Genomic DNA, 40980 nt, shown 5'->3' on the forward strand with positions numbered 1-40980 from the left:
ACGAAACGAAGCTCGCTGGAGCAATCCAGTCGTCAGGAAACGCCGGATACGTGATCCGTACGTCCGGTGTTGTGGGAGGACGGCGGGGGCAACCCCGCCTCCTACCCGATCCTGCGTTTTCTGTCCGCGCCTAGTCCGCATTTGGTCCGGTTCGCCCACGACTTCCCGCCGACCCACCCCGCCCTTTCCTTTCTCCTACACTTCCTAATCGGTTCTCCGAACTAGCGAAAGGGCGTTCGACATGAAAATCCACATTCGCGAGATCGACCACGTCGTGATCCGGGCGACGCACGTCGAAACCCTCGCGCGCTTTTACTGCGACGTACTCGGTTGCAGCGTTGAAAAGGAGCAGCGCGAACTCGGCCTCACGCAACTGCGCGCGGGCCGATCGCTGATCGATCTGCTGCAGGTCGGCGCGAAGCTCGATCGCGCGGAAAACGGCGCGGCGGGCACGGGGCGCAACATGGACCACCTGTGTCTGCGCGTCGAGTCGTTCGACGCCGACGCGTTGAAGGCGCATCTGAGCGCGCATGGCGCGCGGCTCGGCGAACAGGGAGTGCGTTATGGCGCGGACGGATTCGGGCCGTCGCTGTATCTGTTCGACCCGGAGGGCAATATGGTCGAGCTGAAGGGGCCGCCGGAAGCGGCGCGGGTCACGTCGCTCTGAATGCGAGAACGAAGCGGCGCAAAAACTGGTTCAGACCTGAGCCGTCACGCGTCGGCGGCCGCCTTCAATACGGTCCAGTCGATCTTCACCGCATCGGCTTCGGCGCTGCCGAGCCATGCTTCGCCGTCCTGCACCGTGCATTGCAGCCGCATCGTGCGTTCGGCAAGCGAGCCGAGCGATGCCGCGACGTCTTCGCCGAGCGTCCAGACCGTCACGTTGCGCAGGCGCTCGACCTTGTTGCGCACGCCCTGCCACCAGATTTCCGAAGTACGCCCGCCATACGCGATCACGACCACGTGATTCGCCCGCCCGCTCGCCTTGGCGATGCGGCGCTCATCGGGCTGGCCGACCTCGATCCACGTGTCGATCGCGCCGGTCAGATCCTTCGCCCACAGATCCGGTTCGTCGACATCCGACAAACCTTTGCAGAACTCCAGCCGTTCCTGCGCGAACAGCGCGAACGCGGCGACGCGGACCATCATCCGTTCGTCGGTTTCGGAGGGGTGACGGGCGATCGTCAGCGAATGGTCGGCGTAATAGTGCCGGTCCATGTCAGCGATCTGCAGTTCCGCCTTGTATATCGTCGATTTGAGAGCCATGCCGTTGCTAAACCAGGCGCTCGCTCCACCGGAGCGCAGCGAAAATGAATCGTCGACGGCGCGTTGCCGTTTCTTGTGTTTGCTGTACATCGTATGTTCCTCCCGCGCCGTCAGCCGGTGCCTATGACACAGAAGGAAGCATTTACCGGGCCACCGCGGGTTCCGTGGCCGTCCCGTATACGTCGCGAGCCGCATCTCGCAGCGCGTCGAGCACGACGGCGGCCGCCGGCGACAACAGATGCGACTGGCGCGTGATGATACCGAATGTATCCATCCTGCAAGGCAAATCGATCGGTACGCGCTTCAATACCCCGTACTGTTGGTACTGACGCGCCACTTCATCGGGCAATACCGCCAACATGTCGCTTTGCAGCAGCAGGCTCGAAATCGCGAGGAAGTTGTTCGTATTGACGACGTTCTGCGGCGGATTCAGGCCGATCTGCGAAAACATCAGATCGAAGCGATGGCGCAGCACGCTGCCCGGCGGATGCAGCACCCAGCTCGCGTTGACGATGCCGCGCAGCGTCAATCCCGTTTCATTTTCGAGCGGATGGCCGGGACGCGCGACCACGCACAGCGGTTCGTCGGCGAGCGGTTCGTAGCGCACGTCGGTCTTGAACTGGTTCTGCCGTTCGAGCACGCGGCCGATCATGATGTCGAGATCGCCTTCGGCGAGCCGCGGCAGCATCACGTCGGAGGTCTCGACCTCGGTCCAGATCTGCAACTGCGGATAACGCGCCTTCACGCTCGCGATCGCGCGGGGCACCATCGTCGCGGCGGCCGCGGCGATCACGCCGATACGCACCTGACCCGCGAGCCCCGAGCGCAGCGCCGAGATTTCGTCGTGCGCCTGGCTCAGGTTCGACAGCACCATGCGCGCGTGGCGGATCATCACCTCGCCGTACAGCGTCGCATGCATACCGTGCGGCGTGCGGTCGAACAGGCTCACGCCGAGCATGTCCTCGAGCTCTTTCAACAGGCGCGACGCGGCCGGCTGCGTCATGCCGAGCACGTCGGCCGCGCGGCGCACGTTGCCCTCCTCCTCCATCGCGGCAAGCAGCAGCAACTGGCGCGTCTTCAGCCGAGCGCGCACGAACCAGTTCGAATAGCTACGCGTCATCGCAGGGTCTCCTGGTTTTTACGAGCGATTTTTGTACGTTCTTCCTCTGAAGCTCCATGATGCCATACCGAAACTGATATCGGAGAAGCCTAAAAAGGGATTGGAAAGTTATTGGGCCGGCTCATACCATTCGTGGACTTTTGTGAACTTACGGTGCGCTTTTTTTCGCCGATGAACCGCGATCCGCTCGTCCCCCTCGTTGCCAGCCCGTTTCGCCATTACATCAATGGCGGATGGGAGACTGGCGCGACCACGGGCGTGTCGCTCAATCCGTCGGATCTCGACGAGCCGCTCGGCGAATACGTGCGCGCGGACGTGCGGCAGACCGACAGTGCGATCGAGGCTGCGCACGCGGCGTTTCGCGACTGGTCGCTCGCCTCCGCACAGCGCCGCGCCGACGCGCTCGACTCGATCGGCAGCGAAATGCTCGCGCGCCGCGAGGAGCTGGCCCGGCTGCTGGCGCGTGAAGTCGGCAAGGTGCTGCCCGAGGCGCTCGCCGAAGCGACGCGCGCAGGGCAGTTGTTCAAGCTATTCGCGGTCGAGGCGCTGCGCGCGTTCGTCGAGCCGCACGCGTCGGCGCGTGCCGGCGTCGAAATCGACGTGACGCGCGAGCCGCTCGGGGTGGTCGGCATCATCGCGCCTTGGAGCGCGCCGCTCGCGATCGCCGCGGCGAAGATCGGCGCCGCGCTCGCGCACGGCAACTGCGTCGTCTACAAGCCGGCCGAATCTGCGCCGGCCTGCGCGGCGGCGCTCGCGTCGATCGTCAGTCGCGCGGGCTTGCCGGCCGGCGTGTTCAACCTCGTGATGGGCAGCGGACGCAAGGTCGGTGCGCGCATCGTCGCGCATCCGCTCGTCGCGGCGATCAGCTTCACCGGTTCGTCCGACACCGGCACGCGCGTGCTGCAGGCCGCCGCGACGCGCCAGGCGCGCGTGCAGCTCGAGATGGGCGGCAAGAATCCGTTCGTCGTGCTGGCCGACGCCGATCTCGACGGCGCGGTCGACGCGGCGCTCACCGGTGCCTTCAGCGCGACCGGCCAGCGCAGCACGGCTGCCGCGCGGCTGATCGTCGAACGCGCGGTGTTCGCGCCGTTCGTCGACGCGTTGCAGGCAAAGCTCGCGAAACTCACCGTCGATCACGCGTTGAAGCACGGCACCGATATCGGCCCGGTGGCGAACGCCGCGCAGCTCGAACGCAATCTCGACTACGTGCGCGTCGGCGAGCAGGAAGGCGCGCAGTTGCTGCGCGGCGGGCGGCGACTGGAGCGCGCGACGCGCGGCTATTTTTTCGAGCCGGCGCTGTTTATCGGCGAATCGGAGCATCGCATCGCGCGTGAAGAGATTTTCGGGCCGCTCGCGGTCGTGCTGTGCGCGGACGATTACGAACACGCGCTACATCTCGCGAACGACACCGCCTACGGACTGTGCGCCGGCATCTGCACGCGCTCGCTCGAACGCGCGCGGCATTTTCGCCGCCACGTGCAGAGCGGTCTCGTCACGATCAATCTGCCGACCACGGCCGTCGAGCATCACGGACCCGGCGGCGGGCGCAAGGCGTCGGCCTATGGCGCGAGCGATGCCGCGTTCTGGACCGCCGTGAAAACGGCGTACCTGGCGAGCTACCAGCAATGAGCCGCGCCACCGTTTTCACCGCGACTTGCGCGAACCGCCCGGCGTGCCGCGCGCAGATCCGCCCCGATTCGCGCGACGGCTGACGCCGCCCGCGTTACCCCGCTGCAACTACACGACATCAATGCAGCTTTTCACCCTCAGGAGACAGTAGATGACCAGCAAGCTTCGCCGTTTGACCCTGACCGCGATGGCCGCCGCCCTCGCCGCCCCGTTCGCCGCACAACTGTCCGCCCACGCGGATGAGCCGCTCAAAGTCGGCTTCCTCGTGAAGATGCCCGAACAGGCGTGGTTCATCAACGAACAGAAAGCCGCGACCGCGCTCGGTAAGAAGGACGGCTTCTCGGTCGTCAACATCGGCACGCCCGACGGCGAAAAGGTGCTGGCCGCGATCGACAACCTCGGCGCGCAAGGCGCGAAAGGCTTCGTGATCTGCGCGCCCGACGTGCGCCTCGGACCGGCGATTCAGGCGCGCGCGAAGCGCTACAACATGAAGTTCGTGACCGTCGACGACCAGCTGGTCGATTCGACCGGCAAGCCGCTGGCGAACGTGCCGCACCTCGGCATGTCGGCCTTCAAGATCGGCAACCAGGTGGGCCAGGCGATCACCGACGAAATGAAGCGCCGCGGCTGGAAGCCTGAGGAAGTCGGCGCGCTGCGTATCACGGACTATGAGCTGCCGACCGCGAAGCTGCGCACCGACGGCGCGACGCAGTCGCTGCTCGCCGGCGGCTTCAAGAAGGAAAACGTCTTCGACGCGCCGCAGAAAACCACCGACGACGAAGGCGGCTTCAACGCGGTATCGCCGGTGCTCGCGCAGCATCCGAACATCAAGAAGTGGGTGATCTTCGCGCTCAACGAGGAAAGCGTGCTCGGCGGCGTGCGCGCGACCGAACAGCTGCATATTCCGGCCGCGGACGTGATCGGCGTCGGCATCAACGGCGCGGGCGAGGCGTTCGCCGAGTTCCAGAAGAAGGAACCGACGGGCTTCTACGGCACGATCGCGGTCAGCTCGACGAACCACGGCAAGGAAAGCACCGAGAACCTTATCGAATGGATCAAGGACGGCAAGCAGCCGCCCGCCGACACGCAAACCACCGGCAAGCTGATGGTGCGCAGCAACTGGCTGGACGTGCGCAAGGAACTGGGTATTTAAGCGAGGTTCTCGCAGCAGACGGCGGGCCGCCTCGTGCCTCGCGTTTAGCGCGAGCGCGGCCCGCTCAGCTTTCATCCGTTCGAGGTTTTTCGATGACGTCCTTATTCACCGGGTCTCATGCCGGCGAGGCGGTGCGCACGCCCTCGCCTGCATCGACGCCTGCATCCGACGCCCCCTATCTCCGGCTCGACGGCATCACCGTGCGCTTTCCGGGCGTGCTCGCGCTCGACCAGGTCTCGCTCGAAGTGCGCCGCGGCGAGGTGCACGGCCTGATGGGCGAAAACGGCGCCGGCAAATCGACGCTGCTGAAGGTGCTGTCCGGCGTCAATCATCCTGTCTCGGGCACGTTGTCGCTCGACGGCGTCGAGCAGCAGTTCGCGACGACCAAGGCGGCGATCGCCGCGGGCATCGCGATCATCTATCAGGAACTGCATCTGGTGCCGGAGCTGACGGTCGCCGAGAATCTGATGCTCGGCGCCCTGCCGAATCGCTTCGGCGTACTGGACGAAAAGGCTTTGGTCGCGCGTGCGATGCGCGAGCTCGAACGGCTCGGCGAAAAGCTCGATCCGTCGCAGCAGGTCAAGCATCTGTCGATCGGTCAGCGGCAGATGATCGAAATCGGCAAGGCGCTGATGCGTGACGCGCGCGTGATCGCGTTCGACGAACCGACCAGCTCGCTGTCGTCGCGCGAAACCACGCAACTGTTCCGCATCATCCGCGCGCTGAAGGCCGAAGGCCACGCGATCATCTACGTCACGCACCGGATGGATGAAGTCTACGAACTGTGCGATCGCGTCACCGTGTTTCGCGACGGCCGCCGCATCGATACCTTCGAGGCCGGCGCGGGACTCGACCGCGATCGGCTGATCCGCTGCATGGTGGGGCGCTCGATCACCGATGTGTACGGCTATCGCGCGCGCGAGCACGGCGACGTGCAGCTTCAGGTCGACGGCCTGATGGGACCGGGCCTGCGCGAACCGGCATCGTTTTCGGCGCGCAAGGGCGAGATCGTCGGCTTCTTCGGGCTCGTCGGCGCGGGCCGCTCCGAGCTGATGAAGCTGATCTACGGCGCGCTCAAGCCGAGCGCCGGCGAGGTCGCGCTGAAGGGCAAGCGCGTGCAGTTCGCCACGCCGCGCGACGCGGTGCGCGCCGGCGTCGCGCTGTGTCCCGAGGATCGCAAGCAGGAAGGCATCGTGTCGATCGCGTCGGTGTCGGACAACCTGAACATCAGCTGCCGCCGCCACTTCAGCCGCTTCAACGTGCTCAACGGCCGCAAGGAAGCGCAGACCACGCGTGAATTCATCGGCAAGCTCGCGATCAAGACGCGCAACGGCGACACGCCGATCGGCACGCTGTCCGGCGGCAATCAGCAGAAGGTGATCCTGTCGCGCTGGCTCGCCGAAGAGATCGACGTGTTCCTGATGGACGAGCCGACGCGCGGCATCGACGTCGGGGCGCGCAGCGAGATCTATGGGTTGCTGTATGGGCTCGCCGAGGCGGGCCGCACGGTCATCGTCGTGTCGAGCGATCTCGCCGAGGTGATCGGCGTGACCGATCGCGTGATCGTGATGAAGGAAGGCCGCATCGTCGGCGATCTGCCGAAGGCGCAGGCCACGCCGGATGCGCTGATCAAGCTGGCATTGCCGCGCTGATCGCCCAACGGATCGCGCCACCAGACCTCTTACCGAATACCGCAACGAAAACGGCATTGAATGGAACAGACATCATGAATACACCTTCCACCGATTCCTCGACCCCCGCCGTCGCCTCCGTGGGCTTGACCGCGCGCGCCGCGCGCACCTGGGACCTGATCAACAAATCCGGCATCGTGATGGTGTTCATCGTCCTGTTCGCGGTGCTGTCGTTCACGGTCCCAGACTTTCTGAGCACGCGCAATATCCAGGGCCTGCTGCTGTCGGTCACGCTGATCGGCTCGATCTCCGTCACGATGATGTTCGTGCTCGCGCTCGGCGAGGTGGACCTGTCGGTGGCGTCGATCGTCGCGTTTTCGGGCGTGGTGGCTTCCGTGCTGATCACCGCGACGCACAGCGTGCTAGTCGGCATCACGGCCGGCGTGCTCGCGGGCGGCGCGGTCGGGCTCGTCAACGGCACGCTGGTCGCGCGCTACAAGATCAACTCGCTGATCGTCACGCTCGCGATGATGGAGGTCGTGCGCGGCCTCGCGTACATCACGTCGAACGGCGACGCGGTGATGATCTCCGAGGAGCGCTTCTTCGACCTCGGCGGCGGCTCGTTCCTCGGCATTTCTTATCCGATCTGGAGCAACATCGTTGGCTTCGTTCTGTTCGGCTTCCTGCTGAAAAAGACCGTGTTCGGCAAGAACGTGCTGGCCGTCGGCGGCAATAGCGAAGCGGCTGTGCTCGCGGGGCTGCCCGTCACGCGCATCAAGATCACCGTGTTCGTGCTGCAAGGCCTCGTGACCGGCTTCGCGGGCGTGATGCTCGCGTCGCGCATGAGCCTCGGCGATCCGAAGACGTCGGTCGGGCTCGAGCTCGGCGTGATTTCCGCGTGCGTGCTCGGTGGTGTATCGCTGACGGGCGGTGTCGCGACGATCTCCGGCGTGCTGGTCGGCGTGCTGATCATGGGCTCGGTGCAGGACGCCATGAGCCTGCTGAACGTACCGACGTTCTATCAGTATCTGATTCGCGGCGGCATCCTGCTGCTCGCGGTTCTGTTCGACCAGTTCCGCCGCAGCAAGCGCGTGCACTGACGCGCCGTTGCTCGTGGCCGGTTTCCTGCGCTTTGCGAGAAGGCGTACTGCCGATGCGGGTCGATAAACCCGCATCGGCTTTTTTATTGCAGATGAAGCCTGGCAAGTATCAAAAGCAATAAAAAACGGCTTGGCATCGGAATGCCCAAGCCGTCTCTTTTAGCTCACGCGTACACGCCTGCGACTTTTAAAGCCGCAGCGGATACGCATGCGACCGTATTCCGGCTTTTGCCGGAATACCGGTGTTGTACTTATTGCTTGATGAATCGGTCGTTCGCCCAGAGCCCCTCGGTATCGCTATTGGCTGAATTCACGAACTCGACGTCGTGGCCGACCACGCGCACCACGCGGAAACTCGAGTCGGTCGGAGTCGACACGCATTGATATCCGGAGAAGAATTCCTGCATCTGCTGCTGTTCACCGGCTTGCGCGTGGTGATCGGCGGCATCGAGCTTGTCCTTCGATACGCAGCCATAGGCATTGGCCTTGAACTGGATCGTTTGCTGCGGCTTGATCACGACGTCTTGCGCCTGAACGCTAGCGGCAGCCAAACCCGCGATGGCGAAAACAACGGCAATTCGAGTTTTCATTCGTTCCTCCGGGGCGGGCCGAAAAAAATCTCGGTTAGCTATGTATTTAACTTTAACGGTGGACCCGCATCTTGCACTCTAGGAGAACCGATGAGAACGACAAGCACATCTTGTGTGCGATCGCAACAGTGGCGAATTGTCGCACCTGTTGTCGAAGCTGATTAAAGCTTGAGCACACGCCTGACCGAATGGCAATGAAATGAATAACTAAAAAAATCCACTCTCGCACATGCCTTAGCTGGTAAAGCTTTGCGCGCGCATTCACGTAAACGTGTAGCGTCAATTAAGCGATTTAATACAATTTAATCAACGGGTTTGTGCATCGCACACAAAGTCATTCCACAGGCAAAAGCTGCGATGCGCAATAACGAGGCAAGTGCAGAAAATAAACAGTGCCAGCCGTATCTCACGGGCCCTGGTGAAACGCTTGCAACGCGCCATTGCCGAAAACGCATGAAAAAAGCCGCGCGGCGCAAAACCGCGTGGACAGGCGAGGGGGGCGCGATCGCAGTGCGATGTACCCTTCGCGTGCGGCCTGAATCCAGGTGGATCTTCATCGAGCCGGTATGCGGGTACAGGCGGTGCTCTACAATGAAAACGAATCTCCTGCACCCGGAGGCTATCGTGAACGAGCACGTCATACTCGGGATTTTTCTGGTCGTTCCGCTGCTGATCGTCATGTTTCTTTTTTCCGACGAACTGTGGCAGGAGCATCGAGACCTGCACGACGGACGGCCGTTGCGAGCGCGTCGCCGACGCATCGACTGGCGACATCCGCTACGCCGTTCGCGCGAGCGGCTCTGAGATTGCGAAGCGGGTCCCCAAAGAAAAAAAGCCTGCCACAGGGGCAGGCTGAAAAAAAGAGATCCACACTCAATGCCTTGAACACAAGGCAATAGCAGTCTAGTCGCGACACGCTAATCGGTGGTTTCAACGGCTTTTACAGTTGTTACCGGGCGTGACCGTAATGCGGGGCGCGACGTTGCGTCGGCAGGCCTCGCGTCGCGCTTCAATGGGCGCGCCAGTGCGCGCGAATCCGTTTGGCGAGCGCTTCGAGCGTGTCCGGATCGGCGACCTCGCGCGCATGCAGCTTCAGCGGTTGGCCTTCCCAGCGCGGAATCACGTGGAAATGGACGTGCGGCACTGTCTGTCCCGCCGCCGCGCCGTTGAACTGGCCGATGAACACGCCGTCAGGACGCAGTGCCGCGCGCACCGCGATCGCGAGCTTTTGCGCCATGCGCGTCGACGCGACGAGCGCCGCATCCGACAGATCGAAAATTTCCGCGACCGCTTCCTTCGGCACGACGAGCAGATGGCCGTCGGCCTGCGGCATCAAGTCCATGAAAGCCAGCGCCTGGTCGTTTTCGGCCACCTTGATGCACGGTAGTTCGCCGCGCAAGATTTTGGCGAACGGGTTGCTGTCGTTGTAGCTCATCGCGTTTCCTTTCATTTGGGCTGGGTTCGATTCACGGGTCGAGCGGGATACTTTTTTTGCGTAGCTTCGCACCGCGGGTTTCCTATTCTCTACCCGAACGCTTACGCCACGCGTGCGGCACGCCGGATCGCTTGAGGTGGCTGGCCGAACGCGCGCAAAAACGCGCGCCGCATCCGCTCGGGGTCGATGAAGCCAGTGTCGGCTGCGACGGTTTCGATCGAATGACGGCCGGTTTCGAGCATCGTGCGAGCCGCTTCGACACGCAGCGCCTCGATCGCGCGGGCCGGCGACTGGCGCGTCTCGTCGCGAAACGCGCGGCTGAACTGGCGCGGGCTCAGATGCGCGACGTCGGCGAGCTGCTCGACGGTCAGCGGCTCGCGCAGATGGCTCTTCGCATACGACAGCGCGTTCTGGATCCGATCGGATTTCGGTTCGAGATCGAGCATCGCGGAGTACTGCGATTGCCCGCCGGTGCGCCGGTGATAGACCACGAGCTTCTTCGCGATCGCGCGCGAAACCGCGATGCCGAGGTCGTTCTCGACGAGCGCGAGGCACAGATCGATACACGCGGTCATGCCGGCCGACGTCCACACCGAGCCGTCGACGATGAAGATGCGGTCCTCGTCGACCCGCGCGCGCGGAAAGCGCCGTTGCAAATCGCGCGCATGCGCCCAGTGCGTAGTCGCGTGACGGCCGTCGAGGATGCCCGCTTCGGCGAGCACGAATGCGCCGGTGCAGATGCTCGCGGTGCGGCGCGAGGCGGCGAGGGCGTCGTTCAGAAACGCGAGCAGCCCCGGCGACGACGGCGCGATCTCCATCGCGCCGGTGACGATCACCGTGTCGTAGGCGGGATCGCCGAACGGGCGCGTCGCGACCTCGACGCCCGCCGAACTGCGCACCATGCCGCCGTGCTCGGAGATCACCGCGACGTCGTACGCGGGCTCGCCGGTGTCCTGATTGGCGAGTTCGAAAATCGATACCGCGACCATGTCGAGGATCTGAAAGCCCGGAAAGACCGCCACGCCGATGCGTTTCATTTACGATGTCCGGAAGCGAGGGAAATATGACATTTGAGACAAAACAGTACGCGCCTAAACTCAGCTCGTCAACCCCGCCGTATCAGCGCAAAAGCCGCCAGGCGGCGAGTTCACGGATGTTCCCATTCACCGGACAGGGCGGCCGCATCATGCGCAGCCCGCAAGGAGAGCTTCAATGGCAACGCAGGCAGACAAGGGCGTACAAGGCAATTCGAACGAAGGCAAGGGTACGGCGGTGGTCACGGGCGCATCGTCGGGTATCGGCGCGGTCTACGCGGACCGGCTCGCGCGACGCGGCTACGACCTGCTGCTGATCGCGCGCGACGGCACACGCCTGAGCAGCCTCGCCGACCGGCTGACGAAGGAAACCGGCCGCCGCGTAAGCACCGTCAGCGCCGATCTGACCAACAAGGCCGACGTGCGCCGCATCGAGAACCAGTTGCGCGCCGAGCGCGGCATCACGATGCTGATCAACAACGCGGGCGTCGGCGCAACCGCGACGCTGGTCGACTCCGACATCGATCAACTCGAGCAGATGATCGAGCTGAACGTGACCTCGCTCACGCGCCTGACGGCGGCGGTGCTGCCGGGCTTCATCGCGCGCGGCGCCGGTACGGTGATCAATATCTCGTCGATCGTCGCGCTGGCGCCGGAATTGTTGAACGGCACCTATAGCGGCACCAAGGCCTACGTGTTGAATCTCACGCAGTCGCTGCATCAAGAGGTGGGCGGCAAGGGCGTGCGGCTGCAAGCGGTGCTGCCGGGCGCGACGAGCACCGCGTTCTGGGATCGCGCGGGTCTCGCGGTCGAGAACCTGCCTTCGCAGATCGTGATGAGCGCCGAGGACATGGTCGACGCGGCGCTTGCCGGTCTCGATCAGGGCGAACTGGTGACGATCCCGTCGTTGCCCGATGCCGCCGACTGGGAGCGTCTGAACAGCGCGCGTTTGCATCTGCAGCCGAATCTGTCGCGCAGCGCGCCGGCCGAGCGCTATACGCGCGCCGTGGCCGCGTAAGCCGAAGGTTGAGGAGGGCGACGCCAGACTCAGCCGCTCACGGCCACCTGATTCTTGCCGTCGTGTTTCGCGCGATAAAGGCCGACGCCGGCGGCCTCGATCAGCGTCGTGACCGGTTCGGCGGCCGACGGCACCACCATCGCCGCGCCGATGCTGATCGTGACGACGCCCTCTGCCGAGCCCGCATGGGTGATCGCGCGGTCTTCGACCGCGATGCGGATTTTCTCCGCGAGCAGGCGCAAGCCGCCCACCGACGTGTCCGGCACGACCACCGCGAACTCCTCGCCGCCGAAGCGCGCGGCGAGATCCAGTGAATGGCCGAGGCACGCTTCGATCGTATGCGCGACGCTCTTCAGCACTTCGTCGCCGGCGACGTGCCCATAGGTGTCGTTGTAGGCCTTGAAGTGATCGACGTCGATCATCAGGAGGCCGAGGCCGGTCTTGTCGCGGGTGCCGCGGTGCCATTCGGCCGCCAGATACTGGTCGAGGTGGCGGCGGTTCGACAGGCCGGTCAGACCGTCCGAATGCGTGAGCCGCTGCAACTCCAGATTCGTCGCCAGCAGTTGTCGCTGAGATTGCCGCAGCGCGCGGTACGCCTCGTCGCGTTGCAGCAGGTGTAGATACGAGCACGAGTGATAGCGGATGCGCGCTATCAGCTCGATGCGGTCGGGCAGCTTCACGAGGTAGTCGCTCGAACCGGCCGCGAACGCCGCGCTTTTGACGAGCGGCTCTTCGTTGGTCGACAGCACGACGATCGGGATGTCGCGAGTGGCGGCATTCAGCCGGTATTGCCGCACCAGCGTCAGACCGTCGGTGCCCGGCATCACGAGATCTTGCAGGATCACCGTCGCGCGCGTTTCCTCGGCGCAGCGCACCGCGTCTTCCCATGACGCGCAGTTGCGAAAGTCGATGCCCGGCTCGTCGGCGAGCGCCTCGCGCACCCCCTCGGCGATGACCGCCTGGTCGCCGACCAGCAGCACCATGATCGGGCACTCGGCCGCCGGCGGGGCGGCGAGGATGCGCGCGAGCGCGTCGTCGCTGGCGAGATTGGGCGCATCCTCAGCGACGAGCGCGTGCGCCTGCGCGTTCGCGTCGTCTGCGGAATGCAGCGTTGCGGCGTTCTGGGGCGGTTTAGAGGTGTCCATGTGGCTCGGCCAGGATGAAGTTCAGGGAGGGCACGTCAGCTTGCGGGGAGGCGAGGCGCTCGTTGACCACTGCCCTTGGTCAGATAATAGTCGGCGCCCGCATCAAGGCCAGCGCGGCGATCTTCCCCCCGATGCCTGGATGAAAAGCAGCGCAATGCCCTGCGTGGGTTAACGCGTCCAACGTTATGCACCTGTTACAGAGTAAATCTCTGGTTACCAACTGCAGCATCTATTTCCGCGCGCGCCGGCGACAATTCGTCCATGCCTGAACGGCGGGAGCTCAATATGAAAAAGATCGCAGTGGCGTTGGTAATGGCGGGTAGTTTGACGGTGGCGGGCCAGGCGTCCGCGCACGGACACGGCGGTGATGTGGTGGGTGCGCTGATTGGCGGCGCGGTGCTGGGCGCGGTGGTCACCTCGGCGTTGACGCCGGCGCCGGTGGTCGCGTATCCGCAGCCGGTCTATGCCGAGCCCGCGTACCAGCCCGCGCCGGCTTACGTGGCACCGCCGCCCGGATATTGCTACGACCAGTATCAGCGCGCCTATGTCGCGTGCGGCGCACCGCCGCCCGGACAGTACGGCTATGCGCAACCGCAACCCGAGCCGCAGTGGTGAGCGCGGCCAGCCTCTGATGCGCGGATGATTCAGCCGAACAACGCGCAGACAAAAAGGCCGTCGCCCAATGCGACGGCCTTTTTCCATTTGAGGCACGGCTTAATGCTTGTGATGCAGCCACTCCGCGTAATGCGTGTCGAGCCAGCGCTCGAGCTTGGGCGGCCTGGACGGGTCGCGGTGACGCGACATCATCCAGATGGCAAGGCCGACCACCAGCATGACGGCGGGCCCCATCAGATAAGCGAGCATTGATTCAGGCATCGGAACCTCCGTATCGGCTTGCATCCATCTCTCAGTGTAGGCGAAGGAAGCGGGGAAAGAACGACGATTCAAACGGTCCAGAGAAGCGAAAAAAGGCGCATTTGCGCCCGCTTTGGAAACCTGTTTTTTGATGATTTTTCCTTTATTTGCTTAGCGTCTGGGCGAGGTCCCATTAGCCTGTGTACCATCCTGTTACCGGCCTGACGGCAAGCGTCACATGGCGCCAAAACCCATGACAATGCCGTCAAGCCGTCCCGTTCGCCGTCTACCGCGCGACTTCCATCTGGCTATCGACAAAGTCCGCCCAACTCTGAAGCATGCGACCCTGCCACGCCGCTTCGTCGGTTGCTTCACGCTTCGCGATGTCGCCCCCCGCAGCTGTTTGCTGTTCCATGTCGCGCAGATGCGACGACGCGGTGCGACGAAAGTCGTGTAGCACGAAATGCTCCACGTCGAGCCCCAATGCCTTGACTGCCTGGTTCAGCGTGCTTTTCGCGATCGGCCGATCGTCGCCCCTGACGCTCGGGAACACGAACGTCTCGCTGGTGCGCCCGCGCTGCAGCTCGCGCAGCAGCGCAACCGCCTGACGCGGCAGACGGACGACGCGGTCCTCGCGCGCGTTCAGGCGCGCGGCGGGGATCGTCCACAGCGCGTTGTCGAGATCGAACTCGGCCCATGTCGATTCGACGAGGTCCGCTTTGCGCGCCATCGTCAGCACCAGCAGATGCAGCGCGAGCTTCAGCGGACGGCGGATATTGGATGTGTCGATCGTGCGCAGCATGACACCGATCTCGGCGCCGGACAGCACGCGGGTGCGGCTATCGAAGGTCGCGATCGAGCGCGCCGGTACGACTTCCGCGGGATTGCTGGTCGCGAGCTGGCGCGCGATCAGATATGCGTACAGGCGCTTCACGACGTTGCGCGTGTGCAGCGCCATTTTCGGCGAGCCGCGGCTTTTGATGCGCTCGCAGATCGCGACGACGTCGTCAGCGGTGACCGCGCCGATCGGCTTGTTGCCGATCGCGGGCAGCACGTCCTTGTCGAGCGCACGCCGCGTGGTGCGGCGATATTCATCCGACTTGCCGGCCAGCGCCGTCGCGAGATAAAGCTCGGCCGCTTCGCGCAGCACCTCGGCCTTGCTCTCGGCACCGCGATCGCGCCGCGCGGTGGCGACCGGCGAGATGCCCTGCGCGACGAGCGCCGCGTACCTCTGCGCCTTCGCGCGCGCGACGCGCAGCGAAATCATCCGGTAATCGCCGATGGTCGCGAGCGGCTGACGCTTGCCGTTCAACGTATAGCGGAAGCGCCAGACCTTGGTGCCGGTCGTCATGACCTCGATCACGAGGCCGTTGCCGTCAGCGACGCAGTAGCGGGTCGCGCGCGGTTCGAGCGCGCGGATCTCGGATTCGGTGAGCGGGGTGGCGAGGCGGGGCATGCTTTGGGGACGCTGTACGTTTAGGCTCGGACAGCTGGATTCTAAACCTTTGCACGGTTGTGTACCAAAAATCCGGTGGATTTTTGGTCGACGGAGTGCGATTTTCGCGTGTGCGGCAGCGGCGCCGATTCGGCCGCGAGAGCCTATGACGGCCGCATTGCGGCGACGCACAAGTTCGGCGTTACTTGCCGATACAGAATCGGCTGAAAATCACGCCGAGCAGATCGTCCGAACTGAACTCACCGGTGATCGAGTTCAGTTGATCCTGCGCGAGCCGCAATTCCTCGGCGAACAGATCGAGCGCCTGCGCGTTCTGCTCCGCATGCACGGCGGCGGTCGCCAGATGCTCGTCGGCCGCGCGCAACGCGATCAGGTGCCGCTCGCGCGCGAGATAGACGCTCTCCGCGCCCGCCTGCCAGCCGGCAATCCGCAGCAGTTCATCGCGCAGCAGCGCGACGCCGTCACCCTTCTTCGCCGACAGCCGCACCTCGCTAAGTTCGAGGTCGGCGTCGAGCGCCTGCGTCGCGGGCGCGAGCCCTGTCAGGTCGGTCTTGTTCAGCACGCGGACGACGGGCACGCCGCGCGGAAAGCGTCCGGCGATCGTTTCGTCGCCGGCCGTCATTCCGGCGCGCGCGTCGAGCAGATGCAGCACCACGTCCGCGCGCTCGATCTCGCCCCACGTGCGCTCGATGCCGATCTTCTCGACCTCGTCCTCGGTCTCGCGCAGGCCGGCCGTGTCGATCACGTGCAGCGGGATGCCTTCGATCTGGATCGTCTGCGCGACCTTGTCGCGCGTCGTGCCGGCGATCGGCGTGACGATCGCGAGTTCGGCGCCGGCGAGCGCATTCAGCAACGACGACTTGCCGACGTTCGGCTGCCCCGCCAGCACGACCGACAAACCTTCGCGCAGCAACGCGCCCTGGCGCGCCTCGCTCAGCACGTGCGCGAGACGCTCGCGTATGCGCACGAGCTTGCCGCGCGCGTCGGCGGCTTCGAGGAAGTCGATTTCCTCTTCCGGGAAGTCGAGCGTCGCTTCGACCAGCATCCGCAGCGTGATCACCTCTTCGACCAGCGCGTGGATGTCGCGCGAGAACGCGCCGTCGAGCGAGCGGCCGGCCGAACGCGCGGCGGCCTCGGTGCTTGCCTCGATCAGATCGGCGACGGCCTCGGCCTGCGCGAGGTCGAGCTTGTCGTTCAGAAACGCGCGACGCGTGAATTCGCCGGGCTCGGCTAGCCGTAGACCGAACGCGCGGCCGGCGTCGATGCAGCGCTGCAGGACCAATTGCAGCACGACCGGGCCGCCATGGCCTTGCAGTTCAAGCACGTGCTCGCCGGTGTACGAGTGCGGCGCCGGAAAGTACAGCGCGATGCCGCGATCGAGCGGATTGCCGCTCGCGTCGAGAAACGGCACGTAGCTCGCGTGACGCGCCGCGAGCGTCTGGCCGGTGAGGGCCTGCATCAACGGCTGGGCCGCCGCCGCGCCAGCGCGGCCGAACGAAATCCGCACGACGCCGATGCCTCCCCGGCCGGGCGCGGTAGCAATGGCAACGATGGGATCGGAGTCGGTCGTGAGCATGTGAAGTCGGCTGAAACGGGAGGGGAGGAGCAGGGCCGCGTCGGTCGAGCCGGCGCGAGGCATTGTAACGCGCGCGCCTCGCACGGAAGGGCTGGCGACAAGGACGCGAAGCGGATGACGTGCCCGTTCGCCCCTATCGTTTGAACAACTCAGATTTATCTCAATTAAGCTAGGATCATTACCGCGCTACTTGGGAATTATTGAGACTCGGCAGGAACTGCAGTTCAGGCAAAGCCAAGCCTGGCAATCGAGAGATGAAAAAATCAAATTCGCGCAACGCGTTATGGGGCGCGCGCTGCAAGCTAAAACTATCTCAAATAAGAGAAAACAAAGCTTGATCGGTTGTCAACTGGCTGAACTCCGAATTGCACAATCTCGCCCATGCCGACCGACAAAGAAAAAGCCGCCTTCGCCAAGAGGCTGAAGGATCTGCTCGAGCCGCTGAAAATCCGCGGTGGGACCAAACTCGCCGAGCAATTCAATCTTCGCTATTACGGCGAGCGGCCCGTGACGCCCCAGACCGCACACAAATGGCTGACGGGCACGACGATCCCGAAGCCGGACAAGTTGCGCACGCTCGCCGAATGGTTGAACGTCAAGGAGCACTGGCTCCATTACGGACCACCGCCCGGCGCCAGCGCACGACCGATGGCACGTGGCGAAAAATATCCGCCGACACCCGAAACGATCGAACTCGCTTCGAAGATCGCATCGTTGACCCCGAAGGACCGGAATCTGGTCGAGGAAATGATCGTGCGTTTTTACGGCGAAGATTCCGACGAAGAGTGAACGACGAAACTCAAGCGCAGCCGCCCGCCGCATTTCCTTCAGTCGCACCATAAAAAAAGCCGCCCGGTTCGCACCGGGCGGCTTTTCGTTTTGAGCTTGCGTCACGGCGGCCCTGCGGGCCGCCACCGGACGGAACATCAGGCCGGCTTCGCCTTCGAGCTGCCCATCATCCGCGTGATGTAGTACTGCTGCGCGATCGACAGCACGTTGTTCACGACGTAGTACAACACGAGACCTGCGGGGAAGAAGAAGAACATCACCGAGAACGCGATCGGCATGAACATCATCATCTTCGCCTGGACTGGGTCCGGCGGCGTCGGGTTCAAGCGGGTCTGAAGGAACATCGACACGGCCATCAGGATCGGCAGGATGAAGTACGGGTCCTGCTGTGACAGATCATGGATCCATAGAATCCACGGCGCGCCGCGCATTTCCACCGACGACAGCAACACCCAGTACAGCGAGATGAACACCGGGATCTGGATCACGACCGGCAGACAGCCGCCGAACGGATTGACCTTCTCGGTCTTGTACAGCTCCATCAGCGCCGCGTTCATCTTCTGCGGATCGCCCTTGAAACGCTCGCGCAGCGCCTGCATGCGCGGCGTGATCGCCTTCATGCGCGCCATCGACTTGTAGCTCGCGGCCGACAGCGGGAAGAACACCGCCTTGATCAGCACCGTGAGCAGCACGATCGACCAGCCCCAGTTGCCGACATAGCCGTGGATCTTCGACAGCAGCCAGAACAGCGGCTTCGCGATGATCGTGACCCAGCCGTAGTCCTTCACCAGATCGAGACCCGGCGCGATACCTGCGAGCATCTTTTCTTCTTCCGGACCGGCGAACAGACGCGCGGACACGCTGACGGTCTGGCCCGGCTGGATGGTCGGCATCGCCTCCTTCATGCCGACGCGATACAGCGACGGATCGATCTTCTCGGCGTAGAACTCGCGCTTCACGCCTTCCTGCGGAATCCAGGCCGACGCGAAGTAGTGCTGGACCATCGCGACCCAGCCGTCGTTGGCCGACGTTGCGAAGTTTTGCTTGTTCTTGTCGAGATCGCTGAACGTCATCTTCTGGAAGTGATGCTCGTTCGTGTAGACAGCCGGTCCGATGAACGTGTGCGAGAAGCGCGGCGTTTCGACCGGCTGGTCGTCGCGCACGAGTTCCATATAGAGCTGCGGCGTCACCGGCGTGGTGCCGACGTTCTGGACCTTCGTCTCGACGCCGATCACGTAGCTGCCGCGCGTGAACGTATACGTCTTGATGACCCGGAGGCCGCCCTTTTCCGGCGACTCGAAGCTCATCTGGAACGAGTTCTCGCCGTCGGCCAGATGGGTCGGCTGATTCGGCATCAGCGTAAAGATGTCGTTGTGATTCGGGAAGTCACCGCCGAGCAGGCCAGTGCGCGCCAGATACGTGTGATTGTTCGTTTTGTCGAACAGCGTGATCACGAGATCCGGCTGCTTGCCGTCGCCCTGCTTGACGAGCGACAGGCGCGACAAGGTGGCACCGCGGGTGTCGATTTCGCCGCTATAGACGTCGGTGCCGAACTTCACGAGCTGCGATTGTTCGGCCGCTGGCGCGTTGCCCGGCGCGGCCGCGTTGGTTGTCGCCAGATCGGCTTGCTGGGTGCCCGGTGTCGTGGTGCCCGGCGCGGCGCTGCCGGCGGTCTGGGTCGGCGTCGTGCTCGGGAAGAACATCGACGGGCGTCCGTGGTCGCGTTGCCAGTTGTCGAACAGCATGACAGCTGACATGAAAAAGATGACCCATAGGACGGTGCGTTTGATATCCATGCGTTGTCTCAGTGTCGATGGAACGGCGCGTCAGCGCTTTTCAGAAGAAGTGGGTGGCGGGACGAGATCGATGCCGCCCGCGGAAAACGGGTGGCAGCGGCAAACACGCCTCACGGCGAGATAAGTCCCGCGCGCGGCGCCATGATACTGGATTGCCTCGCGCGCGTAATCAGAGCAGGAAGGGTAAAAACGGCACCGGTTGCCGAGCATGGGGCTCACGGCAAGCTTGTAAAAACGCAATAAAGCGAAGAGTACCGTTTGCATGGCAGGTGCGGCCGTACGGCGCCGGGCAACGTGAAGTACAGGACGACGCCCGCGCTCCGAAGCTGCCGGCGCAACGCCCATTGCGGCGACCGTGGTGCGGGCGGTCACTGCGTCATTCCGTCTTGGGCGCCTCCGCGGGCGGCGCCTGACGACGGGTAATTTCGCGCGCTGCCTTGTCGAGCAGCGCCTCGATTTCGCTGCGGCACAGCGCCTTCAACGGCGACGACGACGCGCTCGGCAAAGCTTTTTTGTCGAAACGCGTGTGTAGACGCAGCAGCACATCCCAACCGCCGAATTCCGCGCGACGCAGCCGGAAGGCTTCGCGCGCGATCCGGCGCACCAGATTCCGCGTGGCCGCGCGCGGCGCATACTTCTTACCGATCACGAGGCCAAGACGCGCCTCGTTGCCGGTGGGCCGGCCGTACACGACAAAGTGTGCGGTACGGCGCCACGGCCGCAAACGAAAAACGGATGAAAATTCATCCGTTTTTAGCAGCCTTGCGGCTTTGGGGAAGGCGGCTTGCGCTCGCAACGGAACCGAGCCCGGTTGCTGCGCCCCGGCCGCTCCCGCTTCGCCGCGGGTTTCGGTCACAGCGCGCAATCCGCTTGCCTTAGATCGCGAGGCGCTTGCGGCCCTTCGCGCGACGTGCGTTGATGACCTTGCGGCCGCCAGCGGTCTTCATGCGAACGCGGAAGCCATGGGTGCGCTTGCGACGGGTAACGGAAGGTTGGTAAGTACGTTTCATGTTGCTCTCACTTGATCGAAAAAAACCGCGCGATCATCGCTGAAAGCGCAATGGCCGGTGGTTTACTGAAATTGGTTTTCGCGGAACCCGCTATTTAAACTGGTTTTCCGTTGGCCGTCAATAGTTTAGCCGTCGTCTGGCGCAGCCGGGGGTTGCCGGACCAAGCGATCGGTCCCTGTGGATAACTCACTTTCGGGTTCGTTTTGGCGTTAGAATCTCGCCTTACTTCCCAAAAATGTTGCACGCCGCTCCGGCACGCTTGTCCCGCAGACCCTTGTGGCACAGGCGCCTGGGGCTGTTACGCCTGGCTGCTCAGGGCCTTGTTGCGCGTGCGCGACAGGGGCAGCGGCGACCGCCGTGCACACCATAACGATAGCAACTTGATGAACGAATTCTGGCAACACTGTTCCGCATTGCTGGAGCGTGAGCTTACGCCCCAGCAGTACGTGACGTGGATCAAACCCTTGGCCCCGGTCGCCTTCGACGCCGATGCGAACACGTTGAGCATTGCCGCGCCGAACCGCTTCAAGCTCGACTGGGTCAAGAGCCAGTTCTCCGGCCGCATCGCGGATATGGCCCGCGATTTCTGGCATGCGCCGGTGGATGTGCAATTCGTATTGGATCCGAAGGCCGGCATGCGTAGCCCAACGGCCGCGGCGCCGGCTCCGTCGTCGGCACGCCCGGCTTCGGCCGCGCCGCAGGGCGGTAATGCCGGCGGCGTCGCGGCCGTCGATGCTGCTGTCGGCGCGGTGCACGCCGCGCATGCCGCGCGCGCGAATCCCGCAGCCGCGGCTGCGGCGCTCGCAGCGCAAAACGCTAATTCGCGCAGCGCCGCCGAAGACGTCGCAGACCTCGATCTGCCGAGCCTGGACGCGAACGAAGCCGCCGCCGGACGTCGCACGTGGCGCCCAGGCCAAGGCGTGGGCGCGACGGCATCCAGCGAGAGCGACTCGATGTACGAGCGCTCGAAGCTGAACCCCGTGCTGACCTTCGACAACTTCGTGACCGGTAAGGCGAATCAGCTCGCGCGCGCCGCGGCGATCCAGGTCGCCGACAACCCCGGCATTTCGTATAACCCGCTGTTCCTGTACGGTGGCGTGGGCCTCGGCAAGACACACCTGATCCATGCTATCGGAAATCAGTTGCTGATGGACAAACCCGGCGCGCGGATTCGCTACATCCATGCGGAACAGTACGTGTCCGATGTCGTGAAGGCGTACCAGCGCAAGGCGTTCGACGACTTCAAGCGCTACTACCACTCGCTCGACCTGCTGCTGATCGACGATATTCAGTTCTTCTCGGGCAAGTCGCGCACGCAGGAGGAATTCTTCTACGCTTTTGAGGCGCTGGTCGCCAACAAGGCGCAAGTGATCATCACGAGCGATACGTATCCGAAGGAAATCTCGGGTATCGACGATCGCCTGATCTCGCGCTTCGACTCCGGCCTGACGGTGGCGATCGAGCCGCCCGAACTCGAAATGCGCGTCGCGATTCTGATGCGCAAGGCGCAATCGGAGTTCGTGAGCCTGAATGAGGACGTCGCGTTCTTCGTCGCGAAGCATCTCCGCTCGAACGTGCGCGAGCTCGAGGGCGCGCTGCGCAAGATCCTCGCGTATTCGAAGTTCCACGGCCGCGAAATCACGATCGAACTGACCAAGGAAGCGCTGAAAGACCTGCTGACGGTGCAGAACCGGCAGATTTCGGTGGAAAACATCCAGAAAACGGTCGCCGACTTCTACAGCATCAAGGTCGCGGACATGTATTCGAAGAAGCGTCCGGCGAACATCGCGCGGCCGCGGCAGATCGCGATGTACCTGGCGAAGGAATTGACGCAGAAGAGTCTGCCGGAAATCGGCGAGCTTTTCGGCGGGCGCGACCACACGACGGTGCTGCACGCGGTGCGCAAGATCGCCGACGAGCGCAGCAAGGACGCACAGCTGAATCACGAACTGCACGTGCTGGAGCAGACGCTGAAGGGCTAAACGGGCTGGCCGCACGCGACCGTGAAACGGACGTCGGCGGCAGGAAACGCTGGAAGCGGCCACGCAGTGGTTTGAATGAGGCCGCGAAAACGCTGTAAATCGAGAAACGGGCAGGGGACTCACAACCCGGCGGCGCTGTCGGGTCCGAACGGGAAATGACAAGGAACGCGACGGTAAGCGGGCAGAAGCGACGTAAAAAGCGCGGCAAACCCGTGACGAATTTGCGGCGCAACCGGCCAGAAGTGGCGGAACAACGAGCCTGCGAACCGGTAGCGCCGCGCAGCGGCGCGACAAGTCGGCGGCAGCCCGGACCACGCCCTACAAAATCGACCTGTTTATTCCCGAACTCGCCCCCATTTTAGTGAGGCGGTCCCGTTTTCAGGCACAATACAGGTTTAACCGCCCGGCGGCGACGGGCGGATTTCACGCCGTGTCGGGCGCTTTTCAGGGCGCCGGCGGGGAGCCGTGGCTGCGCGCTGAAACGCTTGTCCCGTAAGGCGTGCAGGCCGTTATACCAACGAAGGAACCCTATGCAACTGGTCAAGACCGAACGCGACAACCTCCTCAGGCCGCTGCAAACCGTGAGCGGCATCGTCGAACGCCGCCATACGTTGCCGATCCTCGCCAATTTGCTGATCACCAAGAACGGTCCTGACGTATCGTTCCTGTCGACCGACCTGGAGTTGCAGATCACCACGCGCGCCGATTTCGGCGTGGGCGGCGATTCGGTCGCGACCACGGTGGCAGCGCGCAAGCTCCTCGACATTCTGCGCGCGATGCCTGACGGCCAGGTCACGCTGACGCTGAACGACAAGCGTCTGACCGTGCAATCCGGCAAGAGCCGCTTTGCGCTGCAGACGCTCGCCGCGGACGAATTCCCGACCGTCGCTCAGGCCAAAGACTACGGCGCGAGCCTGGTGGTTCCTCAAAAGACGTTCCGCCAGCTGCTCGGCATGGTCCATTTCTCGATGGCCCAGCAGGACATCCGCTACTACCTGAACGGCATGCTGCTGGTGGTGGACGGCGATCAGCTGATGGCGGTCGCGACCGACGGTCACCGTCTCGCGTTCTCGTCGATGAAGATCGAGGGCTCCTTCGCGCGCCACGAAGTGATCATTCCGCGCAAGACGATTCTCGAACTGCAGCGCCTGCTCGAAGACATCGACGACACGCTGAAGATCGACATCGCGCAGACGCAGGTCAAGTTCACGTTCGGTCAGGTTGAACTCGTGTCGAAGCTCGTGGAAGGCAAGTTCCCCGACTTCCAGCGCGTGATTCCGAAGTCGCACAAGAACAAATTCCAGATTGGCCGCGAAGAACTGCAGCGTTCGCTGCAACGCGCGGCGATTCTGACGTCGGATAAGTTCAAGGGCGTGCGCTGCATCGTCGAGCCGGGCCAGTTGAAGATCATGTCGACCAACGCCGATCAGGAAGAGGCGCAGGAAGAACTGGAAATCGCATACGACGGCGACAGCGTCGATATCGGGTTCAACGTCACGTATCTGCTCGACGTGCTCGCGAATTTGAAGGTCGACATGCTGCAGGTGAGCCTGGGTGATGCCAGCTCCAGCGCGTTGATCACGATTCCCGAGAACGACGAATTCAAGTACGTGGTGATGCCGATGCGCATCTGACGCGTCCAACATCAAGAAGAACACCAAGGGGCGCAGCGCCCCTTTGGCGTTTTTATGGCGTTTTGAAAAGTCCAGAGCAGCAACCTTGCAGTAACGCAGAACCGGAAAAAATCCATGACTGAAACGAACAATACGCAGCCCGATAACAGCTACGGCGCCTCGTCCATCCAGATCCTCGAAGGTCTGGAAGCCGTGCGCAAGCGGCCTGGGATGTACATCGGGGATACATCGGATGGCACCGGTTTGCACCACCTCGTGTTCGAAGTGCTCGACAACTCGATCGACGAAGCGCTCGCCGGGCATTGCAACGACATCCAGGTGATCATCCACGCGGACAACTCGATCTCGATCACCGACAACGGCCGCGGCGTGCCGACCGGCCTGAAGATGGACGACAAGCACGATCCGAAGCGCAGCGCCGCCGAAATCGTGATGACCGAGCTGCACGCCGGCGGCAAGTTCGACCAGAACAGCTACAAGGTGTCGGGCGGCCTGCACGGCGTGGGCGTGTCGTGCGTGAACGCGCTGTCGGCGTGGTTGCGCCTCACCGTGCGCCGCGACGGCAAGAAGCACTTCATGGAATTCCACCGTGGTGTGCCGCAGAACCGCGTGCTCGAAGAGATCGACGGCGTGACCACGTCGCCGATACAGGTGATCGGCGACACCGAAAACCGCGGCACCGAAGTGCATTTCATGGCCGATGAAAAGATTTTCGGCAATGTTGAATACCACTACGACATTCTCGCGAAGCGGATTCGTGAGCTTTCGTTCCTCAATAACGGCGTGCGGATTCGATTGGTGGATCAGCGCTCGGGTAAGGAAGAGGATTTCGCGTTCGTCGGCGGCGTGAAGGGTTTTGTCGAGTACATCAACAAGAACAAGTCCGTGCTGCACCCGAACATCTTCCACATCATCGGCGAGAAGGATGGTGTGGGCGTCGAAGTGGCGATGCAGTGGAACGACAGCTACAACGAAAACGTGCTGTGCTTCACGAACAACATTCCGCAGCGCGATGGCGGCACGCACCTTACCGGTCTGCGTGCGGCGATGACGCGCGTGCTGAACAAGTACATCGCCGATCACGAAGTCGCGAAGAAGGCGAAGGTCGAAACGTCGGGCGATGACATGCGTGAAGGGCTGTCGTGCGTACTGTCGGTGAAGGTGCCGGAGCCGAAGTTCAGCTCGCAGACGAAGGACAAGCTGGTGTCGTCGGAAGTGCGCGCGCCGGTGGAAGAAGTGGTCGCAAAGGCGCTCGAGGAATTCCTGCTCGAGACGCCGGGCGACGCGAAGATCATCTGCGGAAAGATCGTCGATGCGGCGCGTGCGCGCGACGCGGCGCGCAAGGCGCGTGAGATGACGCGCCGTAAGGGCGTGCTCGATGGCGTCGGTTTGCCCGGCAAGCTCGCCGATTGCCAGGAGAAGGATCCGGCGAAGTCGGAGATTTATATCGTCGAGGGTGACTCGGCGGGTGGGTCGGCGAAGCAGGGGCGTGATCGGAAGTTTCAGGCTATCTTGCCGCTGCGCGGCAAGGTGCTGAACGTCGAGAAGGCGCGCTACGACAAGCTGCTTTCTTCCGAGCAGATCGTTACGCTGATTACCGCGCTTGGCTGCGGGATCGGCAAGGAAGATTACAACCTCGACAAGCTGCGCTATCACCGCATCATCATCATGACCGATGCTGACGTCGATGGCGCGCACATCCGGACGCTGTTGTTGACGTTCTTCTATCGGCAGATGCCGGAGATGATCGAGCGCGGGTATATCTATATCGCGCAGCCGCCGCTTTACAAGATCAAGGCGGGGAAGGATGAGCGGTATCTGAAGGATGAGTCGGAAGTCAACGCTCATATTCTTCGGCTCGCGTTGCAGGGGTCGGAGTTGGTGGCTTCTGAAGGTGCGACTCCGATTACCGGGGATGCGTTGGGTGAGTTGGCTCGGGCTTATCTGTTGGCGCAGGCAGTGGTTGATCGGTTGAGCCGGCTGTATGACGCTGGTGCGCTCGAGGCGGTGATGGATGGCGTCGTTATCGACCTCTCCAGCGAGCAGGCGGCCGAAGCTTCGGCTCGCGCGCTTGAGGCGAAGCTGCGGGATGATGCGCTGAAGCCGGAAGTGCGCGTTACGACGATGTATGACCCGGTGCGGGAGCTGCGCTCGCTGCGCGTCGCGCGGACGCATCATGGGAATCAGAAGATTTCTGTGATCGATGAAGAGTTTCAGTTGACTGCGGATTATCAGCAGCTTGTGACGACCGCTAATACGTTCAAGGGGTTGATTGGCTCTGGCGCTGTGATCAAGCGTGGGGAGCGGAGTATGGCTGTCACCGACTTTAAGAGTGCGATGAAGTGGCTGCTGGCTGATGCTGAGAGGAATATGTCCAAGCAGCGCTATAAAGGCCTCGGGGAGATGAATCCGGAGCAGCTTTGGGAGACGACTATGGATCCTGCGGTGCGGCGTCTTCTTCGGGTGCAGATCGAGGATGCTATTGCTGCTGATGGCATCTTTACTACGCTCATGGGGGATGATGTGGAGCCGCGCAGGGCTTTTATTGAGTCGAATGCGTTGAGGGCGGGGAATATCGACGTTTGAGGGTGTATGTAGGTAGACGCATAACCTGAGAAAACGGGCCCGTAAGTTGAGAAACTTATGGGTCTTTTTATTAATAGTCAGGCTGATGAACAATACGTCGACGTGCTGATACTGCTTGAGCTTTTCTTCCTGCTCGCGGAGTCGACATTCAGGCCAAACAGCTGTTGGTGGCTTTCTTCGAGTTTTTGCTCCTCTCCCGTTCAGGAATCAACCTGGGGGCGGCGAAGTGAAATGGGCGCTACGCTCGCGCGTCGACCGCGCTCGGCGGTTCCGGACGGCTAAAGCGACTCGAATCCTCGACTTTCTGGACATGCGCGACCCGGCGAATCGATAAAGTGCCTGCCGTCTGCCGTCTGCCGTCTGCCGTCACTGTCTGTCGTATCACGACAATTCTGTCATTTGCATTGCATTCCTGCCCGGACCGCCTATAACGCTGCATAAATAACTCTGTCCGTACTCATGGGAGACGGCCATGTTCGCAAGTGTGAGAGGCTTGCCGTTCCTTTTGCTAGTCCTTGTGCTCCTTTGCATTCCGCGCGTCCCCTACGCGCAGGTGGCGCGAATGGAAGTCATTCCATTCGAGTCGATGACGCTCACAGACGAGCAATTTCTGGCCGGAAGCGAAGACGGCAAGCGCGTGACGATAGCCGGTGAATTGCGGCTGCCTCGACCCGGGACCGACAGGCTGCCCGCCGTCATACTGCTGCACCCCTCTGGGGGTATCGGCGGCCAGATAGCGGACTGGGAGCAGTGGTTCCTGTCCTTGGGCGTTGCCACTTTCGTTGTCGACAGTTTCACGAGCCGAGGCATAGAAAACACAATCAATGACCAGAGTCAGCTTGGCAGACTCGCCCAGACAGAAGACGCGTATCGCGCGCTCAGCCTTATTTCCAAAAACCCTCATGTCGACGCGAGCCGCGTGATGCTAATGGGCTTTTCCCGTGGAGGGCAAGACACGCTCTACGCGAGCATGGTGCGCTTCCAGAAAGCGCATGCCGATGCGTCGAGTCCAGGATTTGCAGCCTATGTTCCGCTTTACCCAGACTGCAGTGCCCACTACCTCGATGACGACAACGTATCAAAGGCTCCCATTCGCATATTCCATGGAAGCGCAGACAACTATGACCCGGTCGCGCCTTGCAAGGCCTATGTGGAACGGCTGAAAGCCAAGGGGGCGGACGTAGAGCTGACCGAGTTTGCCGGGGTTAATCATATTTTCGATGCGCGCGCCTTCGCACATCCAACCTCCCTGCCGAAAGCGCAAACAGTGCGCAATTGTGCATGGGAAGAACACAGTGCGGGACATTTGCTTAACGTCAGAAGCAACCTGCCGTTCTCATATGCGGACCCCTGTGTCGAACGGGGCGTGACAATCGGGTACGACGAGAGCGCGACGGAGCAAACGAAGAAGGCAATAGCCAACCTGGTTACCACTACGCTTAAGCCGACACCGACACGTGCCCCGTGATTCCGTCGAGACTGGCGGGAACAGCATTGCTTTGGGCTGTTACGTAAAACGCGCGGAGATTTGCTTTCTGCGAGATCTTCAAAAAATGGCCTTCCACCCGAGGCCACTTATCCACATCCCCCTTTGGAAAACTTTTGTAGAAACAGCCGAACACATTGTGGGCGAAACCTTGATAAATGCGCCGCGTTAACCGGTCGGCTAAAACTTTTCCCTGGCTCCGTTAACCTGTCCGCCCGCGCTCCCAAGGGTTATCGATTCTGCAGCGCGTTGATCCGTAAACGAACTTCCACGTTATCCACAGCCGAACGCCCCACTTGTTAACTATTACTACGGATACATATACAAAGACTATAAAAACCGGAGAAGCACGCCGAAACACGCGCAACGTATACGCACATAACGACAGCAACATCGCAGGACGCAGAACCAGCGAGCACCAACCCAGCCACCCACACCTCACCCCAACGGCAAACAAATCTCCGTAACCAACTCCGCAGGCGCAGTCTCCTTGGGACTGTTCAAATACTCCTCAAACACCGGCGCATCCGCTGCCTCCCTCCCAGACTGCACGAGCCAGGTCCCATACAACCACTCATAAGCCGCTCGCATATCGCTATACGGCCCCACATGCCGCAACACCGCATATTCCCCACCGCGTATACGCGTGGCAGAAACCGCCCCACCCATCCCGACAGCCGAAGCCACTTCAGCCATCACAGGCCCCGGCAACAACACAGCCGCCTTCGACCGCAACGCCTTCTCCTCGACCACTCCCGGATCATCGAAGTAAACCCCGATCATCCGCATCTGCGCCTCCAGCAGATTATGTTTCGCAAGCCACCCCAACAAAGCATCAAAAGCCTTTCCGATCTGCATATAAGGTCCGACATGATCGACCGACAAAATCTCCATCGGCTCCACATAACGAATCACGACCTCACGAATCATCGTCATCTGATCGTCTCCTGAAAGCGCCGGACGAAACCGGCTATGCGTGCCTTGCCTGCGATACTGCGCCGGCGGCACACCAAACACCGCGCGAAACGTCCGCGAAAAAGACTGCAAACTGCTATACCCCGAACGCTCGGCAATCTGAGCAATCGGCATCGAACTACTCGCAAGAAAACCCGCTGCGCGATGCAACCGTAAACGCCGCACGGTCGTCGCGACCGTCTCGCCATACATCGCCTGATAAATCCGGTGCCAGTGATACGGCGACAGACACGCAATCTCCGCAAGCCGTCCTATATCGAGCGGTTCGTCGAGGTGATCGTAGATATGGTCGAGCACGCGTGCGAGTCGCGTCTCGTATCGATCCCGATGGTCTGATTCGTTCATGACTGGACCGCAGAAAATTGGCGCGAGAGGATGCGAACAAAGTATCACGTCAGCGAGTGTCGGCCGTTTACCAAATCCTGCGGATTTCAAGCGGTGCGCACAAAGGGGATTGAGCGCCTGTTGACCGCGCCCGTGGACGCGAGCAGGAGCGCCAAACACAGCATCGGCAAACAGCCCCAATCTCCGCAACGTGACGCTGCCGCCGTTTGGCGCTATCGTGTAGTGAGCAGCACCAGCACCAGCACCAGCACCAGCAGCAAGCAACCTGCAGCATGTAACCGCCGTTCCCATTCCTACCCGCGTTCGCGAGGCGATGGAGCCGCAAACATGAGCTACACCGAGTCGATCGGCAGTCGCACGTACCGCTTCGCCGACCTGAAGACCCTGCTCGCGAAAGCGAGCCCGCAACGCTCGGGCGACCAGCTCGCAAGCATCGCGGCAGCGAGCGAAGAAGAGCGGGTCGCCGCCAAAATGGCGCTCGCCGAGGTGCCGCTACGCACGTTCCTGAACGAACCGCTGATCCCCTACGAAACCGACGAAGTCACCCGCCTGATCATCGACGATCACTCGCCAGCAGCCTTCGCCGAAATCTCGCATCTGACGGTAGGCGACTTCCGCAATTGGCTACTCAGCACCACAACCGACACCGACGCACTCACCCGCATCACCGAGGGCCTAACACCAGAAATGGTCGCCGCCGTCTCAAAGCTGATGCGCAACCAGGACCTGATCACCGCCGCCCGTAAACGCCCGGTCATCACACGCTTTCGCAACACGGTCGGTTTACCGGGCCGCATGTCCGTACGCCTGCAACCGAACCACCCAACCGACGACGTCAAAGGCATCGCCGCCTCGATGCTCGACGGCCTGATGTACGGCTGCGGCGACGCGCTGATCGGCATCAACCCCGCGAGCGACAACCTCGCCGCGATCACGAAGCTGCTGCAGATGATCGACGACTTCCGCCAGCGCTATCAGGTACCGACGCAGTCGTGCGTACTCACGCACGTGACGAGCACGATCGCCGCGATGGAAAAAGGCGCGCCGGTCGATCTCGTATTCCAGTCGATCGCCGGTACCGAAAAAGCGAACGCGAGCTTTGGCATTTCGCTCGCGCTGCTGCAGGAAGCATACGAGGCGGGGCTGTCGCTCCAACGCGGCACCGTCGGCAGCAATCTGATGTACTTCGAAACGGGGCAGGGCAGCGCGTTGTCGGCGGATGCGCATTTCGGCGTTGACCAGCAGACCTGCGAGGCGCGCGCCTATGCGGTCGCGCGCAAGTTCAAGCCGTTTCTGGTGAATACGGTAGTCGGTTTCATCGGCCCCGAGTATTTGTACGATGGCAAGCAGATCACGCGCGCGGGTCTCGAGGATCACTTCTGCGGCAAGCTGCTCGGCGTGCCGATGGGTTGCGACATCTGCTACACGAACCACGCCGAAGCGGACCAGGACGACATGGACAATCTGCTGACGCTGCTCGGCGTAGCGGGCATCAATTTCATCATGGGCGTACCTGGCGCGGACGACGTGATGCTCAACTATCAGAGCACGTCCTTTCACGACGCGCTGTACGTGCGCGACGTGCTCGGTTTGCGCCGCGCGCCGGAATTCGAGGAATGGCTGGAGTCGATGCAGATCATCGACGCACGCGGCGCGTTGATCGGCGCATCGGCGCGGCAACCGCTGCTCGAAGGTGCGCGCGACTGGATGGGGATTGCATGAGCGAGAACGACGCACTCGACAAGGACCCGTGGAGCGCACTGCGTCGGTTTACGCAGGCACGCATCGCGTTGGGCCGAGCGGGCAACAGCCTGCCGACCGCACCATTGCTCGCGTTCAATCTCGCGCATGCGCAGGCGCGCGACGCCGTGCACCATCCGCTCGACGTGGACCCGCTGCACGCACAGCTGCGCGCGCAAGGTATCAACACGCTCGACGTGCATAGCGCCGCGCCGGATCGCGAGCATTATTTGAGGCGCCCTGATCTTGGGCGGCGTCTGTCGGAGGAGAGTCGCGCGACGCTTGCCCGACTGCCATCGCAATCAAGCGATGTGCTGTTTGTGATCGGCGATGGTCTATCGGCGTTCGCCGCATCGAAGCAGGCTGTACCGTTGCTGCAAGCTATACATCCAAAGCTCGCGGGTTGGACCATCGGTCCCGTAGTGGTCGCGCGTCAGGCGCGCGTCGCACTCGGCGACGAGATCGGCGAATTGCTCGACGCGAAAATCGTCGTGATGCTGATCGGCGAGCGACCGGGTTTGAGTTCGCCGGATAGCCTCGGCATCTACGTCACGTACGCGCCGAAAACGGGGTGCAGCGACGCCCAGCGCAACTGCATTTCCAACGTGCGCCCGCAAGGCCTCGACTATCCGCAGGCCGCGCACAAGCTGCACTATCTGCTCACGCAGGCGAGGAAGCTGAGACTGACAGGGGTGGGCTTGAAAGACGACAGCGATGAGCTGCTAGCCAGCGCTCCGAGGCATCCTGCCGTGAACGACGGTTCAGCGTAGGAAGCAACGAGCGTAAATCTCGCACGCCCACTCACTTGCGCAACAACCTCAACCCATTGCCCACTACCAGCAAACTCGCACCGACATCTGCGCACACCGCCATCCACATCGTGCCGAAGCCCATCAACGTCAGCACGAGGAACACGCTCTTGATGCCAAGCGCGAGCGCGATGTTCTGCACCAGCACCCCGTAGGTTGCCTTTGACAACCGGATAAACGTCGGAATCTTCCGCAGATCGTCGTCCATCAACGCGACGTCGGCGGTTTCGATCGCGGTGTCGGTACCCATCGCACCCATCGCGAAGCCGATGTCAGCGCGCGCGAGCGCGGGCGCATCGTTGATGCCGTCGCCGACCATGCCGACCGTCGCGCCATCGCTCGACCATTGCGTGAGCGCGTCGAGCTTGTCCTCGGGCAACTGATCGCCGCGCGCTTCATCGACGCCGACCTGCTGCGCGATTGCCTCGGCGGTATGACGGTTGTCGCCGGTCAGCATCGTGGTGCCGACGCCGAGCCGCCGTAATTCGGCGACGGCGGCGCGGCTCGTTTCCTTCACCGTGTCAGCGACCGCGAACAGCGCGAGCACGCGCTGCGCATCGGCGAGCATCACGACGGTTTTGCCGTGCTGTTCGAGCGCATCGAGACGCGCTTCGAGTTGCGGCGAGCAGCGGCCCAACTCTTCGACCAGGCGATGATTGCCGAGCCAGTACGCGATACCGTCGATATCGCCGCGCACGCCGCGTCCAGCGATCGCCTGGAACGCATCGACGTGCAGATGTTCGACGCCGTCGTCATTGGCGGCAGCAGCGATCGCCATCGAAACAGGGTGGTCGGAGCGGCCCCCGAGGCTTGCCGCAAGCGTGCGGTATCGGAACGTTTCACCCGCGTCACCAACCACCTCAAACTCCGTCTGCACTGGCTTCCCGTGCGTAATCGTTCCGGTCTTATCGAGCGCCAACCGGGTCAGCTTGCGACCCTGTTCGAGATAAACGCCACCCTTGATCAGAATCCCCTTGCGCGCCGCGGCCGCGAGCCCGCTGACGATCGTCACCGGCGTCGAAATCACGAGCGCGCACGGACACGCGATCACGAGCAGCACCAGCGCCTTGTACACCCACGCGTGCCACGCTCCACCGAACACGAGTGGTGGGACCAGAGCGACGGCGAGCGCAATCGCGAACACGATCGGCGTATAAACGCGCGCGAATTCATCGACGAAGCGCTGCGTCGGCGCCTTCGTGCCCTGCGCCTCCTCGACCGCGTGGATGATCCGCGCGAGCGTCGTGTTGCCGGCGGCCGCCGTCACTTGATAATCGAACGAGCCCGCCTGGTTGATCGTGCCGGCGAATACGGCGTCGCCGATCGCCTTGTCGACGGGCAGGCTCTCGCCGGTGATCGGCGCCTGATCGACGCACGAGCGGCCCGCGACGATTTCGCCATCGAGCGCGATCCGCTCGCCCGGCTTCACGCGCACGAGCGTCCCGGGCACGATCGCGTCGACGCGGACGGGCTGCCACGCTCCATCGGGCTGCTGCACGCTGGCCTGTTCGGGCGTGAGCCGCATGAGCCCTTCGATCGCGTTGCGCGCGCGGTCGAGCGAGCGCACCTCGATCAGCTCGGCGATCGTGAAGAGCACCATCACCATTGCGGCTTCGGGCCACTGGCCGAGCAGCGCCGCGCCGGTCACGGCGATGCTCATCAGCGCATTGATGTTCAAGTTGCCGTTGCGCAGCGCGACCCAGCCCTTGCGATATGTCGTGAGGCCACAGGAGGCAATCGCGACGACCGCCATACCCGCCACCACCCAGGCCGGCGCGCCGAGCCAGCTAGCGGCTTCTGAGGCTCCCGCGACGATGCCGGCGAGGATCAGGGGCCACCACGGCTTGCGCATTGCGTCAGTGGCTGCTTGGGGCACCGCGTTGGCGTTCCCACCCTTTCCGGCGTCGCTTGCCAGTTCGGGCGTGAAGTCGAGCGAGCGCAGGGCGGCTAGGACCGACTCGAGCGCCTCCGGCGCGTGGACGACAGTCAGCACGCGCTGCATCAGGTTGAAGTCCATGCTACGCACGACCGGCATACGGCCGAGTTTCTTGCGGATCAGCGCTTCCTCGGTCGGGCAGTCCATCTGCAGGATGCGGATTGCGGTGCGAAGGTCGTCGTCGAGGGCTTCGGACGGAGGCAGGCGCAGCGACGCAGGCGCAAAAGCGCTAGCGGCGCAGCAAGCGACAGCAGCGTGATCATCGGCGCGGCCGTGATCATGGTCGCGCCGCGCATCAACGTCGCCGCAACCCCCGTGCATACAGGCCTCGTCCAGTTCCGGACGATCGGTGGCAATACGGCTGCTGTCAGGCATTGGTGGCTTCCTCGTGCGATTTGTGGTCTAGTAAACACCCTGAAGCCACTACAAGGTCAAGGCCGCGTGGAGGAAGGGTCCATGAAAATCGGCGAACTGGCGAAAATCGCCCATTGCACGACGGAAACCATCCGTTTCTACGAGAAAGAGCGCCTGCTGCCCGAGGCGGAGCGCACCGAAGCCAATTACCGCAGTTACACGGCAAAGCATGTCGAGCGCCTGCGCTTCATCCGCAATTGCCGCGCGCTCGACATGACTCACGACGAAATCCGCGCATTGCTGCGTCTGACCGACGCGCCGGCGAACGGCTGCGGCGGCATGCATACGCTGGTCGACGAGCACATCGCGCACGTCGACACGCGTATCGAAGAACTGCAGCAGCTGAAGGCGCAACTGACGACGCTGCGCGACCAATGCCACGGCGAGCATCCGGTCGAAGACTGCGGCATCGTGCATGGCCTGACCGACATGGATGTGGCCGTGCCGCGTCCGCGGCATACGCATCTCGGCTGACGCCATGCTTGCCGTCGAGCGCTATCGCGTCACGACGCAGCGCCGGCGCGGCAACCCCATACACGGCAAGGCCGCATATGCGACCTTGCCGATCGATCATCGAATCCAGTTGGAGAATCAACGTGTTCACCTGTAGAAATCAGTCCTGCGGCGCGCAGTGGGAGCAATCCGACGTCGTCATCAAGAACGAAGGCCAGGGGCTGCTGTTCCGCTGCCCGCTGTGCGGCGCGCGCAATTACGTCGAGCGTTTCGACGGCGACAACGGCGCGGTGCTGTACGAGCAGTTGCCGGGCCGCCCCGATCAGGGCCCGATGGCCGAGTAATCTCGATTCCTACAGACGATCCTATGAACAGTCCAACCCCCGCCGGCGCCGCATTCAGCGAGCTGCCGCTACCGCCCGCCACGCTCGCGAACCTGACGCAGCTCGGCTACGTCGAGATGACGCCGATCCAGGCCGCGAGCCTGCCGATCGCGCTCGCCGGTCAAGATCTGATCGCGCAGGCGAAAACCGGTAGCGGCAAGACCGCGGCGTTTTCGCTGGCGCTGCTCGCGCGCCTCGATGTACGCAAATTCGGCACGCAGGCAATGGTGCTGTGCCCGACGCGCGAACTCGCCGATCAGGTCACGCAGGAAATCCGCCGTCTCGCGCGCGCGGAAGAAAACATCAAGGTGCTGACCTTGTGCGGCGGCACACCGATGCGTCCGCAGACGGCGAGCCTCGAACATGGCGCGCACGTCGTGGTCGGCACGCCCGGCCGCATCATGGATCACCTCGAACGCGGCAGCCTCGATCTGCAATCGCTGAACACGCTCGTGCTCGACGAAGCCGACCGCATGCTCGACATGGGTTTCTTCGACGACATCGCGAAGGTCGCCAGGCAATGCCCGAAAGAGCGCCAAACGCTGCTGTTTTCGGCGACGTACCCCGAGGGCATCGCGAAGCTGAGCCAGCAATTCCTGCGAAACCCGAAGGAAGTCAAACTTGCCGAGCGGCACCACGACAGCAAGATCCGTCAGCGCTTCTACGAAGTGACCGAAGACGAGCGTCTGCACGCGGTCGGTCTGCTGTTGAATCACTATCGTCCGGTCAGCACGATCGCGTTCTGCAACACGAAGCAGCAGTGCCGCGATCTGCTCGACGTGCTGCGCGCGCAGGGCTTCCATGCGCTTGCGCTGCACGGCGAACTCGATCAGCGCGAGCGCGATCAGGTGCTGATCCAGTTCGCGAACCGCAGCTGCTCGGTGCTCGTCGCAACCGACGTCGCCGCGCGCGGCCTCGACATCGCGCAACTCGAAGCGGTGATCAACGTCGACGTGACGCCGGACCCGGAAGTGCACACGCATCGCATCGGCCGCACGGGCCGCGCCGATCAGGAAGGCTGGGCGCTGAGTCTCGCGACAATGAACGAGATGGGGCGCGTCGGTGGGATCGAGCAGGCGCACAAGCGCGACGTCGAATGGCACAAGCTGGCCGAGCTGAAGGCGGGCAACAACGAACCGCTGCTGCCGCCGATGGAAACGCTGCAGATCCTCGGCGGCCGCAAGGACAAGATCCGTCCCGGCGACGTGCTCGGCGCGCTGACCGGCGACGCCGGCTTCGCGGGCTCGCAGATCGGCAAGATCAACGTGACCGACATGTCGACCTATGTCGCGGTGGAGCGCAGCATCGCGCGCGAGGCGGTGCGCCGGCTCAGCGCGGGCAAGCTGAAGGGGCGCAAGGTCAAGGTTCGTTTGATGGACGAAGCCTGATTCACCCGAAGCTCCGGCTTTCATTGAAAGTCAAATAACTCGAAAAACGGCCGCGTCAGCGGCCGTTTTCGCGACCGGGTCGCTCAGCATCACATTCCTTCATGCCTACGCAGTTACCCGCATTCCCCGAAATCCACACCGCGTCCCCGCAAACCATGAACCCGCCGGCTTAGGCCTGCGTCGAGCGGCTTCGCGCGAGCCATGAAGAAAACGCATGCCGCGCATGACAAAGTTTCGATTGTGAGCGTTCTTTGGCTGATGCCTAATCACCCCACCGGAAGGAACGCCCCGCCGCCGCCATTCGCGCGGCCGCCGGCGGGTGTAGATAGGGAGAAAGTCTTATGCAGAGCGCCATGCAAGCCCGCTCGAAACTGCCGGACGTCGGCACCACCATTTTTACCGTGATCGGCCAACTGGCCGCGCAACACGATGCGTTGAACCTGTCGCAGGGCGCGCCGAATTTCGCGCCGGACCCGAAGCTCGTCGACGGCGTCGCGCAGGCGATGCGCGCCGGCCACAACCAGTACGCGCCGATGGCCGGCATCGGCACGCTGCGCGAAGCGCTCGCCGACAAGGTCGAAACGCTGTACGGCGTGCGCTACGACCCCGCCAGCGAGGTGACCGTGCTCGCGAGCGCGAGCGAAGGTCTTTATTCGACGATCAGCGCGCTCGTGCATCCGGGCGACGAAGTGATCTACTTCGAGCCGTCGTTCGACAGCTACGGCCCGATCGTGCGTCTGCAGGGCGCGAAGCCGGTCGCGATCAAGCTGTCGCTCGATCACTTTCGCGTGAACTGGGATGAAGTCGCCGCCGCGATCACGCCGAAGACGCGCATGATCATCGTCAACACACCGCACAATCCGACCGCGACGATTTTTAGCGACGCCGATATCGAGCGGCTGAAGGCGCTCACGCGCAACACCGACATCGTGATTCTGTCCGACGAGGTCTACGAACACGTCGTGTTCGACGGCGCGAAGCATCAGAGCATGGCGCGCCATCAGGAACTCGCCGAGCGCAGCGTGATCGTGTCGTCGTTCGGCAAGTCGTACCACGTGACCGGCTGGCGCGTCGGCTACTGCCTCGCGCCCGCCGCGCTGATGGACGAGATCCGCAAGGTCCATCAGTTCATGGTGTTCTCCGCCGATACGCCGATGCAACACGCGTTCGTCGACGCGCTCGCCAATCGCGACAGCTACCTCGGCCTGTCCGACTTCTATCAGAAGAAACGCGATCTGCTCGCGCATGCGCTGCGCGAATCGCGCTTCGAGCTGTTGCCGAGCGAAGGCAGTTTCTTTATGCTCGCCCGGTTCCGCGGCTTCTCCGATGAAAGCGACAGCGATTTCGTGCTGCGCCTGATCCGCGATGCGCGCGTCGCGACGATTCCGTTGTCGGCGTTCTACACCGACGGCACGGATTCGGGGCTGATTCGCCTGAGTTTCTCGAAGGACGACGCAACGCTGCTCGAAGGCGCGCGGCGTTTGTGTGAAATCTGAGCGGGCGAGAGCACACTCAAAGTATCGAAGTCGTCAAAGTATTCGAAGAATGAAGGGAGATGTCATGAAGTTGCTCAAGTGCTTGTTGGCGCTGGCCTGTGCCGGCGCGTCGCTCGCAACATCGTCGGCGGCAAGCGCCGCCGATACCGCGACGCTGCGTTTCGGCGTCGAAGCGCAGTACCCGCCGTTCGAGTCGAAAGGACCGAACGGCGAACTGCAAGGGCTCGATATCGACGTGGGCAACGCGGTCTGCGCGGCCGCGCACATGACGTGCAAGTGGGTCGAAACCTCGTTCGACGGCCTGATTCCGGCGCTGCAAGGCCGCAAGTTCGACGCGATCAATTCAGCGATGAACGCGACCGAGCAGCGCCGCCAGGCGATCGATTTCACGACCGTCGTCTATCGCGTGCCGTCGCAGCTGATCGCGCGCAGCGACAGCGGTTTGCAGCCGACGCCCGAGTCGCTGAAGGGCAAGCGCATCGGCGTACTGCAAGGCTCGATTCAGGAGACCTTCGCTAAGGTGCATTGGGAACCGGCCGGCGTGATCGTGCTGCCGTATCAGGATCAGAACCAGGTCTATGCCGATCTGACGGCTGGCCGTCTCGACGGCACGCTCGTGCTCGCACCGGCCGGACAAACGGGCTTTCTGTCGAAGCCCGAAGGTAAGGGCTACGCGTTCGTCGGTCAGCCTGTGCGTGACGACAAGATTCTCGGCAGCGGCATCGCATACGGCATTCGCAAGGGTGATACCGCGCTGCGCGATCAGTTGAACGCCGCGATCGCGAAGGTGCAAGCCGACGGCACGGTGAAGACGCTCGCCGCGAAATATCTCGGCAATATCGACGTCAGCGCGAAGTAATCGCGTCGCGTTCGGGCGGCGGCGCCGTTTGCGAGCGGCGCCGCGCGTTCGCTTGTTGGCCATGCGTTTGACGGCTACGATACGTAGGCTTCGCGAAGTCGGAGACAACGGCGAAGTCGGCGGATCAACCGGAGAGCGCGCATGAGCGAGACGATCGAAGCGGCAAGCGCTGCGAACACCGCACGCGCAAAAGGCGCAGACGCGCCGCGCTTCTGGCGCAGCGCGGCGCTGCCGTTCATCGAGGCGCGTTCCATCGACGATGGCCGCAAGGTCTGCTACGCCAAACATTCGCACGAAACGTTTTCGATCGGCGCGGTGACGGGAGGCCGCAGCGTGTACCTGAACCGCCACGCGCGGGAATGGGTCGGCGCGGGCGCCGTCGTGATGATGAACCCCGACGATGTGCACGCGTGCAACCCGGTTGCCGGCGAGCGGTGGTCGTATCGGATGCTGCACGTCGACGTTGCATGGTTCACGAAACTGCAGCACGAGCTGGGCTTCAACGAGAATCATGCGTTCCGCGCGTTTTCGCAGATCATGACGCTCGACGCCGCGCTGTTCGACGGCGTGCGCTGAAACTCGACGATGTGTGCGAAGCCGCCGGGCTGTCCGCGTCGCACCTGATACGCGCGTTTAAGCTGCGCTACGGCATGACGCCCCACGCGTATCTGATCAACCGACGCATCCAGTACAGTCGCGCGCAACTGCGGCGCGGGGCACTGATCGCCGATGTCGCGCTCGATGCCGGCTTCGCCGATCAGGCGCATTTGCAGCGCACCTTCAAGCGGCTGGTGACGGCGACGCCGGGCCAATATCGCAGCGGAGCGTGACGCGGCATGAAGCCGCCTCAGGAAGCAGGCGCGGCTCGCGTCACTCCACGAGCAGATACATCGCACTGAGCGCGAGCAGCGCCGCCATCACGCGATTGAACGCCCGGACCCGCTTCGCTTCACGCAGATGCCTGCGCAAAAACGTGCCGGCATACGCCCAGCTCGCGATCGATAGATAGCAGATCACGAAGTACAGCGTCGTGAATTGCCAGACGAGCCCGCCGTCGCCGCCTGCCGCATACGCGCCCATGCCGGCCAGCGACGCGAGCCACGCCTTCGGATTGAGCCATTGCATGGCCGCGCCTTGCGCGAACGACGGCCCGCGCGCCGGCTTGTCCGCGCCGAGCTGGCCGTCATCGATGGTGAGCTTGTAGGCCATATAGAGCAGAAAGCCCACGCCCGCCCATTTGACGATCTCGATCAGATTGGGAAAGCGCGCGAGCAATTCGTGCAGGCCGAGGCCGATCAACAGAAGCAGCAACGTGAAACCGACCGTCGCGCCAGTGACGTGCCGCAGACTCGCGGCGAGCCCGTGCTGCGCGCCGGCGCTCAGCGCGACGACGTTGACCGGGCCGGGAGAAATGGAACTGGCGAGCGCGAACGCGGCCATCGAGAGTAATGCGGTCATCGGATGCCTCGAACGTGAGTGTGCGAATGGATTGCGACGCTCAACGGTAACGAGGCGGCGAGGGCATGTATTGAAGGAAATTGCCCAATCGATAAGAAGGTAAAACCGCTGCGGCTTCAACGGTTCACAAAAACATTAGGCGATGACGCGATGATTCGATAACAAACACGCGTCTGAATTTAGAAAAGAAATACGCGCAAACGTTACCGAGGAACAACGATTTTTGAATTATCAGGTAAATTCTATTTATCGAAACTTATGATATGCCCCTATGTAGCGGGCGATTATTCGGCCCGATAAACAGTCCGAAGCCATAGCGTTATACATAAGTCCTTAGCCGAGCCCGTCGCGGAGCGCGCGTAGCGTGTCAGCGGCAGCGAGTACCTGATCGAGCCCTCGCCAGATGGTCTTGGCACCCGGTTCACCGTCGCTC

General features: G+C 62.9%; 37 protein-coding genes and 1 pseudogene. 22 read left to right on the forward strand and 16 right to left on the reverse strand.

Features of this window, described 5'->3' with window-relative positions:
• The first annotated feature begins 241 nt into the window (after nucleotides 1-241).
• Nucleotides 242-667 (forward strand): VOC family protein, encoded by a 426-nt coding sequence (locus tag HWY30_RS32745; RefSeq protein WP_090802309.1) that lies wholly within the window; start codon nucleotides 242-244, stop codon nucleotides 665-667.
• A gap of 44 nt (nucleotides 668-711) precedes the next feature.
• Here HWY30_RS32745 and HWY30_RS32750 read toward each other — a convergent pair whose 3' ends face one another.
• A complete protein-coding gene (locus HWY30_RS32750; protein WP_090805514.1) occupies nucleotides 712-1266 on the reverse strand; it encodes a YaeQ family protein in 555 nt (184 codons plus the stop codon).
• A 142-nt stretch (nucleotides 1267-1408) separates the two neighbouring features.
• On the reverse strand, nucleotides 1409-2386 hold the full coding sequence (locus tag HWY30_RS32755; protein ID WP_090802307.1) for a LysR family transcriptional regulator: 978 nt from the start codon (nucleotides 2384-2386) through the stop codon (nucleotides 1409-1411).
• A 171-nt stretch (nucleotides 2387-2557) separates the two neighbouring features.
• Between HWY30_RS32755 and HWY30_RS32760 the strand changes: the two genes are divergently transcribed.
• The 4 genes from HWY30_RS32760 (at nucleotide 2558) to araH (ending at nucleotide 7899) form a co-directional block, all read left to right on the forward strand.
• Complete coding sequence (locus HWY30_RS32760) at nucleotides 2558-4015, forward strand: aldehyde dehydrogenase family protein (protein ID WP_090805513.1); 1458 nt, start codon at nucleotides 2558-2560, stop codon at nucleotides 4013-4015.
• A gap of 151 nt (nucleotides 4016-4166) precedes the next feature.
• Nucleotides 4167-5168, forward strand: a complete 1002-nt coding sequence (locus HWY30_RS32765; protein WP_090802306.1) for an arabinose ABC transporter substrate-binding protein — start codon at nucleotides 4167-4169, stop codon at nucleotides 5166-5168.
• A gap of 92 nt (nucleotides 5169-5260) precedes the next feature.
• Entirely contained in the window at nucleotides 5261-6820 is a 1560-nt protein-coding gene (araG, locus tag HWY30_RS32770; RefSeq protein ID WP_090802304.1) for an L-arabinose ABC transporter ATP-binding protein AraG, read from the forward strand.
• A gap of 74 nt (nucleotides 6821-6894) precedes the next feature.
• Nucleotides 6895-7899 carry an L-arabinose ABC transporter permease AraH gene (gene araH, locus HWY30_RS32775; protein ID WP_090802302.1) on the forward strand — a complete coding sequence of 335 codons (1005 nt, stop codon included), beginning with the start codon at nucleotides 6895-6897 and terminating at the stop codon, nucleotides 7897-7899.
• A 251-nt stretch (nucleotides 7900-8150) separates the two neighbouring features.
• On the opposite strand, the gene sap1 is transcribed toward araH, so the two are convergent.
• A complete protein-coding gene (gene sap1 / locus HWY30_RS32780) occupies nucleotides 8151-8489 on the reverse strand; it encodes a surface attachment protein Sap1 (RefSeq protein ID WP_018418921.1) in 339 nt (112 codons plus the stop codon).
• A 624-nt stretch (nucleotides 8490-9113) separates the two neighbouring features.
• Between sap1 and HWY30_RS32785 the strand changes: the two genes are divergently transcribed.
• Complete coding sequence (locus HWY30_RS32785) at nucleotides 9114-9293, forward strand: hypothetical protein (protein ID WP_090805511.1); 180 nt, start codon at nucleotides 9114-9116, stop codon at nucleotides 9291-9293.
• Between the two features lie 205 nt (nucleotides 9294-9498).
• On the opposite strand, the gene HWY30_RS32790 is transcribed toward HWY30_RS32785, so the two are convergent.
• Together HWY30_RS32790 and HWY30_RS32795 are read right to left on the reverse strand one after the other, a co-directional pair.
• On the reverse strand, nucleotides 9499-9924 hold the full coding sequence (locus HWY30_RS32790; protein WP_090805510.1) for an HIT family protein: 426 nt from the start codon (nucleotides 9922-9924) through the stop codon (nucleotides 9499-9501).
• A 101-nt stretch (nucleotides 9925-10025) separates the two neighbouring features.
• The gene (locus HWY30_RS32795) at nucleotides 10026-10961 is read right to left on the reverse strand and encodes a GlxA family transcriptional regulator (RefSeq protein WP_090802301.1); all 936 of its coding nucleotides are present in this window, start codon (nucleotides 10959-10961) and stop codon (nucleotides 10026-10028) included.
• A 175-nt stretch (nucleotides 10962-11136) separates the two neighbouring features.
• Here HWY30_RS32795 and HWY30_RS32800 point away from each other — a divergent pair, with 175 nt between their 5' ends.
• The gene (locus HWY30_RS32800; protein WP_090802299.1) at nucleotides 11137-11976 is read left to right on the forward strand and encodes an SDR family NAD(P)-dependent oxidoreductase; all 840 of its coding nucleotides are present in this window, start codon (nucleotides 11137-11139) and stop codon (nucleotides 11974-11976) included.
• A gap of 29 nt (nucleotides 11977-12005) precedes the next feature.
• Here HWY30_RS32800 and HWY30_RS32805 read toward each other — a convergent pair whose 3' ends face one another.
• Nucleotides 12006-13121 (reverse strand): diguanylate cyclase, encoded by a 1116-nt coding sequence (locus HWY30_RS32805; protein ID WP_090802298.1) that lies wholly within the window; start codon nucleotides 13119-13121, stop codon nucleotides 12006-12008.
• A 285-nt stretch (nucleotides 13122-13406) separates the two neighbouring features.
• On the opposite strand from HWY30_RS32805, the gene HWY30_RS32810 reads away from it, so the two are divergent.
• Nucleotides 13407-13736 (forward strand): ecotin precursor, encoded by a 330-nt coding sequence (locus tag HWY30_RS32810; protein ID WP_090802296.1) that lies wholly within the window; start codon nucleotides 13407-13409, stop codon nucleotides 13734-13736.
• Between the two features lie 99 nt (nucleotides 13737-13835).
• Here HWY30_RS32810 and HWY30_RS32815 read toward each other — a convergent pair whose 3' ends face one another.
• From HWY30_RS32815 to mnmE, 3 genes are all read right to left on the reverse strand, one after another.
• On the reverse strand, nucleotides 13836-13997 hold the full coding sequence (locus HWY30_RS32815; RefSeq protein WP_167368611.1) for a hypothetical protein: 162 nt from the start codon (nucleotides 13995-13997) through the stop codon (nucleotides 13836-13838).
• A gap of 265 nt (nucleotides 13998-14262) precedes the next feature.
• A complete protein-coding gene (locus HWY30_RS32820) occupies nucleotides 14263-15432 on the reverse strand; it encodes a tyrosine-type recombinase/integrase (RefSeq protein ID WP_090802294.1) in 1170 nt (389 codons plus the stop codon).
• Between the two features lie 181 nt (nucleotides 15433-15613).
• Nucleotides 15614-17008 carry a tRNA uridine-5-carboxymethylaminomethyl(34) synthesis GTPase MnmE gene (mnmE, locus tag HWY30_RS32825; RefSeq protein WP_090802291.1) on the reverse strand — a complete coding sequence of 465 codons (1395 nt, stop codon included), beginning with the start codon at nucleotides 17006-17008 and terminating at the stop codon, nucleotides 15614-15616.
• Nucleotides 17009-17389: 381 nt separating this feature from the next.
• On the opposite strand from mnmE, the gene HWY30_RS32830 reads away from it, so the two are divergent.
• Nucleotides 17390-17797: a helix-turn-helix domain-containing protein gene (locus HWY30_RS32830; protein ID WP_018418931.1), complete on the forward strand. Its 408-nt coding sequence runs from the start codon at nucleotides 17390-17392 to the stop codon at nucleotides 17795-17797.
• 137 nt (nucleotides 17798-17934) lie between these two features.
• Here the strand turns inward: HWY30_RS32830 and yidC are convergent, their stop codons facing one another.
• The 4 genes from yidC to rpmH form a co-directional block, all read right to left on the reverse strand.
• Entirely contained in the window at nucleotides 17935-19593 is a 1659-nt protein-coding gene (gene yidC, locus HWY30_RS32835) for a membrane protein insertase YidC (RefSeq protein ID WP_090802290.1), read from the reverse strand.
• Nucleotides 19594-19623: 30 nt separating this feature from the next.
• Complete coding sequence (yidD, locus tag HWY30_RS32840) at nucleotides 19624-19857, reverse strand: membrane protein insertion efficiency factor YidD (protein WP_090802288.1); 234 nt, start codon at nucleotides 19855-19857, stop codon at nucleotides 19624-19626.
• A gap of 112 nt (nucleotides 19858-19969) precedes the next feature.
• Nucleotides 19970-20449 (reverse strand): ribonuclease P protein component, encoded by a 480-nt coding sequence (rnpA, locus tag HWY30_RS32845; RefSeq protein ID WP_090802287.1) that lies wholly within the window; start codon nucleotides 20447-20449, stop codon nucleotides 19970-19972.
• Nucleotides 20450-20468: 19 nt separating this feature from the next.
• Complete coding sequence (gene rpmH, locus HWY30_RS32850; RefSeq protein ID WP_004198824.1) at nucleotides 20469-20603, reverse strand: 50S ribosomal protein L34; 135 nt, start codon at nucleotides 20601-20603, stop codon at nucleotides 20469-20471.
• Nucleotides 20604-20986: 383 nt separating this feature from the next.
• Between rpmH and dnaA the strand changes: the two genes are divergently transcribed.
• The 4 genes from dnaA (at nucleotide 20987) to HWY30_RS32870 (ending at nucleotide 28273) form a co-directional block, all read left to right on the forward strand.
• Complete coding sequence (gene dnaA, locus HWY30_RS32855; protein ID WP_221309137.1) at nucleotides 20987-22585, forward strand: chromosomal replication initiator protein DnaA; 1599 nt, start codon at nucleotides 20987-20989, stop codon at nucleotides 22583-22585.
• A gap of 530 nt (nucleotides 22586-23115) precedes the next feature.
• Nucleotides 23116-24219, forward strand: coding sequence for a DNA polymerase III subunit beta (dnaN, locus tag HWY30_RS32860; RefSeq protein ID WP_090802283.1), 1104 nt, complete (start codon nucleotides 23116-23118; stop codon nucleotides 24217-24219).
• Between the two features lie 114 nt (nucleotides 24220-24333).
• Nucleotides 24334-26805, forward strand: coding sequence for a DNA topoisomerase (ATP-hydrolyzing) subunit B (gene gyrB, locus HWY30_RS32865; protein ID WP_090802282.1), 2472 nt, complete (start codon nucleotides 24334-24336; stop codon nucleotides 26803-26805).
• 562 nt (nucleotides 26806-27367) lie between these two features.
• Nucleotides 27368-28273: a dienelactone hydrolase family protein gene (locus HWY30_RS32870; protein ID WP_244145098.1), complete on the forward strand. Its 906-nt coding sequence runs from the start codon at nucleotides 27368-27370 to the stop codon at nucleotides 28271-28273.
• Between the two features lie 456 nt (nucleotides 28274-28729).
• On the opposite strand, the gene HWY30_RS32875 is transcribed toward HWY30_RS32870, so the two are convergent.
• Entirely contained in the window at nucleotides 28730-29611 is an 882-nt protein-coding gene (locus HWY30_RS32875; protein WP_090802279.1) for an AraC family transcriptional regulator, read from the reverse strand.
• A gap of 327 nt (nucleotides 29612-29938) precedes the next feature.
• Here HWY30_RS32875 and HWY30_RS32880 point away from each other — a divergent pair, with 327 nt between their 5' ends.
• Both HWY30_RS32880 and eutC read left to right on the forward strand, forming a co-directional pair.
• The gene (locus tag HWY30_RS32880) at nucleotides 29939-31333 is read left to right on the forward strand and encodes an ethanolamine ammonia-lyase subunit EutB (RefSeq protein ID WP_090802277.1); all 1395 of its coding nucleotides are present in this window, start codon (nucleotides 29939-29941) and stop codon (nucleotides 31331-31333) included.
• Nucleotides 31330-32121 carry an ethanolamine ammonia-lyase subunit EutC gene (gene eutC, locus HWY30_RS32885; protein WP_090802276.1) on the forward strand — a complete coding sequence of 264 codons (792 nt, stop codon included), beginning with the start codon at nucleotides 31330-31332 and terminating at the stop codon, nucleotides 32119-32121. The genes HWY30_RS32880 and eutC overlap by 4 nt, the downstream gene beginning before the upstream one ends.
• A 31-nt stretch (nucleotides 32122-32152) precedes the next feature.
• Here the strand turns inward: eutC and HWY30_RS32890 are convergent, their stop codons facing one another.
• On the reverse strand, nucleotides 32153-34471 hold the full coding sequence (locus HWY30_RS32890) for a heavy metal translocating P-type ATPase (protein ID WP_090802274.1): 2319 nt from the start codon (nucleotides 34469-34471) through the stop codon (nucleotides 32153-32155).
• Between the two features lie 81 nt (nucleotides 34472-34552).
• On the opposite strand from HWY30_RS32890, the gene cadR reads away from it, so the two are divergent.
• The 7 genes and pseudogenes from cadR (at nucleotide 34553) to HWY30_RS32920 (ending at nucleotide 39919) form a co-directional block, all read left to right on the forward strand.
• Nucleotides 34553-34984, forward strand: a complete 432-nt coding sequence (gene cadR / locus HWY30_RS32895; RefSeq protein ID WP_090802273.1) for a Cd(II)/Pb(II)-responsive transcriptional regulator — start codon at nucleotides 34553-34555, stop codon at nucleotides 34982-34984.
• A 4-nt stretch (nucleotides 34985-34988) separates the two neighbouring features.
• Complete coding sequence (locus HWY30_RS42555) at nucleotides 34989-35120, forward strand: hypothetical protein (protein ID WP_279613315.1); 132 nt, start codon at nucleotides 34989-34991, stop codon at nucleotides 35118-35120.
• The gene (locus tag HWY30_RS32900) at nucleotides 35107-35307 is read left to right on the forward strand and encodes a hypothetical protein (RefSeq protein ID WP_090802271.1); all 201 of its coding nucleotides are present in this window, start codon (nucleotides 35107-35109) and stop codon (nucleotides 35305-35307) included. Before HWY30_RS42555 ends, HWY30_RS32900 begins: the two co-directional genes overlap by 14 nt.
• Before the next feature lie 23 nt (nucleotides 35308-35330).
• Entirely contained in the window at nucleotides 35331-36734 is a 1404-nt protein-coding gene (dbpA, locus tag HWY30_RS32905; protein WP_090802270.1) for an ATP-dependent RNA helicase DbpA, read from the forward strand.
• Between the two features lie 341 nt (nucleotides 36735-37075).
• On the forward strand, nucleotides 37076-38230 hold the full coding sequence (locus HWY30_RS32910) for a pyridoxal phosphate-dependent aminotransferase (protein WP_090802268.1): 1155 nt from the start codon (nucleotides 37076-37078) through the stop codon (nucleotides 38228-38230).
• Nucleotides 38231-38294: 64 nt separating this feature from the next.
• Nucleotides 38295-39089 carry an ABC transporter substrate-binding protein gene (locus tag HWY30_RS32915; RefSeq protein ID WP_090802267.1) on the forward strand — a complete coding sequence of 265 codons (795 nt, stop codon included), beginning with the start codon at nucleotides 38295-38297 and terminating at the stop codon, nucleotides 39087-39089.
• 141 nt (nucleotides 39090-39230) lie between these two features.
• A pseudogene (locus tag HWY30_RS32920) lies at nucleotides 39231-39919 on the forward strand (AraC family transcriptional regulator).
• 40 nt (nucleotides 39920-39959) lie between these two features.
• On the opposite strand, the gene HWY30_RS32925 reads toward HWY30_RS32920, so the two are convergent.
• Nucleotides 39960-40547, reverse strand: a complete 588-nt coding sequence (locus HWY30_RS32925) for a LysE family translocator (protein ID WP_090802265.1) — start codon at nucleotides 40545-40547, stop codon at nucleotides 39960-39962.
• Nucleotides 40548-40980: the final 433 nt, after the last annotated feature.

This window comes from Paraburkholderia tuberum STM678 (assembly GCF_902833905.1).
GTDB classification, from domain to species: domain Bacteria; phylum Pseudomonadota; class Gammaproteobacteria; order Burkholderiales; family Burkholderiaceae; genus Paraburkholderia; species Paraburkholderia tuberum.

Excerpts from the sequence above, each read along its gene's own strand:
- HWY30_RS32745 (WP_090802309.1), top strand. The coding sequence starts at position 242 with ATGAAAATCCACATTCGCGAGATCGACCACGTCGTGATCCGGGCGACG.
- HWY30_RS32750 (WP_090805514.1), bottom strand. The coding sequence starts at position 1,266 with ATGGCTCTCAAATCGACGATATACAAGGCGGAACTGCAGATCGCTGAC.
- HWY30_RS32755 (WP_090802307.1), bottom strand. The coding sequence starts at position 2,386 with ATGACGCGTAGCTATTCGAACTGGTTCGTGCGCGCTCGGCTGAAGACG.
- HWY30_RS32760 (WP_090805513.1), top strand. The coding sequence starts at position 2,558 with ATGAACCGCGATCCGCTCGTCCCCCTCGTTGCCAGCCCGTTTCGCCAT.
- HWY30_RS32765 (WP_090802306.1), top strand. The coding sequence starts at position 4,167 with ATGACCAGCAAGCTTCGCCGTTTGACCCTGACCGCGATGGCCGCCGCC.
- araG (WP_090802304.1), top strand. The coding sequence starts at position 5,261 with ATGACGTCCTTATTCACCGGGTCTCATGCCGGCGAGGCGGTGCGCACG.
- araH (WP_090802302.1), top strand. The coding sequence starts at position 6,895 with ATGAATACACCTTCCACCGATTCCTCGACCCCCGCCGTCGCCTCCGTG.
- sap1 (WP_018418921.1), bottom strand. The coding sequence starts at position 8,489 with ATGAAAACTCGAATTGCCGTTGTTTTCGCCATCGCGGGTTTGGCTGCC.
- HWY30_RS32790 (WP_090805510.1), bottom strand. The coding sequence starts at position 9,924 with ATGAGCTACAACGACAGCAACCCGTTCGCCAAAATCTTGCGCGGCGAA.
- HWY30_RS32795 (WP_090802301.1), bottom strand. The coding sequence starts at position 10,961 with ATGAAACGCATCGGCGTGGCGGTCTTTCCGGGCTTTCAGATCCTCGAC.
- HWY30_RS32800 (WP_090802299.1), top strand. The coding sequence starts at position 11,137 with ATGGCAACGCAGGCAGACAAGGGCGTACAAGGCAATTCGAACGAAGGC.
- HWY30_RS32805 (WP_090802298.1), bottom strand. The coding sequence starts at position 13,121 with ATGGACACCTCTAAACCGCCCCAGAACGCCGCAACGCTGCATTCCGCA.
- HWY30_RS32810 (WP_090802296.1), top strand. The coding sequence starts at position 13,407 with ATGAAAAAGATCGCAGTGGCGTTGGTAATGGCGGGTAGTTTGACGGTG.
- HWY30_RS32815 (WP_167368611.1), bottom strand. The coding sequence starts at position 13,997 with ATGCCTGAATCAATGCTCGCTTATCTGATGGGGCCCGCCGTCATGCTG.
- HWY30_RS32820 (WP_090802294.1), bottom strand. The coding sequence starts at position 15,432 with ATGCCCCGCCTCGCCACCCCGCTCACCGAATCCGAGATCCGCGCGCTC.
- mnmE (WP_090802291.1), bottom strand. The coding sequence starts at position 17,008 with ATGCTCACGACCGACTCCGATCCCATCGTTGCCATTGCTACCGCGCCC.
- HWY30_RS32830 (WP_018418931.1), top strand. The coding sequence starts at position 17,390 with ATGCCGACCGACAAAGAAAAAGCCGCCTTCGCCAAGAGGCTGAAGGAT.
- yidC (WP_090802290.1), bottom strand. The coding sequence starts at position 19,593 with ATGGATATCAAACGCACCGTCCTATGGGTCATCTTTTTCATGTCAGCT.
- yidD (WP_090802288.1), bottom strand. The coding sequence starts at position 19,857 with ATGCAAACGGTACTCTTCGCTTTATTGCGTTTTTACAAGCTTGCCGTG.
- rpmH (WP_004198824.1), bottom strand. The coding sequence starts at position 20,603 with ATGAAACGTACTTACCAACCTTCCGTTACCCGTCGCAAGCGCACCCAT.
- dnaA (WP_221309137.1), top strand. The coding sequence starts at position 20,987 with ATGAACGAATTCTGGCAACACTGTTCCGCATTGCTGGAGCGTGAGCTT.
- dnaN (WP_090802283.1), top strand. The coding sequence starts at position 23,116 with ATGCAACTGGTCAAGACCGAACGCGACAACCTCCTCAGGCCGCTGCAA.
- gyrB (WP_090802282.1), top strand. The coding sequence starts at position 24,334 with ATGACTGAAACGAACAATACGCAGCCCGATAACAGCTACGGCGCCTCG.
- HWY30_RS32870 (WP_244145098.1), top strand. The coding sequence starts at position 27,368 with ATGGAAGTCATTCCATTCGAGTCGATGACGCTCACAGACGAGCAATTT.
- HWY30_RS32875 (WP_090802279.1), bottom strand. The coding sequence starts at position 29,611 with ATGAACGAATCAGACCATCGGGATCGATACGAGACGCGACTCGCACGC.
- HWY30_RS32880 (WP_090802277.1), top strand. The coding sequence starts at position 29,939 with ATGAGCTACACCGAGTCGATCGGCAGTCGCACGTACCGCTTCGCCGAC.
- eutC (WP_090802276.1), top strand. The coding sequence starts at position 31,330 with ATGAGCGAGAACGACGCACTCGACAAGGACCCGTGGAGCGCACTGCGT.
- HWY30_RS32890 (WP_090802274.1), bottom strand. The coding sequence starts at position 34,471 with ATGCCTGACAGCAGCCGTATTGCCACCGATCGTCCGGAACTGGACGAG.
- cadR (WP_090802273.1), top strand. The coding sequence starts at position 34,553 with ATGAAAATCGGCGAACTGGCGAAAATCGCCCATTGCACGACGGAAACC.
- HWY30_RS42555 (WP_279613315.1), top strand. The coding sequence starts at position 34,989 with ATGCTTGCCGTCGAGCGCTATCGCGTCACGACGCAGCGCCGGCGCGGC.
- dbpA (WP_090802270.1), top strand. The coding sequence starts at position 35,331 with ATGAACAGTCCAACCCCCGCCGGCGCCGCATTCAGCGAGCTGCCGCTA.
- HWY30_RS32910 (WP_090802268.1), top strand. The coding sequence starts at position 37,076 with ATGCAGAGCGCCATGCAAGCCCGCTCGAAACTGCCGGACGTCGGCACC.
- HWY30_RS32915 (WP_090802267.1), top strand. The coding sequence starts at position 38,295 with ATGAAGTTGCTCAAGTGCTTGTTGGCGCTGGCCTGTGCCGGCGCGTCG.
- HWY30_RS32925 (WP_090802265.1), bottom strand. The coding sequence starts at position 40,547 with ATGACCGCATTACTCTCGATGGCCGCGTTCGCGCTCGCCAGTTCCATT.